General features: G+C 39.0%; 23 protein-coding genes and 1 pseudogene. 12 read left to right on the forward strand and 12 right to left on the reverse strand.

Annotation, left to right across the window (positions count from 1 at the left end; translation table 11 throughout):
• Nucleotides 1–119 precede the first annotated feature (119 nt).
• The 3 genes and pseudogenes from AB1422_00890 to rsmD all read right to left on the reverse strand — a co-directional run bounded on the left by AB1422_00890 (nt 120) and on the right by rsmD (nt 1,828).
• Nucleotides 120–620: pseudogene (locus AB1422_00890) on the reverse strand (CfrBI family restriction endonuclease).
• 29 nt (nt 621–649) lie between these two features.
• Nucleotides 650–847 (reverse strand): hypothetical protein, encoded by a 198-nt coding sequence (locus AB1422_00895; GenBank protein ID MEW6617902.1) that lies wholly within the window; start codon nt 845–847, stop codon nt 650–652.
• 399 nt (nt 848–1,246) lie between these two features.
• Nucleotides 1,247–1,828, reverse strand: coding sequence for a 16S rRNA (guanine(966)-N(2))-methyltransferase RsmD (gene rsmD / locus AB1422_00900; GenBank protein MEW6617903.1), 582 nt, complete (start codon nt 1,826–1,828; stop codon nt 1,247–1,249).
• A 77-nt stretch (nt 1,829–1,905) separates the two neighbouring features.
• On the opposite strand from rsmD, the gene AB1422_00905 reads away from it, so the two are divergent.
• A complete protein-coding gene (locus AB1422_00905) occupies nt 1,906–2,343 on the forward strand; it encodes an NUDIX domain-containing protein (GenBank protein MEW6617904.1) in 438 nt (145 codons plus the stop codon).
• 2 nt (nt 2,344–2,345) lie between these two features.
• The gene (locus tag AB1422_00910; protein MEW6617905.1) at nt 2,346–2,906 is read left to right on the forward strand and encodes a shikimate kinase; all 561 of its coding nucleotides are present in this window, start codon (nt 2,346–2,348) and stop codon (nt 2,904–2,906) included.
• Between the two features lie 155 nt (nt 2,907–3,061).
• On the opposite strand, the gene ilvD is transcribed toward AB1422_00910, so the two are convergent.
• The 4 genes from ilvD to AB1422_00930 form a co-directional block, all read right to left on the reverse strand.
• Nucleotides 3,062–4,723, reverse strand: coding sequence for a dihydroxy-acid dehydratase (gene ilvD, locus AB1422_00915; protein MEW6617906.1), 1,662 nt, complete (start codon nt 4,721–4,723; stop codon nt 3,062–3,064).
• Nucleotides 4,724–4,921: 198 nt separating this feature from the next.
• A complete protein-coding gene (locus AB1422_00920; GenBank protein MEW6617907.1) occupies nt 4,922–5,053 on the reverse strand; it encodes a hypothetical protein in 132 nt (43 codons plus the stop codon).
• A 153-nt stretch (nt 5,054–5,206) separates the two neighbouring features.
• Nucleotides 5,207–6,358, reverse strand: a complete 1,152-nt coding sequence (locus AB1422_00925) for an RNA-binding domain-containing protein (protein MEW6617908.1) — start codon at nt 6,356–6,358, stop codon at nt 5,207–5,209.
• A 71-nt stretch (nt 6,359–6,429) separates the two neighbouring features.
• Nucleotides 6,430–7,323: a peptidylprolyl isomerase gene (locus AB1422_00930; GenBank protein MEW6617909.1), complete on the reverse strand. Its 894-nt coding sequence runs from the start codon at nt 7,321–7,323 to the stop codon at nt 6,430–6,432.
• A gap of 787 nt (nt 7,324–8,110) precedes the next feature.
• Here AB1422_00930 and purM point away from each other — a divergent pair.
• Nucleotides 8,111–9,109, forward strand: a complete 999-nt coding sequence (gene purM, locus AB1422_00935) for a phosphoribosylformylglycinamidine cyclo-ligase (protein ID MEW6617910.1) — start codon at nt 8,111–8,113, stop codon at nt 9,107–9,109.
• Between the two features lie 239 nt (nt 9,110–9,348).
• On the opposite strand, the gene AB1422_00940 is transcribed toward purM, so the two are convergent.
• The 4 genes from AB1422_00940 to AB1422_00955 all read right to left on the reverse strand — a co-directional run bounded on the left by AB1422_00940 (nt 9,349) and on the right by AB1422_00955 (nt 15,669).
• Nucleotides 9,349–10,170, reverse strand: coding sequence for a prohibitin family protein (locus tag AB1422_00940; GenBank protein ID MEW6617911.1), 822 nt, complete (start codon nt 10,168–10,170; stop codon nt 9,349–9,351).
• A 754-nt stretch (nt 10,171–10,924) separates the two neighbouring features.
• A complete protein-coding gene (locus tag AB1422_00945) occupies nt 10,925–12,751 on the reverse strand; it encodes a phosphoenolpyruvate carboxykinase (GTP) (GenBank protein ID MEW6617912.1) in 1,827 nt (608 codons plus the stop codon).
• Nucleotides 12,752–12,875: 124 nt separating this feature from the next.
• Entirely contained in the window at nt 12,876–13,931 is a 1,056-nt protein-coding gene (locus tag AB1422_00950; protein ID MEW6617913.1) for a hypothetical protein, read from the reverse strand.
• 184 nt (nt 13,932–14,115) lie between these two features.
• Nucleotides 14,116–15,669 carry a hypothetical protein gene (locus AB1422_00955; protein MEW6617914.1) on the reverse strand — a complete coding sequence of 518 codons (1,554 nt, stop codon included), beginning with the start codon at nt 15,667–15,669 and terminating at the stop codon, nt 14,116–14,118.
• A 176-nt stretch (nt 15,670–15,845) separates the two neighbouring features.
• On the opposite strand from AB1422_00955, the gene AB1422_00960 reads away from it, so the two are divergent.
• The 4 genes from AB1422_00960 to AB1422_00975 all read left to right on the forward strand — a co-directional run bounded on the left by AB1422_00960 (nt 15,846) and on the right by AB1422_00975 (nt 19,727).
• Nucleotides 15,846–17,714 carry a secretin and TonB N-terminal domain-containing protein gene (locus AB1422_00960; protein ID MEW6617915.1) on the forward strand — a complete coding sequence of 623 codons (1,869 nt, stop codon included), beginning with the start codon at nt 15,846–15,848 and terminating at the stop codon, nt 17,712–17,714.
• A gap of 121 nt (nt 17,715–17,835) precedes the next feature.
• A complete protein-coding gene (locus tag AB1422_00965) occupies nt 17,836–18,279 on the forward strand; it encodes a four helix bundle protein (protein ID MEW6617916.1) in 444 nt (147 codons plus the stop codon).
• A gap of 343 nt (nt 18,280–18,622) precedes the next feature.
• Nucleotides 18,623–19,279, forward strand: a complete 657-nt coding sequence (locus AB1422_00970) for a sigma-70 family RNA polymerase sigma factor (GenBank protein MEW6617917.1) — start codon at nt 18,623–18,625, stop codon at nt 19,277–19,279.
• Nucleotides 19,280–19,496: 217 nt separating this feature from the next.
• A complete protein-coding gene (locus AB1422_00975) occupies nt 19,497–19,727 on the forward strand; it encodes a zf-HC2 domain-containing protein (protein ID MEW6617918.1) in 231 nt (76 codons plus the stop codon).
• 178 nt (nt 19,728–19,905) lie between these two features.
• Here AB1422_00975 and AB1422_00980 read toward each other — a convergent pair whose 3' ends face one another.
• Nucleotides 19,906–20,106: a hypothetical protein gene (locus AB1422_00980; GenBank protein ID MEW6617919.1), complete on the reverse strand. Its 201-nt coding sequence runs from the start codon at nt 20,104–20,106 to the stop codon at nt 19,906–19,908.
• Between the two features lie 618 nt (nt 20,107–20,724).
• Here AB1422_00980 and AB1422_00985 point away from each other — a divergent pair.
• The 5 genes from AB1422_00985 to AB1422_01005 all read left to right on the forward strand — a co-directional run bounded on the left by AB1422_00985 (nt 20,725) and on the right by AB1422_01005 (nt 40,604).
• Complete coding sequence (locus AB1422_00985; GenBank protein MEW6617920.1) at nt 20,725–30,372, forward strand: VWA domain-containing protein; 9,648 nt, start codon at nt 20,725–20,727, stop codon at nt 30,370–30,372.
• 96 nt (nt 30,373–30,468) lie between these two features.
• Nucleotides 30,469–31,413, forward strand: a complete 945-nt coding sequence (locus AB1422_00990; protein MEW6617921.1) for a PorV/PorQ family protein — start codon at nt 30,469–30,471, stop codon at nt 31,411–31,413.
• Nucleotides 31,414–31,541: 128 nt separating this feature from the next.
• Nucleotides 31,542–31,763, forward strand: a complete 222-nt coding sequence (locus AB1422_00995; GenBank protein MEW6617922.1) for a hypothetical protein — start codon at nt 31,542–31,544, stop codon at nt 31,761–31,763.
• 29 nt (nt 31,764–31,792) lie between these two features.
• Nucleotides 31,793–32,428 (forward strand): hypothetical protein, encoded by a 636-nt coding sequence (locus AB1422_01000; protein MEW6617923.1) that lies wholly within the window; start codon nt 31,793–31,795, stop codon nt 32,426–32,428.
• Between the two features lie 427 nt (nt 32,429–32,855).
• Nucleotides 32,856–40,604, forward strand: coding sequence for a C25 family cysteine peptidase (locus AB1422_01005; GenBank protein ID MEW6617924.1), 7,749 nt, complete (start codon nt 32,856–32,858; stop codon nt 40,602–40,604).
• Nucleotides 40,605–40,846 lie beyond the last annotated feature (242 nt).

Consider the following 40,846-nt stretch of genomic DNA (forward strand, 5'->3'; position numbering starts at 1 on the left):
TTTCCACAATCAATTTCTACCTATTTCTATAAATTTCAATCTATTTCTATTATCTTATCTCCATATCACTCTTATCTCCTTATCCCCTTTCTTACACTTTTGATATATAGCCTGAACGGTTACAAAATCTCATTAAAGATTTGATGAAGTTTCTGGTCAATATTACCAGTAAAATCTTGATGAGGAATATTTAGATGTTTTAGTACTTTAGAAAACCTTTTGTATCCATTTTCACTTCTTAATTCAACCCATTCTACGCCTAAACTATCCAGTTGTCTTTTATTAGTTTCTGATAATTTATCAGCCACAAAAATCTTACTTTCCCTTGCGATTACTGCGTCTGCACTTTCTGGGTTACCACGTCCCATCAGTTTCACTTCGCATTTATACTGGTTTTTACCTTCAACCAGGTGAAAATCAATTTCTCTTTCAAAGTCAACATCATCTACCACTTTACCTTTGATTTTTACAGAATAATTTTTATCAGGCACTCCATATAATTTGCACAGGGTTTGCATTAACGGTTTTTCTACCCTTTTCCCACCAGTGCTCCACAATCCACCTCTTAACTCTGCTCGTTTTACGGCGAGAGTATTTATTACGATTAAACTTTCGCTGACATTTAAATCAACACTTACTCCCTTAAAATTTACTCACTTTCGAATTCTTCGATGAGTTTATCCTGTTTTTGAGCATATTCGATAGGATTGATTGATTTACCATCCATAAAACTTTCATCTTCAAAGCTGATTGCAACCCATCGCCACTGTTTTTTATCATTAATCATACATTTTATAGCTTGAAGATGAACTCCCGTTGAAAATATTGTTAATTCTTTTTTCTTCATCTTAATTGTTTAAAAATTTTTCCACCTGTGCGGTTAGATTAACCTCCCTCACATCTTTTAAAACCACGAAGAACACGAAGGGCACGAAGAATTATAAACCAAATCGTAACTATTCAGCCCCAGATGGACACGGATGAAACACTAAAAATTCGTAATCCGTGTCCGTTTTCCGTGTCCGTAATTAGGCTGATGGCTGATGGCTGAAAATTCAGGTATAGTGCCTCGTGTCTCCTCTCCTTCTCCGTTTCTCCCTTTCTTCGTTTCCCCGTTTCCCCCTTTCCCCTCTGCCCTCTGCCTTCTGCCCTCTGCTATTTATCCGTGCTAATCCGTGTTAATCAGTGGCTGAATAGTTACCCTGCTGTTTTTAATTTAATTCATTAATGTATTCTTTTGTTAGCATCATTTTCTAATCTCCAGCGGTAAATTCTCGGCATAAAATGAAATCGTAATGTCCCCATATCGCTTTTGCTTTATCAATCTTAAGGATTTAATTATCTCTGGTAAAATCTCCTTTTTATGATGTTCTATCCCTATTATTCCATTTGTATTGAGGATTTTATTTTCCGATAGAGCAACAAGTGTTGGAAAACAAAAATTTTTTAAAAAAGGTGGTGCTAAATAGACAATATCAAAACACTCTTTTTTTTGTGATAAAAATTTTATCGCCTTCAGCACTTCTGTTTTATAAACAAAAGTTTGTTCTTCTGAAAAATCTAAGGATAAGATATTTTGTTTGATGATTTTTACCTGCGAGGCATTATTTTCGACAAAGACTACCTTTTTTGCACCACGACTTAACGCCTCTAAGCCAATATTTCCTGTGCCTGAATAGAGGTCAAGGAAACAGGCTTGATTTACTTTATTGCCCAGAGTATCAAATAACGACGCCTTTACCCGACTTAATGTAGGTCTGGTTGCATATCTATTTTTCGCCTTAACAATTCTACCTTTAGCCTTACCGGCAATAATTCTCACTTTCATATTTTACTTAAAAAAATATTTATTGTCAACAAAAATCTTGACTTTCACCCTGTTTTGGCGTATAATCAGATTAAAAGATGGATAAACCAGATGTTCGTGTTGCCCTCGTCATCCTTAAAGAGGATAAAATTTTGTTAGTTCAACATCAAAAGAAAGGTAGAAAATATTGGCTTTTGCCTGGTGGCAGGGTAGATTTTGGGGAGTCATTAATTGAGGCACTTGAGAGGGAATTGTTAGAAGAGGCAAATATCAAGGTCAAGGTAGGTAATTTACTCTTCATCAGCGATGCTATTTCTCCTGATAATGGTAAAAGGCACATTATCAATATCTTCTTTGAAGGGAAAATAATTGGCGGCGAGTTAAAAATTGGCAACGAAGAAATCCTTCAACAAATAGAATTTATCCCGGTGAGTCAATTAGACAAATTGACCTTTTATCCAATGGTGAAAGAAGAATTAAAGGAATGGTTACAAAAGCGAAAACCTTTAGGTTACCTTGGTAATCGGTGGGAGTAAGGATGAATAATATTATCTTATCAGGTTTTATGGGAAGTGGTAAGACTGCGGTAGGCAAACAACTATCCTCAAAATTAAATATGGATTTTATCGACCTCGATGATTGGATTGAAGAAGAGGCACAAATGGCTATAAATGAAATATTTGCTAAATTTGGAGAAGATTATTTCCGAGAATTAGAAAAAGAAATAGTTAAAAAAGCCTGTGAGAGCCTTAAGAATAGTGTTATTTCTACTGGTGGTGGGGTAATATTAAGGGATGAAAATGTAGAAAATTTACATCGAGCCGGGATAGTAATCTGGCTCAAGGTAAGTCCTGAAAAGGTCTATGAACGCACTAAAGATGCTTCTCATCGCCCATTATTAAATTGCCCTAACCCGCTTGAAAAGATAAAAAAATTGCTCTCCTTTCGCACACCTTATTATACCGCCGCCGCAGATTTTATTGTGGATACATCAGATTTAACGGTTGAAGAGGTAGTCTTAAGAATTACCCGGTATTTAAAACTTTGCCCTGGTGTGGTGTTGAGTAAGTTTTGCCCGGAGTATCATCAGGTTTCGTAACCTGCAAACGGATAATTGGTTAAATAGCTTCGTCGTGAGCTCAGCCGAACGGTATTTAATTACCCGTTACCAATCACCAGTTACCAGAATCAAATTCCGTGCGTTATTTGTTCACCACAACACTAGCCGGTAGGAGAGAACCCTGCAAGTTTCCATCAGTTTTTAAATACAGCGCCGGTAGAGGCTGAGGTAACCTGCTGGGCATAGCGATACAGGTAGCCTTCTTTTATCTTATATTCTGGTATCTGCCAATCTTTAAACCTTTTCTTTATCTCCTCCTCGGATAGTTCTATATTTAATCGTTTATTAGGAATATCTATGCTTATCATATCGCCGTCTTTGATGATAGCCATTGTGCCTCCTTCTTGTGCCTCTGGTGAGATATGGCCGATAGCCGCTCCTCGAGTTCCACCTGAGAATCTACCATCTGTTAGTAAAGCGACATCTTTATCCAGACCTACACCTGCAATAGCCGATGTAGGACCAAGCATCTCGCGCATCCCGGGACCACCTTTAGGCCCTTCATATCGGATAACCACGACCTGCCCTTTTTCTATTTCCTTGTTCAAGATTGCCTTCATTCCAGATTCTTCAGAATCAAATACCTTTGCTGGTCCCCGATGGACAAGCATCTCTTGAGCAACAGCTGATTGTTTCACCACCGCCCCTTCTGGAGCAAGGTTACCAAATAAAATGGCAATACCACCATCCTTTGAATAAGGTCTGTCAATTGGTCGGATAACATCTTCATTCAAATTTTTAGCATTTTTGATATTATCCATAACTGATTTACCCGTAGCGGTCAGCAATTCGGTATTAATTAACCCTTTTTTATTTAATTCTGACATTACCGCAGGCACGCCACCAGCTTTATCTAAATCCTCAAGGTGATGTGTGCCTGCTGGAGAGATTTTACATAGATTTGGGGTGCAACTGCTTATTTCGTTAAACAAATTCAAATCAATCTTTATATTTGCCTCACGAGCAATCGCAGGAAGATGTAAAACAGTATTAGTCGAACTACCCAGTGCCATTTCTACGGCAATTACATTTCTAAATGCCTCCTGGGTGGCAATATCTCGGGGCAGGATATTTTTTTCAAGCAATTCCATTATCTTCATTCCAGCAATCTTTGCCAATCTTTTTCGTTTAGCCGATGTCGCCAGAATAGTTCCATTACCTGGCAAACTTAATCCTAATGCCTCACTGAGGCAATTCATAGAATTAGCCGTGAACATTCCCGCACAAGAACCACATCCAGGGCAGGCTTCATCTTCTATTTGTTTTAAGTATTCTTCGGTAATTTTTCCACCAGCATAGGCACCCACATTTTCAAAAACAGTAATCAAATCAAGTGTTTTACCTTGAAAATAACCGGTTAACATTGGTCCACCACTGATTAAAATTGATGGAATATTCAGTCGTAACATTGCCATAAGCATTCCTGGTATAATCTTATCACAATTTGGGACTACAACCAGGGCATCAAAAGGATATGCCATTCCCATTGCCTCAACAGAATCAGCAATCAATTCCCGTGAGGCTAAAGAATATTTCATCCCTTTATGTCCCATCGCAATACCATCACAGATACCAATGGTAGAAAATTCCATTGGAGTGCCACCGGCTAATCGGACGCCTGCTTTTACCGCCTCGACAATATCGTTTAAATGGATATGCCCTGGTATAAGCTCATTAGCCGAGTTAGCAATACCAATTATTGGGCGTTGAATCTCCTCATCTGTGTAGCCCATAGCCTTAAATAGTGAGCGATGAGGTGCTCTTTCAAAACCTTTTTTCATTACATCCGACCTCATAAATATTTTCCTCCTTTTTATTAAGTGAATAGAGTTCTGCAAAACTAAGAAACTGTAGTTTTTAAGCGGGTATTTAAAACCTCTATTTTTATCAATTCCCTCCAAAGAGCAAAATGCAAAAAGCAAATATAAAAATTACATATCAAAATGTAAAATTATCTCTTTCCTTTCAGCGTTAAAATACTTGAAGCAAAGATATTACCAAATTCCTCCAACTCTTTGAGAAACACTATCCTTTGGCAACTTATCGATGAATTCTATAAGTCGCAGAGTAAAGTTATATAGTCTTTTCTTGAAGTCCTTTTTGAAATTTGATTTGTAATTTTGCATTTTGATATTTGAATTTTTATCTCTAATTTCAGGTCTAACTCTCAGTTATCTCCCCCAAATCCTATTTTGCAGAACCCTAACTATTCAGCCACAGAGGGACACAGATGAAACACTGAAAATTCGTAATCCGTGTCAATCAGTGGTTGAATACTGTTATCCTTCTTTTCTTGGTATAGTTAAGATAAATTCACTCTCTATAACCTCAAGTAGCACATCTTTACCAGTAGTCTTTTTTACAGATTCTATTATTCTTTGTATTCCAGTTCCTATATCTGTTACAAATCCCATCTTGCCAAGTAAGTTATATATTGTTGGGTTTCTTACCACATGGGCTCCACCTATTTTAATGTTTTCAATACTGACGCTATTAGGTAATTTGCCTGGGCTATGAAACTCTATCCTGTTAGTAAATATAAATATCCGAATAGGAGCACTAATAGTATAATCCCTATGGGCTACTGCATTAACAAGGGCTTCTCTTAAGACAAAATCTTCAATCTCAGGATATTTTTCATTTTCAAGTCCTTTTATAATATGTTTTTCTTTTATGTAAATCTTTAGAAATCGCATACAATCCTCAAGTATTTGTGGAACTTTACCGTCAAACTTTTTTAGATCAGATGGTGGAATAGCCATATCATCTCCATCTATATAAGCAGTAACTATGTATGAAGTTGGAATATAAAATTGAGGGTTTTCTCCAAAAAACAGAATTCCTGCAAGGGTTGGTTTTTTGTTTTTTGAAAGCGATTTTATATTAATTAAATACGGTATTAAATCTTTATCTTTTACTTTTAGAGGGAAATACCTTTCTAAAAATTTTTTAGCATAATCAGTATCAATATCTTTAATACTTGCTCTTGAAATTTCAATCTCATCGTAGTATATACTTTCAGTAGCCTGGAAAAGGCGCAGAAGTTCTTGTCTTCCTGCCTGCCTGCATCTATTGGCACTTCGTATGTAATATAATCCTCTTCCAGTTCTGTAAGGTCTTTGATCCCCTTTAGGAACATTCACTATTATTATATTTTTCTCAACAACTACTAATGACTCAGTTACAACAGTACAAGGCGGTTCACATCTATTAAAGGCAACATCATCAATTTTCCTTATAGTTTCATCCAGTTCTTCCCTTTCTAATCCAACAATTTCACCATTATCACGAACACCTATAATTATTTGACCTCCGTCTGTATTTGCAAAACAAACAATACTTTTTGCAAGTTCTTCATTATCAGTAAGTTTTTCTTTGAAATCGGTATGTAAATCCTCGCCTTTTAGGATTCTTTCTCTAAGTTCATTCATCATGTTTCTCCTTTGATTGACCACTGCCCACTAACCACTGTTCACTGACCATTTCTTGTATTGCGATTTCACTACTCCAGCACTATCTTCATATAAGCCTTTTCTTTTAATTTATTTATCCAGCGGGTGAATTCTTCATTAAATTTTACCTGTCTTAATTTTGTTTCTTGTGTTTTTACTACTTCCTCCAATTGTTCTTCGTCTAACTCTTTTTTTTCTACAAGTTGAATGATATGAAATCCAAATTTAGTCTCGACTATTCCGCTTATTTCACCTGGTCTTTTTAAAGCAAACGCCGTCTCTGAAAATTCTTTAACCATCTGGCTTTTAGTGAAAAATTCAATCATTCCACCCTTATTTTTACTGCCGGGGTCAATAGAGTAATTTTGAGCTAAGTCTTCAAATTTTTCACCTCTCTCTAATCGGGCAAGGATGAGGATTGCCTCTGGTTTAGTTTTCACCAGGATATGCCTAACTTTAAACTGATGAGAAAATTCATTTCTGATTTGAGCAATTTCATCTACGGACACCTGAATATTTGACCATACCTCACTTTCTACTAACTCTTTTTTTATTAAACTTTCTTCATATTCCCGACGAAGGTCATCTTCTGAAAGTCCTTCTAACTCAATAGCCTTTTTAAATTCATTAATAGATTTGAATTGTTTTTTAACCTTATTGAGTGCTTCTTCGAGCTCTGCAGGGGATATTGTAATTTTTTGTCTTTTAGCCTCTTGTAAAATAAGTTTTTCTTCAATTAATTTATCCAACACCTGCTGTTGTAATTTATTCATTTGTTCAGGAGTAAGGTTTGTCTCTATTGCACTCATCGCCTTATCTATTTCTGTTTGAGTAATTATATCCTCATTTATCCAGGCAACAATACGGTTAACGGTTTTTGCCTCAGCAAGATAACCTCCTGTAAAAGTTATAATTAAAGAAAAGATAATATATTTAGATTTCAATTTTAGTCTCCTTATAATTGGTAACTGGTAACTGGTAACTGGTGAATGGTGATTAGTGCTCTGTTGCCATTCAAGTGATTGATTGGCCATTGTCCCCCGCTGGCGGGGGTCTTATCGTTACCCACATCTTTTACTGGACAATGTTATTAACTATGCATTCATTCACAATTCACCATTCACAATTTTTTCCCTAAATTTCCTTAATAATGATGAATGGTGAATTATCAATTGTCAATTATTAAAACCCCTTTCTTCTCACGCTTCACGGTGTCCACTAAAACTTGTGGGTAACGATAAGGGCGGGGGTAGGGGGGTGGATTTTTCTATTTCAGATTTCATATTCCACCCTATTACCCCCGCCAGGGGACATCAATTGAGTAGCGACAGAGCATTAGTCACCAATTTTTAAATTCGTGAAGCCCTATAGAGTATTATAATATCAAAATCTATATTAATTGTCAATTTATTTTTTATCTTGACATTTACAGATTTATCTGATAGGCTAATTATAGCAGTTATTAGTCAAAATTTACTCAGAGTGGATAAGTAAAAAATCCCAAATCCCAAGCACCAAATCTCAAATAAGCACCCAATTTCAACTAATAAATACCAAACTATGGGGGGGTAATGTTTTGAATTTTGGTCATTCGAATTTGTTTGGAATTTGGAATTTGTGATTTGGAATTTCAGAGCCATATCTATGTCAAATTTCGATTAATAACTGCTATAGTAGTCATTAGTTTTTGCTTTCTGATGGCTGAACACTTAGAATAGAGGAGTATAAATTATGGGTATAACTTACAAATCAGCCGGGGTAGATATTAATGCGGGAAATGAATTGGTCCGTCGCATTAAAAAACTACCAACCAAAATTAGAGGTTCTACCTGGCAAGTTATTGGTGGGATTGGTGGGTTTAGTGGCTTATTTGAACTTGATTTCAAAAAATATAAAGAACCAGTTTTAGTCAGTAGTTGTGATGGCGTTGGGACGAAAATCAAAATTGCTCAAAAACTAAATCAACATAGAGGTATGGGGATTGATTTAGTGGCAATGTGTGTCAATGACCTGGTTACCTGCGGGGCACAATCTTTATTTTTCCTGGATTACCTGAGTTTTGGTAAATTAAACCTTACTGTTGCTCAAGAAATACTGGAGGGAATTGTTGAAGGCTGTAATCAAGCAGATTGTGCCTTGTTAGGCGGAGAAACTGCTGAAATGCCTGCGGTCTATTCGCCTGATGAGTATGATTTAGCTGGTTTTGCCGTCGGAGTAGTTGAGAAAGGAAATTTAATCGATGGAAACCAGATAGCTATTGACGATGCCATTATTGGTATTGCCTCCTCGGGCTTACATAGTAATGGTTTTTCATTAGTGCGGAAGGTATTTGAACAAGATATGGAAACTTTCAAAGATGAACTCCTTAAACCAACCAGGATTTATGTAAAGTCTATTTTGACACTCAAGGAAAGTTTTAACTTAAAGGGTATTGCCCATATCACGGGTGGTGGATTTTTAGATAATATCCCACGCATCCTGCCTGAAGGCACAAAAGCAGTGATTAGAAGAAATTCATGGGAAGTACCGTGGATTTTTAATGAGATTCAAAATAGAGGTGAAATTCAAGACCTTGAGATGTATCGAACATTTAATATGGGTATTGGAATGGTCATTATCGTTTCCGAAAAAGAGTTTTCCTCTGCTATGAAAAAATTAGACAGCTTGAGTGAAAAAACCTATTTAATCGGCCAGATAAAAGCAGGTAATAATGAAGTAGAATTCAGGTAATCAGTAATGCGTCAGTCATTTGGGGAAATGAACATTAACCTGCGGAGGACAGAGCAATGAAAATAGTAGGCAAGTAGGTAGTAGGTAAGTAGGAAAGGGATAAAGGATGTGCACGGTATTCCTCTTCTGGGGGTAATGTCTCCTCCTTTCCTACTCTCCTACTTCCTACTTTCAGGAGAATCCCCCATTTCACTGACCCATTACGGTAATCGGTAATACTGATTACCTGATTTCCAAAACTACTTATGAGGGGAGACATCAATAAAGGGCACAGGTCCTCCACCAACATATTGAGGTAAAACACCATTCCATTTTTCGATTGCGGCCATTTGAGCCTCTATTTTGCGTAATTCTACCAATTGAGGTGTAACTTGTTCTTTTTGGAGTCGGAGTGCTTCTGCCTGGGCTTGTGCTTGAGCGACTTTTTGTTCTGCCTCAGTCTTAATCCGCTCTAAATCCCGTTTTGCTTTCAAAGCCAGTTGTTCAGCCTGTTGTTTTGCTTCAATGGCGGCATTAAAATCGGCACTAAAATTAAAATCAGTAATTGAAACCGCATCTACTACCAAATACTTTTCTTTTAACCGAACATCCAATAATTGTTCTACCTGTTGTTTGACTTCTTCTCGTTTCTGGACAAGTTCTTCAGCAGTAAATCTTGCCGTCACGGCTTTGACTGATTCCTGAATAGCCGGGTCAACTATTCTACTTTCAAAATCAGGTCCTATTTCTTGCCACAATTTATTAACCATTATCGGATTTAACCCATAGTTTAGGGCAATTTCTGTGCTAACGGTTTGTAAATCTTTACTTGCGGCACTGGCTCTACTTTCACGCTTCCTTACTTTTACATCGACCAATATTACCTTTTCTATTATTGGAATTTTGAAATTTAGCCCTTCATTCTTTATTGAATCTTGCACCGCACCAAATCTTGTTACAACACCACGCTCACCAGGTCCAACGATGACAAATGGATTAAGTGTCATCAGAAGCATCAGAAGAACAAACCCCACAACGCCAAATTTAATTAAATGCTCTACACCTTTGTCTGATTTTACCATTTTTTTTCACCTCCTTTAGTTTGGTAAATGGTAACTGGTAATTGGTAACTGATAACTGGTAATTAATTACCAATTACCAGTTACCATTTAACCGATTACTTATTTTTAATTTCGTGAAGTCCTATTTGGTCAACGCTCTCGGATAAATTTGAGCGTTGATTTTATTAGTTTTCTCAAATCCACAGTTCTTCCTTCACCTCCATCTTTTTAAGTAGGAAGTGAGAAGTGAAAAGTGAGAAGTAAGAAAGTAAAAGGATAATTGATTAAACAGATTACATTTTTTGTAACCGTTCACCGCAGAGACACAGAGACGCAGAGAAGAAAATTAAAATTTATGGACGATAGGCTTAACATCCCTGATTTTCATCAGTGCAAGCTCCTGAGTCCAACAACATTAAACTTGCCCTGATGAAAATCAGGGATGGATTAACAAATCTGGCTTGCCGGCTGAACATTCGGCAAGCAGGTCATAAGTATTTCAATGGCTACACCAATAATCTTTTCTGTTATCTGATTTATTTCCATATCTTCTCTGTTCCTCTGCGTCTCTGCGGTAAATTACCACCTGAACGGTTACCATTTTTTATTGTAAGCGGATTGAACGGATTGAGCGGATTTTTTTATTTCTTTTTCCGCTAAATTCGTTAAATCCGCTTACTAAATCCACCCGCTTGCTATTAAAAATCTGCTTCCTTAATTTTCTACCTGCACAGGTCGAAAGTTTTCTTGCTAAATGGTAACTGATGAATGGTAATTAAGTTCCAATTACTAGAGATTCCCGGAGTCGTTCACAAAGTGCGTCGTGTTCATCCCAGAGAGCCTGTGGCAGTCGGTCTCCAAACTGGTTAAAGAATTCTGCAATACTTCTGGTCTCTTCAAGCCAGTCCTGTGGATTTACCTCGAAGAGGTGGTCTATAATCTCCGAAGGCAGGTCAAGACCAGTCATATCAAGGCTTTCTGGAGTAGGGACATAACCAATAGGGGTCTTTTTGGCTGATGTTTTACCGTTACAGCGGTCAATAATCCATTCGAGAACACGCAGGTTTTCACCATAGCCTGGCCAGAGGAATTTACCATCGTCCATTCTAAACCAATTAACATGGAATATCTTTGGTGGCTTTGTCATCTGGCGTCCCATTTTAAGCCAGTGACCAAAATAATCAGCCATATTGTAACCACAAAAGGGCAACATAGCCATTGGGTCGCGGCGAACTTCTCCCTGCTTTCCATACTGAGCCGCAGTCCGTTCTGAAGCCATAGTTGCTCCCATATAAACTCCATGCTCCCAATCAAATGCCTCGTAGACTAATGGGGCTAAATGTGCCCGTCTTCCACCAAAGATAATAGCCGTGATTGGCACTCCATGATGATGTTCTAATCGGTGGCTGGCGGAAGGACAATTAGCGATGGGCACCGTAAAACGACTGTTAGGGTGAGCACCTTTAATCGCATTACCATCTTTATCAACCATCCCTGGTTTCCATGGTTTCCCTTGCCAGTCCATTCCTTCATCAGGAACTGGACCATCTCCATCTTCCCACCATACCGTTCCATCTGGTTTAAGAAGAACATTTGTATAAATGGTATCTTTTTGAATCATAGTCACTGCGTTTGGATTGGTTTGAGAATTAGTGCCAGGTGCGACGCCAAAAAATCCTGCTTCCGGATTAATTGCCCATAATGCCCCATCACTATCAATTCGCATCCAGGCAATATCATCACCTACAGTCCAGATTCTATAACCTTTTTTCTTTAATCCCTCTGGTGGAATAAGCATAGCCAGATTGGTCTTACCGCAGGCACTTGGAAATGCGGCGGCAATATATTCGATATAGCCATTAGGTGACTCTATGCCCATAATTAACATATGTTCTGCCAGCCAGCCTTCTTTTTTCGCCAAATAACTGGCAATACGGAGGGCTAAACATTTTTTCCCGAGCAGGACATTTCCTCCGTATCCTGAGCCCACACTCCAGATAGTATTATCCTCCGGGAAATGTAAGATAAGTCGGCGATTAATATCCAGGTCAGCCTTAGAATGCAAACATCTGGTAAATTCTCCCCATTCTCCTAATTTATCAAGCACCGCTTTTCCCATTCTGGTCATAATCCGCATATTCAAGACAACATAAATGCTGTCGGTTAATTCTACGCCTATCTTGCTGAAAGGAGACCCGACAGGACCCATTGAAAATGGCACGACATACATTGTTCGTCCAACCATCGAGCCATTAAATATCTCACCAGCTTTTTTATAAGCCTCCTCTGGCGGCAGCCAGTTGTTAGTTGGTCCTGCCTCTTCCTTTGAGGATGTGCAAATATAGGTCAGGTTTTCTGTTCGAGCAACATCATTAAGGGCGGTGCGGTGGTAAAAACAGCCTGGTAATTTTTCCTGGTTCAGTTCAATTAATTCACCAGTCTTAATGGCTTCTTTTGTCAGGCGATGTTTTTCTTCCTCAGACCCATCGCACCAGTGAATACTATCTGGCTTACATAACCTTGCCATCTCATCAACCCAGGCAAGCAAAGCACTATTGTTAGTCATAACTATTTTTCTCCTTACTTTTTGGTCATTGGTAATTAGTCACCAATTTTTAATTTCGGACATAATTAAAGTCTGTCTTTGGTTTTTAGTCTTTGGTCTTCTTATCCTCTCATTTTCATCCAATTCTCTAATCTCTAATTTGTTTAATTTACTAATTCGCTTAATTTTCCTCTAACATCTTCTTTATCTTTTCCTTTCCAAGAAGTTTTATAAGATCTCTTTGTATTTTCTCTTCCCCAATGCTACGAATTACCTCTTTTTCCCCAATGCTACGAATTACCTCTTTTTCTCCAATGCTACGAATTACCTCTTTTTCCCCAATGCTACGAATTACCTTCTTTTCCCCAATGCTACGAATTACCTTCTCCTCTCCAATCCCTTGCACAAATTTGTCAATCCCTACTATATCGACAAGCTCTCTCATTATATCTGGTCTATCTGCTAATGTCTTCGGCATCAATTTTACCTCCTCTTCTCCCAGACTCCGAAGTAACCTCTCCTTACCAATACCCTGGATAAACTTATCAACTCCAACTATATCTGCCAGTTCACCAATTATATCTGGTCTATCTGCTAATGTCTGTGGCATTAATTTCACCTCCTCCTTAAATTCATCAGGATGTAGATACAACCCTGTTTCTATTAACTCTACTAACTCTACCTCTAATATATCTTCCCTTTTACTACCTATTCCCCTGGCTAATTCCCTAATGGATTCTCCTGAAGTAAAAAGAATTAGTCCATAGTTTTCAGGAGTCACCTCTAACCTATCCAGCTGGATTAAATAAAAATTAAACCCAAAATCCGCAAAATAAAGCCCTTCCTTTATCTTTGCCAGTTTATGCCCATTACCACGAATATAATCCTCTATCCCCTTTATACCACCGCTTAAAAGTGCATAAACATTTATTTGTCTTCGCCATTCTATATTCTTTTTTATCTTAAATAATAGCACATAAGCAAATAATCGGTCAAAATCATTCCGGGTGAATCTATCCCCAGGTGATTTATATTCAATAACATTATAATCAGTAAATGATTGGAAGACAAAAGGTAAGGATTTAACATCCGCATCCTTGCCCTTTTTAATGACCACAATATCTATCCTTAATGGCATTTTGCCAACTTCAACCTCAGTTTCAACCGTAAACCCTTTAGGTTCGAGTAGATGTTTTAATACATTTGAGAAATACGGATGCCATTTCTTCTTCATCATCTATAAGTATATACTAAACTTCTATCTTTGTCAATAAATTTTTAGCAGGTTTTTAAATTGACAGGATGCAGGAATGACACAAAGAACGCAGGAATGACAAATAAAGCAAAAATTCTCATTTTGCAGAAGTCTTTCACACCAACTAAACGATTACTATTGTAGCAGACCAGTAGATTTTTGATTCTTATCTCTTGATCAAGAAACTCCTTTTCTCTTCGATAGATTTCTTCTCTCCATAGCTAATCTCAAATATGGCAATATATTCACCGGGCTCAAGATTATGAGGTTGTAGTAAATCTATCTTGTGAGTTCCTTGAGGTAAGATTAATATCCCTTCAGGAAGTAATATTTCAGCCACTTTTTCTCCATGTCTTTCCTGAACTACAACTTTACCCGTAGGTTGAAGGCTTACATTCCCAGCATTCGTAAGGTTGAATGACACCTTCAACTCCTTGAGATTTGGTAAGATTTTTAAATCGTTAAGAATGAGATTCTCTTGCAAAGTATTGGGAATAATTATGCCAATGGGCACAATAGCCTCTCCTCGTTTATCGCCAGAAGAGGCAATAAACAAAATCGCTCCATATTTCCCTCCCCGTTCCTCTTTAGGTACGGAGATATTATATTTTACAACCTTTTGTTCATTAGCGGGAATAGTAAAGGATGAAGGATTCACTTTAAGGCAATTTACGCAGGAATATGAAGTAGTGCCTGGCTCTAAATAGATAATCCGTCCCTTCTCATCAATAAATGCATCTCTTAATTCTACCCGGATATCAATAGGGATATTCTCGGTATTAAATAATTGGATTACTCTACTTCGAAACCCTTGTGGCATAACTTTCTCATTTGCTGCCGTAGGAAGTGTATAGAAGCTGAGGTATTCTTCACTCTTTTCTTCACCTACTCCTTTGGCTAAGACACCATTCTTTACCATAACTGGAGTTTTGCTCATTAATATCTTTTTTCTACCATATTTTTCTTGACCATAAGGGATTTTAATCTCAGCGGTATAATTGCCATCAGGCAACTTCTGGTTAATTACTGCCTTAAAATCTCGTATATCCTCGGGAAACATAGTGTAAGTATCAGCAGTAATTGGAGTTTGGGTAATTATCCTTCCTCGACCACTCTTGATATATAATATTCCTTTATCTGGAACCAGACGAATATTACCTTTATTCTCTACGGTTATGGTAAAGATTGTATTTTCTTTTTCTTTTGTCATATCCGTATTCAAGATATTGATTTTTTCTGTAAATCCTCTAATTCCAACCGTCAGATAGACAATAGATGCTATTCGATAATGTGCCGTAATCCCACCTTTAGCCGTTTTCTCTGGTAGGGTTTCGCACATAATTGCGGCATACCTTTCGCCAATTGGTGTTCCCCGTGGTATGGTGACTTTACATAAAATCTTCTTTTTCTCATCCTCTTTTATAATCATCTCACCCTCTGGTTGTAGTTTTATCCATTTTGCGCATGAATATTTTGACATACCAGCTGGAGGATATCTAAACTCCCCATTTCTTTCAATAGTAATATCAGTGGGATATATTTTTACTTTTGCCTCTTTTTTATCTGAAATAAAGATGTTAATCTCAAATGTCCTTGATGTTCCTGGGGAACCTTTAATTTCAGTAGCAAATGGGTCAAAACCAAGTTTCCAGGCAAAAGATTCTTTCCCTCCTAAACTAATAATCAACAAAATAAGTATTGTAATCTTAATTCCTCTCATCTTCTTTAATAACCTCCTTTGGAATTAGAAAGTAGAGAGTAAAGAAAACAAGCCTCTTCCCTCTCTCTACTACCAATATATCATAATTCATTATGTTCTGTCAACAAAATTTTCAGAGAAAGGGGCAAAGAATTTTGTTGACAAACATTAAAACTTAATGATATTATAGTAGCATAATGAAATATAAAAAGGTGATTTTTGGGGGAATTGCTATCTTTTTAACTATAGTGAATAACTCTTATCCTGCCACAGTTTCTACATCCTCACTCCTTAGAAATGGTGATTTTAGTGCGGGACTTGATTTGTGGGAAGAACTACGGCAGGGGAAGGCAAATATTATGACTATTAATATTGTTAAAGATAGCCCAAAGTATCCACATGTTCTTCAATTTAAAAGAAAAATAGCCAGAAAAACCATAGGTAAATTAGGGATTAAACAGGATATAAATAGAGAGGTTGCTACTGTATCTACATCACTTTTTATCAAAACAGATGTAAAGGTAATTCACTCTTCACTTATGAGTGATACCCTTCTCAAAGGTGGGATTTACCCACTTACTCTGGAAATAGAGTATTTGGATGAACAGGGAAAAATCTACTTGTGGAAGCATGGCTTCTTATATTCCACACCCAGATATAAAGATAAAGGAGAAATGGTAAAACGGAATGAATGGCACTCATATACTTCTGAAAACCTACTTTCATTAACTCCAAAGCCAAAGATAATCACTCAGATAAAGGTCTATGGTGAAGGTTGGGAATTCTGGGCAAGGATAGCAAATCTTCAACTACTTGAAGAAAGACTATCAGTAGCCGAAGAATTAGTTACAGAGCAAAAGGAAGGCGATGAAGGAACCTCCCCCTTAATCCCTCTCCAGAAGGAGATAATTGTGGGGAGTTCGAGTCAAGAAGAAATTAAGAAAGAGGAAAAATCTGCACTTGCGTCTGAAGAGAAAGAACCACTAATTACCAATACCTTTGTTGATACTGATATAAGGCAAGCACTTCAAGATATAGCTTCACAGGCGCAGGTTACTATTATTGCAGACGAGAGTGTTCAAGGAGTAGTATCTATGGAGTTAGATAATCTACCGTTAGAAAAGGCGCTTAAAAGAATCCTTACCCCTTCGGGATATCTTTTTAAAAAAATAGAAGATTATTACCTGGTTACCTCGTCTGACCCTACTACCCCGACATTCCTTCTATTATCTACAGTTGAACGAATTAAACCCAGTTACTTAAAAGTAGATTCCATATCTAATCTCCTACCAGCTAATTATGCTAAATATATCAAAACAGATTCTGGCGAGAATATCCTTACTGTAACCGCACCAGCAGAGATTATTGAAGAAATTAAGGAATATATAAAAAAGATTGACCTTGCACCTAAACAAATACTTGTAGAGGTGATGGTAACTGAATTATCCGAGCAAGCAAGAAGAAGTCTGGGAATAGATTGGTCTTTCCAGGAGGGAAAGACTAAAGTTACACTTCTACCTACTACACTGGAGTTAAAAGGGAATTATCTAAGTGTTGGAGTATCCTCAGAAGCTATGGCTACCATAAAGATATTAGCTGAGAAAGGAAAAGCAAAGATTAGAGCTACTCCGCGAATACTTACTATAAATGGCAAAACAGCTAATATCTATATGGGTAGGGAAGAATACTATTCCCTACCAGGAACTGCTTATCAACCCGCAAGTTTTAGTAAGGTATTAAGTGGAATTACCTTAAAAATTACCCCTTATATATGTAGTGATGATGAGATTACAGTTTCTATTGAACCTGATGTAAGTGATGTTACTGGAATAGGCAAGGAAGGTTATCCGGTTATCAGTAAGCGAACTGCAAATACTATGGTCAGGATGAAAAATGGCCAAACAATTACTATTGGTGGACTAATTCAACAAAAAGAGGAACATAATATCACCAAGATACCCGTGATAGGAAGTATACCTTTATTAGGATTCCTTTTCCGGAATACTCAAATTAAATCTGCAGAAACAGAAATAGTGATATTTATTACACCGCATATCATTGATTAATTACTTTACGAAGCCTCTGGGATAAAATATAGAGGAATGGTTAACCCTACAACGACATCTATGATTGATCCACAAATCAGGTGGTCTGGTGTCTGGGTGTCTAAGTGCCTGTGAGGTGGGTATGAGTGACGATAAGTATCGGCTGGATGATTTTGAGCTTTATCAACTGGCACGTAAGTTTCGACAAAATGTTTACAAGCTCATTAAACAGCTTCCATCTGAGGAGCGCTATTGTTTAGACCCGCAGATGAGAAAGGCGATTGTCTCAGTCACGAACAACATCGCAGAAGGACATGGACGTTGGCATTATCAGGAGAATATACGATTTTGCAGGATTGCAAGAGGTTCGGTTGAAGAAATTCTGGACGACATCAATGTTTGTATGGATGAAGGCTACGGAGAGAAATCCGTAAGCGTTCAGCTCAGGAAGGAAGGTTACGAGCTAATTGCGAAAGTTAACAGTTATATTGGCTATCTACGTAGATGTAAGCAAGGAATGGAGGAAGAACAGTCTGGTGGTCAGACACCAGACACCTATCCCTCAGAGTATCTGAACGCTTACTAGCGGTAAAATTAGTAAATGACGTTGTAGGGTTAAATAAGTTTTTGATTTTCGATTTTTGTCCAATCTAAACAGGTTAATACGCCATTTCACTAACCCATTACAAATTTGCTAAACTTTTTCCTTGACAATTTTATAGGTTAAATGGTATAATTATCTTACCTTAAAAAAATGGGAGGGAATATTATATGATGGAATTGAAATATATTTAAGTTTGGAACTTAAATCAGATAAAAAATACCTATAGGCTTAACATAACCGTATCCTTATTCTAATAAAAATCTCATAGTAGGAAATTCACCTTCTTTAAGAAGGACAAGATATATATAGAAGGGGAAAGATAAAAATGTCTACTCCATTTGAGAAGGAAATTTACGATTATGAATTAGAGGCGGATATTTCTTTTGAAAGATTGGAAAAGGTAAAGCCTACAGAAGATGAGGATACAATTTTAATTAGAAAAAGTATTGAAGGTGATAATTCTGCTTTTGAGAAATTAGTGGGTCGATATGAAGCAAGGGTTTATCACCTGATTTACAATATCTTAGAGAATAAAGAAGATGCAGAAGATTTATTACAAGAAACTTTCCTCAAGGTTTATCGATTTCTTTATCAGTTTAGAGGGGAAGCAAAATTTATTACCTATCTATATCGGATAGCAACAAATCTTTGCTTTCAAAAATTAAAGAAAAAAAAGACTTCCTATTCTCTCGATAACCTTTTAGAGGCTAATCTTAATGATGAGATGGTTGAATTAGTAAGTATGAAGTTGGGTAATCCTGAAGAAATACTTTTAAAAAAGGAACTTGGCTTAATAATAAATGAAGCTATTCAAAAATTACCTGAAAAATTCAGAGTAGTCTTTTTCCTCCGAGAAATAGAAAATTTTTCTAATAAACAAGTAAGTGAAATATTAGGTTATTCAATTGGAACTATAAAATCACAAATACATAGGATAAGGCGATTCTTACATAAGAAAATACTTCCTTATCTCACAATTTAATTTTAACCGTTGGGGTAGATACCTAAACGCTTACTTTATTTTTTTAACGAATGTTCTCCTTTCCTGAATAAGCATTCATTAGTTGGAAAGGTTAAAGATAACTATAAGCACGACAATGTAAGTTTTTCTGTAACAGAAAATAGCGATGTAAAGACAAACATAAGGGTTTTTTAATATCAGTCTGGAATACCAAATTATAAGGGAGAACATTAAAATAATGGAGTGTAATAAGATAAAAGCTCTATTATCAGATTACATAGATTTAGAGCTAAAACCTGGTTTGCAGAGTAAAGTAGAAAAACATATCTTTAAGTGTCCAAAATGTAAGTCTTATCTAATAACCTTACAGAGAACCATCCAAATATATAAGTCTGTCCTTAAACCCTCTATTCCACCTGATGTTTCTGAACGATTGCACAAAAGGCTTAAAGAAGAAATTGAGAAGTGATAGAACATAAATCCTCATAGTTATCCAACCTCTTCTCTTATTCTATGCTTGAGAGGGATCCCTGTCTTTCCACTGAAAAATAGGAAGTAGAGAGTAGAGAGTAGAAAGTAGAGAATAGAGAAAAGTAGAGAATAGAGAGTAAAGAAAACATCACTTCACACGCCTATCTCCTTACTTCCTACCTTCTATCTCCTACCACTATTTTCATCCTCCTATGTGCCGACAAGCTCGGCATGTCGGTTTCCCCTGAAAATAATCCGCAGATTTCGCAGATTACACAGATTTTTATTTTTTTATCTCCCCGCTGGCGGGGGATTAAGGGGTTAGGGAATTCTTTTATTCCCGAATCCCGAGTCCCGAGTCCCTTAATTTTCATCATCCTTTGTGCCCACTCCCTGTGGGCATGAGTGTCTCTCCTTCTAACTTTTATTTTCTATCCTTCTTGATTCTCTGCCACTGGAGGAAATTTCCACTCCCAACCCCCCATCGGGGGACAACCCGCTTCTGTCCTCTGCCTTCTGCCCTCTGCCCTCTGCTTTCTGCCCTCTGCCTTCTGTCTTCTGCCCTCTGTATTTATCTGTGTTAATCTGTAGCTGAATAATTACAAAAAATTAAAAAATTTTTGCAACCTTTTTGACAATTTTGTAATCTATTTATTTAAAGGGAAGAAATTTCCACCTGTGCGGTTAAATGTAAAATGGATAATGTAAAATGAGAAATGTCCAATGAAAATGTATAACTGAAAGGTAATGAGTCTTGCGAAGTCCTAAAATTTCCCAAATTTCATTTCCTATTTTACATTTATTTTTCCTTTGCGTCTCTGCGATGAATTAGTCTAATCGCACAGGTGGAAAAATTTGTGTAATGTGTAAGAAGAGGAGATTTTTGGGAATTATGGAGAGATGGGGATAAGATAAAAATTACATCTTCCTATCTCCAATATCTCCATTTCCCCTTTTTTATACAATTTTTTAAATAAATTGGAGGTAAATAAATTATGTGTAAAAAAATTATTTGGGGAATAATGTTGGGAATAGTGATGATTATTAATGCAAAGGTTGCTGTAGCAACAGATGTCAGTGGTACTATCACTTCAAATACTACCTGGGATGTTGCTGGCAGTCCCTACATCATCACTGCTGATGTCATTGTCGATCAAGGAGTAACATTAGAGATTGAGCCGAATGTAGTAGTTAAATTTGCGACCGATACATCATTAATCAGCTATGGGACATTGACCGCTGTTGGAATACCGAATGGGACGATTACCTTTACTTCTAATAAACCTACACCTGCTGCTGGAGATTGGACGAGTATTAAACTCAGTGGTACAGGAAGTAGTAGGAGCCAGATCAGTTATTGTCTGACACAGTATGCCAAGCAGGCAGTATATTTGGAGAACACGGATAATGTAACGATAACATATAATACAATTAGAGATAATAAAGGTAATGATGGAATTGATAATCAAGCAACTACTGGGGAGATAGGTGCTGGTATCTATTTAGTGTCGTCAACTAATAATAACATTGAGAATAATACTATTTTTAATAACATTGGTGGACAAGGAGGAGATGGTGGATATGGTGGTGGAGTTGGTGGTGCTGCTGCAGGAGGACCAGGGGTTGGAATCTATCTTTCTTCATCAAGTAAGAATACTATCTCTCAAAATACCATCTTTGATAACATTGGTGGACAAGGGGGAAGAGGAGCGCTTTTTGGAGGAGGAGGTTCAGGTGGTTCTGGAGCTGGAATTTACCTCTCTTCCGCATCAGTAGAGAATACCATCTCTCAAAACACCATTTTTAACAATGCTGGTGGGCAAGGAGGACAGAGTGGTGATTCTGCTCCAGGTGGTGCAGGCGATCCAGGGGTAGGATATGGCATCTATATTGATGATTCAAGCTGTTACAACAATACTATTGCTACAACCAATACTTATAATGGTGAGCCAATTCATTTCTACTATAGTCAAACAGGAATTATTATTGAAGATCAGATTTTAACTGGATCACCTACAACAAACTTAGGAAAGATTAACTTGATTAACTGTTCAGACTTTACTATCAGAGGAAATACTATTTCAGGAGCAAGAGGATATAGTGGTGAGAGTGGAGATCCTGAAGGTGAACAAGGAGGTAATGGAGTAGGGATATACCTATATCGCTCAGGAAGTGGTGTTGTTACAAGCAATAGTATTTCCGATAATATTGGTGGTCGTGGTGGTACCGGTCGGAAAGGTTGGTATGCAGCGAGTACAGGAGGTTCAGGTGGCATGGGATGTGGAATATACCTTTTGTCCTCTACAGATGTTGAGATTAGTGATAATATCATTTCTAACAATCAAGGTGGAAGAGGTGGTGGTTCTGCTGGTTGGGGTTCGGGTGGTAAAGGTGGACTTGGAGTAGGAATATCTCTCGGATCATCTACTTTAAACAGTATTAGTAATAACACTATTTCTAATAGCCAAGGTGGACTTTATGGAGGTGGATGGCCGTGTGGAAGAAATGGATTAGGTTGTGGTATCTATATAGACTCAAACAGTTATAATAATATTATAGATACAACTAATACCTCTGATGGTCAACCAATCCATTATTATTACAACCGGACAGGGATTATTATTGAAAATCAGACATTAACAGGAACACCTACTACAAACTTAGGAAAGATTGTTTTAATTAACTGTTCAAATTTTATTATCAGAAATAATACCATCTCTGGAGCTAGAGGAGATAATGGTAAAACTGGTTGGGCTAATCAAGTAGGTCATCCTGGTGAAATTGGTGCTGGAATTTACATTTTATCATCAACAGGTAATACTATAATTGATAACACTATCTCTGATAATCAGGGGGGATTAGGTGGAGGAGGTGGTGGTGATGCTTCAGGTGGACCTGGTGGTATAGGAACGGGAATATACCTTGGTTCATCTACAAATAATACTATAAGTGGCAACACAATTTCTAATAACAGTGGCGGAGAAGGTGGTCATGCTACTTATGGCAATAATTCTTCGGTAGGTGGCTGTGGTGGTGATGGTGCTGGAATTTATCTTTTATCATCAACTGATAATACTATTCTCTCTAATAATATATTAGAGAATAGTGGAGGTAGAGGAGGTGGTGTTTATCAACAAGGTAATACTGGTGGTGTCGGTGCTGGTATATACTTAAACTCATCAGATAATAACAATATTAGTAGAAATAGTATCACAGACAATAATGGTGGTACAGGTGGCACTGGTAATTGTAGCCGAAATAAAGCTGGTGGTGCTGGTGGTATTGGTGCTGGTATATACTTAAACTCATCAGATAATAACAATATCAGGGAGAATAATGCCATTACAGATAATAGTGGTGGTACAGGTGGCAGTGGTTGTCCCATTGGTTCAAATGGTAATGGAGTTGGTATCTACGGTGCCTCTTCAGAAGTTGCCAATCTTATCTACAATAACATCTACAACAATACAACCTATAACCTCTCAACTGACATCTCTCCGGGCACACAAACAGCAGAATATAACTGGTGGGGAACTTCAGTTGAGTCTGAAATTGTAGCTAAACTATCTGGTAAGATTGATTATATTCCCTGGTTGATGGGGACATGGACAGAATCAGCACAGATTACAATCTCACCTACTTCTGGTACTGTGGGTACCATCGTCACTGTAGAAGGTGAAGGATTTGGAAGTACAGAAACTGTACAGATAGATTTTGGAACGACTAAGACGATTACTACTGCCGCAACTAATGGCTTAGGAACTTTCTCAGTTACTTTCACTATTGATAACCAGCCAGCAGGTACAACTACAGTTACAGCTACTGGTCTTACATCTTCCTATTCTGCTACTGCCACATTTACAATAATTTCCATTACACAACCAGAGATTACTTTAATATCACCAACCTCTGGTACCGTGGGTACCATCGTTACTGTAGAAGGTAACGGGTTTGGTTCAACAGAGGCTATTCGGATAGACTTTGGGACAACTAAAACAATTAAAATAAGCACTACCAATGGAAGTGGACAATTTACTACTACTTTTACAGTCGATTACCAACCAGGCGGAACTACTACTCTAACCGCAACAGGGCTTACTTCCAATTTAGTCGCTACGGCTACCTTTGTGACCATCACCCAGCCAACTACCGTTATTGAGCAAGAAGACTTCTGGAGATATACATATTCACCTAACTCTGGCTGGGAAACATTAGGATATGATGACAGTAGTTGGAGTAAAGGCAGAGCTCCTTTCGGAAATCAGTCTGATGGTGATTGGATTCCTCATACAGATTGGCCTGCAGGGACGACACTATACCTTAGAAAGTATATTGATTTACCTGCATCTGCTAAATTGACTATCTATACTGGCGTAGATAACGAAATCCATATCTATATAAATGGTGTTAATATTTTTAATGCCTCTGCTCATGGATTTACATATCGCTGGGAATATACATTTGACATTCCTAAAGGATATATAAACCCAGGAAGAAATGTAATTGCTGTGCAAGCAGTGGATTGGGGTGGCGCGACAGGATTTGATCTGAAGGCTATTGCTGAGGTCAATATACCTCCAATGGGTTCTATGGCAATTAGTTCTGTGCCTTCGGAGGCAAAAATTTACTCAGATGGAATGGATACAGGTAAACTCACTCCTGCTGTCTTGACCAATCTATCCACAGGTAGTCATCAAATTGTCTTAACTAAGCCTTTGTATAACAATTGGGCTGAAACTGTTACTGTATCCTCAGGACAGACTACAGAAATAGATGTTCCTCTTAGACTTTCTCCAACAATTATCCTTACCCCTATTTCTGGTACTGTTGGAATTATAATCACAGTTACAGGTGAAAACTTTAGTCCAAATGAGGCAATTAGGATTGATTTTGGTCTGATTTCTTCAATTACCATCGCCAGTACTACTGCCTACGGCACCTTTGCCACTACTTTTACGGTATCTTCTCAACCAGCAGGAACCACTACTATTGTGGCTACTGGTCTTACCTCCGGGTCAAAAGCCTATGCTACCTTCACGCTTACTATTCCGGCGCAAGCAACACTGACTGTCCGATTAGACCAGATTGATGCCGCTAAATTCCCAACTATCGAATGCCATGTCCGTGTAACTCAAGGAACTACATCTATTGCAGGACTGACTGCGGATAATTTCCAATTAACCGAGCAGTCTGAATTAGAATCTATAGCGACCGTAGAGATAATCAGTGTCAGTGCAACTAATTCCGCCGGAGTAGCCATCGCCCATGTATTAGATAGAAGTGGTAGTATGCAAGGTCAGAAGATAACAGATGCTAAAACTGCCGCTAATTCCCTTGTTGATATGATGCAACCTCTGGATAGGATGGCGATAGTCTCCTTTGCTTCAAATGTTACTGTTGACCAATCCTTTACCAGTAATCAATCTGCCTTACATACCGCTATTAACAACTTAGTTGCCGATGGAGCCACGGCTTTGTATGATGGCATATATACGGGAATAGGTCAATGCACACAAGAAATTGGTGTTAAAGCAGTTATTGCTTTAACCGATGGTCAAGAAAATAGTAGTTCACATACTCAGCAACAGGTAATTGATTATGCTATTGCCAGTGCTGTGCCTGTTTATACCATTGGTTTAGGCAGTGATGTGAATACTGACATACTTACGCAAATTGCCACAACTACTGGTGGAACATATCATTTTGCACCAAACTCTACTCAGCTACAAGAGATATTTGCAGATATTAGAGAAGAGATAGAACAGCAGTATTTAGTTACTTATAATACTCATAACCCGAATTATGATGGCACACTGCGGAATGTAGTCATTACTGCGAGTTATAACTCTGCCATTGGCTCAGATTCTGGGACATATCGTGTAGATGAACCACCGAAAATTATCCGCACCCCAGAAACTATTGCCTTAGGTTCACAAAGTCAACCTGCCAACCAACCATTGACTATCGCCGCAACCATTACTGATAATACCGCAGTTACTAATGCCACCTTATTCTATCGACATTCGGGAACACTAACCAGCTATTCTCAGCTGACTATGACTCATATGGGTAATAACCTGTATAAAACAACTATCCCAGCCGCAAGTGTTAATTACCCGGGCGTGGATTACTATATCACTGCCTCAGATGGTAGATTAGTCGCTTCAGACCCAAAAAACAATCCTGAAATCTACCCATATCAGATTGCGGTATATCCTAATGAAAAACCAGTGATTATACATACCCCTGTTTCTGGAGCGTTAATTAACTCATCAGTAACTATTACTGCCTATGCTACGGATACCACAGATTATGTTACTTCGGTAACCTTATCCTATCGTATCAAGGGTTATGTGCTTTATGAGAATGTAGTTATGACTAAGGCAGGTAATACTTATACCGCTACCATACCGGCGAATAAGATGACCTTTGTCGGGGTCGAATACTATATTGTCGCGATGGACAATTATGGTTTGCGGGCATATCACGGCACAGATGTTAATCCACACTACATTCGTCCCAATGTTCCACCGAGTATAACCATTACCGCACCACCAGCACAAGGGGCTTATGCTACCAGTTCTTATACCATCGCCTGGGTAGATGCTGACCCGGATAATGATGCCCAAATATCACTCTACTATGATACCAATAACACTAACTATGACGGCTCAACTATCACTACTGGACTTTCTGAGGATAGCAGTATCAATAGCTATATCTGGAATCTCTCAACTATCCCCGAAGGTAGTTACTATATCTATGCCTTGATAGATGATGGCACTAATACACCCGTCTATGACTACAGCAATGGACCATTAAATATTGATCATTCACTACCACGAGCAACCATTACTACCACCCCTGCCTCACCAATTACTGCTGCTGGGACAGTCTATGTTATCTTAACTGCCTCAGAAAAATTATCTGCCGTCTCACTGACATTTACTCCCTATGGTAAATCACCTCTCTCTATACCGTTGACTACCACGGATTATATCACCTGGCAAGGTAATTTCCAGGTTACTCTTTATACTGGCGATGGAATAGGCACATTTAACTATTCCTTGAAAGATTTATTCAATAATATTGTTACCGGAAGCCAAACTTTTGAGATAGATGTTTCAGGGGTAATATTTACGCAGTCAAATTATACCTTCAATGTTGAGAAGGACTATAATCAGCAGGGATTGGTTAGGGTTAAGAATATCGATAATGAGCCACACCAATTCTTCGCAGAATCTATTAATGTCCCTAAACCAATAGCGGTAAATTTTATGGGTGATGGTTCTGTGGATAATCCGATTACCTTACAGCCCGGGGAAGAGACAAATCTTATTCTATCAATGCATACCCAATATGCCACGAAAACAAATTACTCCCTCGGCGGTAACTTGACCAATGATAAAGGGTTAATCTCGCATACGACAATAAATATTAATGTTCGCCTGCCCGAGGTTAGATTTACGGTTAGTCTTATCAGTGAAGACCCAATGACATTAGCCAAAACCTATAGAATTACCAATACGGGTGCTGACCCAATTCCGGATTTAACCATTGACCTCGGTGCACTTAAAGATAAGGTGATTATGCATCCGTTACTCTATTCGCTATACTTAGGCACATCGAGTTCAGTTGAATTTAAGCTCATCCCCATTATCACTGAGACTTTTAGTGGGCTATCTGGCACCTGGAGTGTGAGTAGTGGAGATAAGGTGGTGGAGGTTCTTACTACCTGGCAGGTTACAGGAACCATCTATAAGGTAACATTAAATCAGCCCAAACTCGTCTTTGATATTAATTATCTATATCAATATGAATTAGAACAACATAAAGTAATAGTGGGATATTGTCCTAATGGAGCACCAATCTGGGGATGGGTAGCAGACCCGAGGTTAATTAAGAGCATTGACCCATTCTATATACCAACAGGATTTGGAACTTCAAATGTCAAAAGTGCAAACTTGAGTATGCATTTTACAGAAGGAAATATTGAGCAAAATCGCAATACCTATATCTATATGAATAATAATGAAGTGGGTAGATTAATAAATGTTAATCCGGAAGGGTATTATACATTTCCAGTTGCGCCAGACTATTTTATGTATCCCGACCCGTATGTTGGTAATCGCCGCAATGAGATTAGTATGGAGACAGATATAAATCCTGCTCATTTAGCCTGGGTAGGTAATTTCAGGGTTACCATACTCTTAGATAAGTTTGAGGTGTATGTTATTGCTACAAGTTCAGCGGCGGCTACCGCTACTGCCTGGGCATTACCCTATGTGCATCATAATTCAGACCAACTATTTGTCAATATTACTCAACCACCAGAGGGATTTGAGTATAAGATAGGTGCGAAGGTGCAGATTAAGGCTGAGGTAAAGGATGAGCATGACATCTTCCAGTGGCTCTGCAATGTCTGTGTAAGTTTTACCAATAGCACCCAAACACTGAATTTATACGATGATGGCATGCATAATGATGCCGGTGTAAATGACGGTATTTATGCCAACTACTGGTATCCTGCCAATGAAGGTAGTGTTACTATCACCGTGGTGGCGAATAACTGTAAGACACAGGCGACTGCGACAGTTAGTGGCAATATTATTGGCAATCGACCGCCGAGCATAGACATTCTTACCCCTACTGAATTACAAACATTACAAGGAACTACCACTATCTCGTATCAAGCCACAGACCCAGATGGCGATAGTTTATATTTCTATATCTATTATAGTGCCTCCTCGATTGGTCCCTGGAATCTGTTCTACAGTGGCGTAAATACTGTCTATCTCTGGAATACTAATATCCTGGAAAATGGTATTTACTATATTCGGGTAGTAGCCAGTGACCCTAACGGATTGACAGGCTCAGATACCGTCAAGGTAACTGTAAAGAATAAAAAACCAAAGATTAGAGTTAATCCTACTGCTGGCTCTCAATGTGCCTTAGTTACGGTTTATGGTGAAGACTTTGGTGCGACAGAGACGGTTCAGATTGACTTTGGGTTACATCTTAATATTACTACTGGCATGACTAATGCCGAAGGCTCATTTACTACCTTTTTTACTGTCGATACGCAACCGGTTGGCACAGTCTCAGTAGTCGCTACCGGTATTGATTCACACCTGAGGGCCTCTGCAGATTTCACTATTACTGCACTACACTATATCAAAGGATATATTCGCTATGCGAATGGTGAAGGAATTCCAGGCATCAAAGTCTATTTAATGAGCCCAATAGTAGATGACTGTTTTATCACTTCATCTGATGGTTATTATGAATTTACCGGTTTGCCCACCGGATATTATCGTGTAAGACCATATAAAGAATGGTATACATTTGAGCCAGCAGGAAGGGAATACCGCATACTTACTGCCAGTTGCGATAATCAGAACTACATCGGGACACCACAGAGGTATTATATTAAAGGTAGATGTAACACAGAGGCAGATGAAGGGATAGGTGGAGTGCAGGTAGTTTTATCAGGTTCTGTGCAGGCAACCTATACTACTAATGCCAGTGGATATTATGCCTTCTGGGATGTTCCGGCGGGCACATATACCATCACCCCTTATAGGCAATTCTATACCTTTGTTCCGGCAAATAGAATCCTTCCTAACATAGATTTCCATCAAGCAGGACAGGATTTTGTTGGCACATCTACTACTGTAGAAAGATATTATATCAAAGGAACTATCACGGATATGAGTCATAATCCGTTAGCCGGGGTAAGGGTATATCTGTTTGGCACGATGGATAATGTTTTTATCACCAGAGCAGATGGTTATTATGAATTTACCAATCTTGAGTCAGGTTATTATCGAACCAGCCTGTGGAAACAAGGATATACCTTCGAACCATCTGGCAGAAGATATGAATACCTGTGTAGCCATTATGAGCATCAAGACTTTGACGATGATGGTCCACCACAAGGAATTCAACCACCACCACCTACCAGTACACTCACATCGCTATTCTTTGTAGTAAAGGATAATGCAGGAAAAGGAATACCAGGGGCAAAGATTACACTGATGCCATTAAATGTAGAAAATGTAGTGAGGGTCTTCAGACCCGTTGGGGAAAACGCAGAAAATGTAGTGAGGGTCTTCAGACCCGTTGGGGAAAACGCATCTAAAGATGCTCACTACAGACCCGTCTCGGCTGAGATTATCACTGATGAAAATGGTATGGCAGATATGGTCAAGCCTATCTGGGAATTGTCTGGTAACTACACCATAAAGGTGGTAAAGTTAGGGTATAACTGTGAAAGTGAGGAGATTACTATTACGGATGAGGAATCGGTTTTTGACCTTGACTTTGTCTTAGAAGCATCACAGCCGTTACCACCCCAGAATAAACTTTACCAGAATTACCCAAATCCATTCAATCCCAATCAGGAAGAAACACAGATTCCGTATGATTTAGCCGTGAATGCTCATATAGTCATTAAGATTTACAACATTGCTGGAGAATTAGTCAGGACATTAGAGGAAGATAAACTTGCCGGGTCAAATATTACTACCCCATGGAATGGTAGAAATGATGATGGTGATATTGTCTCCAACGGCGTCTATTTCTATCAATTACATATTGGTGGAAGTGTAGTTGGGACTAAGAAGATATTAGTAATAAAATAGGACGCAGATGTACAGGATTTACAGGATTTTTAAAAAATATTATCCTAATAATCTACGGAGAAAAATCTTGCGTCCCAAAAAAGGAGGTAAAATAAAATGTTAAACAAAAAGGTACAACAGGTAAGTATAACTCTATTTCTTTCTTTACTCTCTACTCTCTACTTTCTACTTCCTAATGCCGAGGCAGGGGCGGATACCGGCGCTGATTTCTTAAAGCTGGGCGTAGGAGCAAGGGCATCTGCAATGGGTGAGGCATTTTGTGCCGTAGCAGATAGTGTTGACTCTATTTATTACAATCCGGCAGGATTAGCCCGGCTGAAACAAAAAGAGGTCTCTGCAATGTATGGCGATAAACGAGAGGATACTGCCCGCACATCATTAGTTTATGCCCAGCCACTACAAGAATGGGAAGCTGGTGGCGTATTAGGAATAGGTATCATCTATCAAGACTTAGGTGAGATAGAACTGCGTGATAAATCTAATCAACCACAAGGTTCTATCAATCCCGCTGAGTTTGCCGTGATTTTCTCCTATGCGAAAAAGTCTTATGAAAATCTATTATTAGGTGGGAATGTAAAATACATCCAACGCGAGCTTAAGAAAATAAAGGCTAAAGCCGTTGCCTTTGACCTTGGTCTCCTATATTTCCCGCAAATCCCAAAATTCCTAAACCTCTCAGGAACAGGTTTAACTACAGGTCTGTGTCTGGAGAATATAGGTAGTAAGATAAAGGGTGATGAGTTGCCGTTAAACTTACGGCTTGGTGTAGCGTATTCGCCTTTAAATAATCTCTGCTGTAGTTTAGATGTGAACCAACACCTTTATAATTCCGACTTATGTTGGAATCTTGGGCTTGAATATAGATATAGTTTGTTGGCTGTCCGACTGGGCTATTTTGACAAAGGAAGACAGATAAAGGGATTGAGTTATGGGTTTGGAATAAAGTATCTGGGTTATCAGCTTGACTTTGCTAATCTTGCCAGTGGTGAGATGGAAAATGCAGAAGATATGAACCGCATATCCCTCTCAGTGAGTTGGTAGCCGCAGGCTTGTATCCTGCGTAGCTCGGGTCAGTTCTGAAGAGTAAATTTCCACCTGTGCGATTAGACTAATTCATCGCAGAGACGCAAAGGAAAAATAAATGTAAAATGTAAAATAGGAAATGAAAAATGGGAAATTTTAGTACTTCGCAAGACTCATTACCTTTCAGTTATACATTTTCATTTTACATTTCTCATTTTACATTATCCATTTTACATTTAACCGCACAGGTGGAAAATTCTCTGCGTCTCTGTGCCTCTGCGGTGAACAATTACGAAAAATTTCTCTCTTCAAACAAAAGCAAAAAGGAGGTGGTAAGATATTTCAACGCTGGCGAAGAGTTAACATAAAAATCTAAAACAAAAGGAGGTGAAAAAAAATGAAAAAACTAACATTACTTACTATGCTTGTCCTTGGGCTACTTGCTACCGCTACCTATACAACTACAGTATACGCAGAAGATACACAAGCTTATTATACGCAGAACAACACACCTGTTCCTTCATCTATTGCATGGGGAACTGGAGTGAATACACCCTACCAGAGCTTCGGTGGAGGTCCCTGCGTAGCAACAATGACCCATACTTTTTACTATGACAGAGAATGTATAGTAGTGGATATTGATGATGACCACCTTGAATGGACATCCAGAGCGGGTGAGGCTGATTATATGATTATGTGGACAAATATCTATGCCTGGGCAGCGGCTACTGGAACATATTATTTGCAGATAACTGCTACAGGAACTGACCATATAAAGAGAAGTGATGGAGCGACTATCACCACATCCTATGCGTTAGTACCACCAAGTGGTCCACATCCTACTCCAGGTGATTTTATCCTGGCACCAGCCTTCAATGGTAATCTACCAAATACTCCAATTGAGGGTGTCAATGGTTCCCCAGTAAGATATGATAGAGACCTGTGGGCAAGGGTCCAACCAACCAACAATAATCCATTAGGAAAATACGAGGATGTATTCTACCTCACCTTTGCAATTACACTGACACCGTAGGAGGAACACACTATAAGAGTAGCAGTGTAGAACGAGAAGTAAGAGAGACCTGTTTCCTTTTTGTCGGAGAGGGGCGGGTCTCTCTTTTTTATAGCGGTTATTAACTGGAAGTTTACATAGGATAATACCCATAAATAAGGCATGAGAATAATCGTTCCGTTAGGAACATAATATTGGTAGGAATAGATAGACAAATCAATCAGTTCCGTAGGAACGATATATTGGTAGGAATAGATAGACAAATCAATACAGTTCCGTAGGAACGATATATTGGTAGAAAATTTAATTCTAAGTAAAGTTTTGAATAATAACTGCTATATTCTTTGTGTCCTCTGCGTCTCTGCGGTGAAAAACTATTTTAATTTTTTCTCTTCCCTTTTATACATTTTTATGGTAAAATACTAATATGCTAAAGAAATTTATCTTAATGTTATTTATATTATTTCCAACTATTAGTAATGCAGGTAATTGGGTAGCGTTTAAAGAAGGTATTACTTCGCCTACAAAGCCTGAGATTATAGTTGTAAAAGAGGATGCTTCAGGTATTACCTTAGATGCAAGTATCTTGGGGATGAAGGTAGAAGCACGGAGCACGGAGCACGGAGCACGAAGTGTAGGGACAGAGATATTTCAGTTGCTTAGTATTCCAGGGCATGAATATAGCTATACCCAGGAAGTAGGCAAACCCAAACTGCCATTCCTTCAAATTCTCCTTGCCATCCCGGATGATGTAGAAATTAATCTTTCCTCTATTTCTACTTCCCACTTCCCACTTCCTACTTCCTACTTAATCTATCCCGTGCCAAAGCAAGTAATCAAGACCACCCCTGAAGGCTACAAATACATCGCTGAGGAGTTCTACATAGATGAAGATTTCTACAAGCAAGACATCTGGTATCCGCAAGAGGATAAAGTTATCACTTATCATACCAGTTATCTTCGTGACCAGCGGATACTTTATCTACAAATCCATCCTATTCAGTTTAACCCGGCAAAAAATCAGCTTCAGGCTTATTCTAATCTGAAGATAGAGATAAAATACATGGCTAAAAAGGGCAGAAGTATTTCGTTAAAGCAGTCAAAGATGGCAGAGCCTTTTGCTAATGTCTTGCAGAAATCTGTATTGAATTACCTAGGCTACGGGTCTAAAGACCCTCACTACTTTCGTGCACCTAAAAGAATAGGCACGGTTACTTACCCCAGTATCCTTAAAAGCCCCAATAACTCAGCAGATTATTTGATTATCACTTCTTCATCTTATTACCATAATTCTGATGTAGCCAGACTGGCTGAACATCGTGCTGAGTTCAACGGCTTTGATGTGGCTGTGGTTAATACTACCTCTATCTACAATGAATTCCCTATTACCGATAAAGGCACAACTACATCTATTAAGGACTTCATCAGATATGTCTATTATAATTGGTCTGCCCCATCTATGGAGGATAATCATCTGGGATATATCCTTATATTTGGGGATGGGGAGGAGACCCGGGATTCTTATGTTCCATCTAAAGAGATTCGAGAGATATATCCAACTATAAGAAATCCGGTATCTGACCCGTGGTATGCTTGTATTAATGATGAAGATTTGGATTGGAGCTACTGGACAGTGGATATAATGATTGGACGATTGCCTGTAGAGACTGGGACAGATGCAAAGACAATGGTAGATAAAACAATCGGCTATGAAAAGACCCCTGAGTTAGGTCAATGGCGTAACAAGATTTTATTAGTTACAGGCGAAGATGGTCTTGAACTCACAGTAATAAAGGATAATTACCTTTTACCTGCCGGGTTTGAAGTCGCTGAAACTACCCGCGGTGATGAGGTGTTTAATGCCATAGATAGTGGTCAATTATTGGTCTCCTATTCTGGACATGGTGTCCCATTCGGATGGGCAACGAATCCTGCTTTTTCTGCTGAGCACGATGTCTCAAAACTCTCTAATAGAGGCAAACTACCTGTAGTTTTAGCCGCTGCTTGTGATACCGCTTGTTTTCAATATGATTATGATTATGTTATAGGAGAAACATTCCTCACAAAAGAAAATGGAGGGGCTATTGCCTATTGGGGGGCATCTGATCCTACTGGGGCAAATACTGATATATTCATTATAAAGGCATACCAGTTCATAGCCGACTACACCCCAAATACCTTCTATCTTGGACAAATAACCCTTAATACCTATTTTCAGTCATTACCACAAGAATGGAACCTATTAGGAGACCCTGCACTAACTATCTCACGGGTAGGTCTTGAACCAGGTAAGGCAGAGTTAGAGGTTGAACCAGTTGATATCAGGTTTAATCCCCAATCCCCTAAACCTGGCCAGCAGACAAATATCTCTGCAATTATCCATAATCTCGGGGATATAGATGCAAAAGATGTATTAGTCCAATTCTTCCTTGGCAAACCTGGTGAGGGTGGGATGGAAATAGGCTCTAAAACAATCCCTGCCATCAAGAGTAATGACCAGGAAACAGCAGTCATAGATTGGAAACAAAATCTACCTATCGGAGAATATCCAATCTATGTAATAATCAATCCTTATAATACCATTTTAGAAGCAGGGACAATCAATAATACCACCTGTAAATCTATAGAGATAAATTTCTATCAAGAAGGCTATCCTAAAATCCCTGAGGGAGGATTTACCATAGAAAACTCTCCTGTCATAGGAGATGTAGATGGGGATGAGGATTTAGAAGTGATGGCTTGTGCAGGAGGATATGTGTATATCTGGCATCATAATGGTTCGCCACTAAATAATTGGTATAAGATAATCCCTGACCTTGCAACACCTTCTCCTCCTCTTTTAGCCGAGGTGGATAATGATGATGGATTAGAGGTGATAAAGAATGGTGGTGGAGGATTCTACATCTTAAGGTCTGATGGTAGTAATCTCGCTGGTTTCCCAATCTCAGGGTCAAATACAAGCAGTCCTGCCCTTGGAGATATAGATGGAGATGGGGATTTAGAGATTGCTATAGGGATGAACAATAAATTCTATCTCTTCCATCATACCGGAGAATTAGTAAAAGGAGATTGGCCTATAGATATAGCCGTAAACCAGAACTATCACCCAATGATAGCAGATATAGATAGAGATGGTCATCTTGAAATTATTGTCCTTGCTGATAAGATATATGTCTTTAATAGCGAAGGTAAGTTAATTCCTGGGCAATGGCCTAAGAGTATCTCAGGGTATATATTTACTAATGGATTGGCTATAGGTAATATTGATAATGATGATGAATTAGAGATTCTCATTGTGACACAAGAGGAACCAAAGATATTTTTGCACGCCTTGAATTATGATGGAACTAATGTGACAGGTTATCCGAAACAGGTAGGAGGAATGGATTATGACTATCCATATTCAGTTACCCCTGGAGATATTGACAATGATAAAGAAATGGAAATAATTATTGATTGTAGAAAATCTATATATGTATTAAATTCTGATGGTAGTGATTTTCCAGGTTGGCCCAAAGGAGGAAGGGAAAGGGGACCATCTTATCCAGTAATTGCAAATGTAGATGGAGATAAAGTCTTAGAGATTATAGAAAGTAGAGATGATATGAAGGGAACGGTCACTATTTGGAATAATGATGGGACTAATCAAACAGATTTGTTTTTGAAACCAGGGGATAAAAGGACATCACCCTTTGTTGTGGGAGATATGGATTTAGATGGAGATATAGAAGTAATCTGTGGTGGGGAGGATTATAAAGACTTAGGTCGGGCATTACCAAAGATTTACATCTGGGACTACTGGGGCAGTTGTACCGCTGGGGCACTGGAATGGCCGATGGCAAATCACGATATGCGCCGGACTAATTGCTATAATACAGATATTGTCCCCCCTTCTCGCATAACTGACCTTAAGGCGCTTAATCCCAAACCTACCTCTATTGACTTAACCTGGACTGCACCTGGTGATGACAAAGATAAAGGCTCTTCTACCTGCTACTACATCCGCTACGCTACCTGGACCATTACCCCACAAAACTGGCACCTGACTAATAAAGCTACATCCACTATTGTTCCCAAAGATGCTGGCTCTCCTGAATCTTTTACCGTCCCTAACCTCTGCCCAACTACCACCTACTACTTCTGTATTCGCGCCAGGGATGATGACTTCAATCTCTCCCCACTTTCTAATATCACCTTTGAGAAAACACTGTCACCAGCAATGATTACCCTGATTTCACCTACAAGAGGTGTAGTAGGTAAGCGGGTTACTATTAGCGGGTGCAATTTCTACCCGACAGAGACCATTCGCATAGAATTTGGCAATACTACCACTATTGCTCTATCTACCTGTGTTGGTGGTTCTTTTACTACTACCTTTACCGTTAATGACCAGGGATTTGGCACGATAACCATTACTGCCTATGGACTTATTTCAGGATATGAGGCAAGGGCGTCCTTTTATATCACTGCCGTAGAATATTTTCTGTTTGCCACAATTTCCTCTCCCCAAATAGCCGGGACAGGATTTCGAATAAAGATGACTGCTTATGATGAATTTGGTGATGTAGTGCTAAATTTCAAAGATAAAGTTGGACTCTCTGACCTTTCTCAAACCATTCAACCTACTATCACCTCTAACTTCACTGATGGCATCTGGGATGGCACAGTTAGCATCACCAGAGCAGGCACGAGCGCGATTACTGCAGGTTACCAGAGTAAGACAGGCACAAGCAATCCATTTTATGTCTGGCCAGGCGAGCCAGTTAAATTCATCGTCTATCCTGAAAATCCTATCTACATCCTGGCAGGGGGTTCAGTAAGCATCACTGCCCAATTAAGCGATGTTTATGGTAATGCGGTTGGGTCTGCAGGGATTAGTTGTAATTTAGAGGTAGTGGTGCTTTCTGGTAAAGCAGGAACACTATCTGCCACCACTTCTACTACCACCAATACCGGTCAGATAAACACTATTACCTACTGGGTTTCCCCTCATGCCAACGATAAAGTCAGGATAAAACTCCTATCTACTCTACCACCTGCTACCTCCGGCACTATTACTACCACTTCTGGCGAATTAGCAATGTTCACCTTCGATACTATTGCTACCCAGACTGCGGGGATGAATTTCCCCATTAAAATCACCGCCAGAGATGCCTACGAAAATCCTATCCCTTTTACCAGGACAGTAACTCTAATTGACTTCAGTAACAGCCTTAAACCTACACAGACTACTTCATTTATAGATGGTCTGTGGGCTGGATTTGGCTCTATCACCGTAAGAGGCACTACCAGTATTACTGTGATTTATGGGGATATTCGAGGCACAAGTAACACCTTCTGGGTCTGTGGCGGCGAGGTAGAGTATTTTGTCATTAGCAGCATAACTACTCAAACCGCAGGTATTAGTTTCCCAGTCAGCATCAATGCCTATGACCGCTGGAGAAATATTGCTGATATGTTTAACTCATCCGCCATACTAACTGATACCAGCCACAGCATTAGCCCGACTAAAACCACAAACTTTAGCCTGGGCATCTGGGATGGCACAGCTAGCATCACCAAAGCAGGCACAACCACGATTATGGCAGGTTATCAAGGTAAAACAGGCACAAGCAATCCCTTCTTTATTACCCCCAGTAGCCTCGACCATTTCTTAATCGGCACTATCACCAATCAAATTGCTGGGATAGATTTTCCTGTCGTCCTCACTGCAAAAGATGCCTACAACAATACAGTAAGCACCTTTACCGATAAGGTGCAATTGGAAGATACCAGCCTAACATTGAATCCAAAGATAACTGATAATTTTGTGGCAGGTATCTGGGATAGTATTGGCTCTATTACCAGAACAGGCACTACCTCGATTACAGCAAGTTACCAGGGAAAAACAGGCACAAGCAATCCCTTCTTAGTTAGCCATAACATTCTTGCCCATTTTCTGATGGGGACTATTAGCAATTGTGTAGCAGGCGTTCCTTTTCCCATAACCATTATGGCACAAGATTCTTACGGTAACACGATGCTTAACTTTAGTGATAAAGTCCAGTTAGAGGATAGCTCGCTGAGCTTGAATCCGAAGTTAACCACCAACTTTGTGGCAGGTATCTGGGATGGCATTGGCTCTATTACCAGAACAGGCACAACCTCGATTATGGCAGGTTACCAGGGGAAAACAGGCACAAGCAATCCCTTCTTAGTTAGCCATAACCGCCTTGACCATTTTCTGATTGGGACTATTAGCAATTGTCTTGCGGGCATTCCTTTTCCCATCACCATTATGGCACAAGATTCTTACGGTAACACGATGCTTAACTTTAGTGATAAAGTCCAGTTAGAGGATACCTCACTGACCTTAAATCCGAAGCTAACCACCAACTTTATGGCAGGTATCTGGGATGGCATTGGTTCTATTACCAGAACAGGCACAACCTCGATTATGGCAGGTTACCAGGGAAAAACAGGCACAAGCAATCCATTTTTAGTCCAGGCTGGCAGTCTTTCCTTGATTAAGGTTATGCCAGGAAGTGTAACCTTGCTGCCTGATGAATCACAATTATTCACCAGCAGAGGCTATGATGGCAATGGGAATGAGAAAGAAGTGGGAAATGGGAAATGGGAAGTAGGAAAAGAGATAGGGAGTTTGAGTAATATTTTCGGCACAATGACCAGATTTACTGCTGGCACAAAGGCAACATCAGGCATCATCAAGGTAAGTGCAGAAGAAGTTATTGGCACGGCTAATATCCGAATTGTGCCAGGAAAACTGGCAAAGATAACCATTCTGCCCAAAGAGGTGGTGGTAGAGGTAGCCGGGACTTCCACATTTACCGCTTATGGATATGACAAATATGGGAATGAGAAAGAGGTAGGAAATGGGAAATGGGAAGTAGGAAGTGAACTGGGAAAGTTGACCAATGTTATTGGCACAAACACGACTTTTGTCGCCGGGACAAAACCAGGCAAAGGCACACTTACCTACACAGTAAGAGAAGCGGTTATGAACCTTCATCTCACAAATGAATCTGTCCCCCTCGGGATGTGGATTAAGGGGGAGGAAAGAAATAATCTCCCCGAGCCCCGAGCCCCGAATCCCGAGCCCCGAGCTCCGAGTCCCGAGTCCCGAGCCCCGAGTCCCGAGTCCCGATTTTCAGAGGAGATAATTGGAACAGCCAGCATAACTGTCAGGTCTGGTAGAGTCAGTCGATTTGACTTTGACCCGATTAACCATCAGATTATCAATACGAAGTTTGGCATTAAAGTAACTGCCCTGGATAGATACGGCAATCTGGCAAATGATTACAACCAAACGGGTTATCTTACAACTAACTTTGGTCAGATAAAACCTACCGCTATCACCTTCAAAAACGGTATATCTACCGGCACAGTAATGATTGAGACTAACAAGGCAGGACCTGATGTCCGTATCAGTCTTAGAGCCGAGGCAATAGAGTCTCAGAGTAATGATTTTGCGGTGTTATACGATGACGCAAGTAATGTAAAGGTTGAAGAGGGAGGCTTGAAGATAGACATTAAGTCTCATAGTGTAAGTAAAGATTATTACCTAAAGATAGATAAACCAGGTCTGGATGAGGATGAGATTAAGATAGCGAATTTGCAGATGAATCATTATAACCCCGGATTTTGTCTGCTAACTGACACCATTATCCGTATAGTAGCTAAAGATGGGGATAAGAAACCGATAGAAGGTGATTTTGGGACACGAACGACCAGAATGATGATTTATTACCATCAGCCACCCAAGAATGTAGCCGAGGAGACATTGAAATTATACATTCTGGATGAGGAATCAATTGAATCGAGGTGGGTGGAGATAGCCAATGCACAGGTCTTAATCGGAGGTAATTTTGTCTATGGCAATATACCGCATTTTGGGACATTTATTTTGATTGGGGAAGGGATACCGGCGGGTTTTGATGGGGTTGTGGTCTATCCGAATCCGTTCAAGCCAAGCCGCGGGGATGAAAATATCGTTTTTGAAGGGTTACCAGAGGATACCCAAATTCGCATCTACGACATCTCAGGTAGTTTAGTCAAAGATGAAGAAGGCAAACGCGCCACCTGGATTTGGGATGTTCGGAATAATTATGGGAAGAAGATAGATAGTGGGGTATACATCTATGTGTTGACCACTGGCGATGGGAAGAAGAAGACAGGGAAGATTGCGATTATCAGGTAAGGAAATGTAGGTAAGGAAATGTAGTGAGGGTCTTTAGACCCGTTTCATGGAAAGCTTGCATTTAAAAGGGGAACGCATCTAAAGATGCTCACTACAGATAGAAAAAATTATATTTATTTTAATCCTGATAATCTGCGAAAATCTGCGTCCTATTAATTTTTGGAACACAGATGAACAGATAACACAGATTATATATTCTCTAATTCACTAATTCCCATAAACCCATACCTTTGGGTTAAAAT

Source organism: bacterium (assembly GCA_040757115.1).
In the GTDB taxonomy this organism is placed as follows: Bacteria; UBA9089; CG2-30-40-21; order CG2-30-40-21; family SBAY01; genus JBFLXS01.

Bases quoted from the DNA above. Each gene is read 5' to 3' on its own strand.
- AB1422_00895 (MEW6617902.1), bottom strand. From the start codon at position 847: ATGAAGAAAAAAGAATTAACAATATTTTCAACGGGAGTTCATCTTCAA.
- rsmD (MEW6617903.1), bottom strand. From the start codon at position 1,828: ATGAAAGTGAGAATTATTGCCGGTAAGGCTAAAGGTAGAATTGTTAAG.
- AB1422_00905 (MEW6617904.1), top strand. From the start codon at position 1,906: ATGGATAAACCAGATGTTCGTGTTGCCCTCGTCATCCTTAAAGAGGAT.
- AB1422_00910 (MEW6617905.1), top strand. From the start codon at position 2,346: ATGAATAATATTATCTTATCAGGTTTTATGGGAAGTGGTAAGACTGCG.
- ilvD (MEW6617906.1), bottom strand. From the start codon at position 4,723: ATGAGGTCGGATGTAATGAAAAAAGGTTTTGAAAGAGCACCTCATCGC.
- AB1422_00920 (MEW6617907.1), bottom strand. From the start codon at position 5,053: ATGCAAAATTACAAATCAAATTTCAAAAAGGACTTCAAGAAAAGACTA.
- AB1422_00925 (MEW6617908.1), bottom strand. From the start codon at position 6,358: ATGAATGAACTTAGAGAAAGAATCCTAAAAGGCGAGGATTTACATACC.
- purM (MEW6617910.1), top strand. From the start codon at position 8,111: ATGGGTATAACTTACAAATCAGCCGGGGTAGATATTAATGCGGGAAAT.
- AB1422_00940 (MEW6617911.1), bottom strand. From the start codon at position 10,170: ATGGTAAAATCAGACAAAGGTGTAGAGCATTTAATTAAATTTGGCGTT.
- AB1422_00950 (MEW6617913.1), bottom strand. From the start codon at position 13,931: ATGATGAAGAAGAAATGGCATCCGTATTTCTCAAATGTATTAAAACAT.
- AB1422_00955 (MEW6617914.1), bottom strand. From the start codon at position 15,669: ATGAGAGGAATTAAGATTACAATACTTATTTTGTTGATTATTAGTTTA.
- AB1422_00960 (MEW6617915.1), top strand. From the start codon at position 15,846: ATGAAATATAAAAAGGTGATTTTTGGGGGAATTGCTATCTTTTTAACT.
- AB1422_00965 (MEW6617916.1), top strand. From the start codon at position 17,836: ATGAGTGACGATAAGTATCGGCTGGATGATTTTGAGCTTTATCAACTG.
- AB1422_00970 (MEW6617917.1), top strand. From the start codon at position 18,623: ATGTCTACTCCATTTGAGAAGGAAATTTACGATTATGAATTAGAGGCG.
- AB1422_00975 (MEW6617918.1), top strand. From the start codon at position 19,497: ATGGAGTGTAATAAGATAAAAGCTCTATTATCAGATTACATAGATTTA.
- AB1422_00980 (MEW6617919.1), bottom strand. From the start codon at position 20,106: ATGATGAAAATTAAGGGACTCGGGACTCGGGATTCGGGAATAAAAGAA.
- AB1422_00985 (MEW6617920.1), top strand. From the start codon at position 20,725: ATGTGTAAAAAAATTATTTGGGGAATAATGTTGGGAATAGTGATGATT.
- AB1422_00990 (MEW6617921.1), top strand. From the start codon at position 30,469: ATGTTAAACAAAAAGGTACAACAGGTAAGTATAACTCTATTTCTTTCT.
- AB1422_00995 (MEW6617922.1), top strand. From the start codon at position 31,542: ATGGGAAATTTTAGTACTTCGCAAGACTCATTACCTTTCAGTTATACA.
- AB1422_01000 (MEW6617923.1), top strand. From the start codon at position 31,793: ATGAAAAAACTAACATTACTTACTATGCTTGTCCTTGGGCTACTTGCT.
- AB1422_01005 (MEW6617924.1), top strand. From the start codon at position 32,856: ATGTTATTTATATTATTTCCAACTATTAGTAATGCAGGTAATTGGGTA.